Annotated in this window: 40 protein-coding genes and 1 tRNA gene (1 of these 41 only partly in view); 20 read left to right on the plus strand and 21 right to left on the minus strand. The window is 40.5% G+C overall.

Annotation, left to right across the window (positions count from 1 at the left end):
* Positions 1-35: 35 nt before the first annotated feature.
* On the minus strand, positions 36-851 hold the full coding sequence (gene kdsA, locus ACLCDV_RS15085) for a 3-deoxy-8-phosphooctulonate synthase (protein ID WP_411971537.1): 816 nt from the start codon (positions 849-851) through the stop codon (positions 36-38).
* A 15-nt stretch (positions 852-866) separates the two neighbouring features.
* A complete protein-coding gene (recQ, locus tag ACLCDV_RS15090) occupies positions 867-3,056 on the minus strand; it encodes a DNA helicase RecQ (RefSeq protein WP_411971538.1) in 2,190 nt (729 codons plus the stop codon).
* Between the two features lie 101 nt (positions 3,057-3,157).
* On the opposite strand from recQ, the gene ACLCDV_RS15095 reads away from it, so the two are divergent.
* From ACLCDV_RS15095 to ACLCDV_RS15110, 4 genes are all read left to right on the plus strand, one after another.
* Positions 3,158-4,123 (plus strand): KpsF/GutQ family sugar-phosphate isomerase, encoded by a 966-nt coding sequence (locus ACLCDV_RS15095; RefSeq protein WP_333574912.1) that lies wholly within the window; start codon positions 3,158-3,160, stop codon positions 4,121-4,123.
* Positions 4,124-4,221: 98 nt separating this feature from the next.
* Positions 4,222-4,596 carry a DUF1573 domain-containing protein gene (locus ACLCDV_RS15100; RefSeq protein WP_075992841.1) on the plus strand — a complete coding sequence of 125 codons (375 nt, stop codon included), beginning with the start codon at positions 4,222-4,224 and terminating at the stop codon, positions 4,594-4,596.
* A gap of 97 nt (positions 4,597-4,693) precedes the next feature.
* The gene (locus ACLCDV_RS15105; protein WP_333574910.1) at positions 4,694-5,893 is read left to right on the plus strand and encodes a pyridoxal phosphate-dependent aminotransferase; all 1,200 of its coding nucleotides are present in this window, start codon (positions 4,694-4,696) and stop codon (positions 5,891-5,893) included.
* A gap of 161 nt (positions 5,894-6,054) precedes the next feature.
* Complete coding sequence (locus ACLCDV_RS15110) at positions 6,055-6,348, plus strand: hypothetical protein (protein WP_333574908.1); 294 nt, start codon at positions 6,055-6,057, stop codon at positions 6,346-6,348.
* 44 nt (positions 6,349-6,392) lie between these two features.
* On the opposite strand, the gene cmk is transcribed toward ACLCDV_RS15110, so the two are convergent.
* Genes cmk through topA form a run of 3 tightly spaced genes read right to left on the minus strand, consistent with a single transcriptional unit; the run spans position 6,393 to position 9,903 of the window.
* Positions 6,393-7,088 (minus strand): (d)CMP kinase, encoded by a 696-nt coding sequence (gene cmk, locus ACLCDV_RS15115; RefSeq protein WP_313188540.1) that lies wholly within the window; start codon positions 7,086-7,088, stop codon positions 6,393-6,395.
* Positions 7,088-7,501: a hypothetical protein gene (locus tag ACLCDV_RS15120; RefSeq protein WP_046672862.1), complete on the minus strand. Its 414-nt coding sequence runs from the start codon at positions 7,499-7,501 to the stop codon at positions 7,088-7,090. The genes cmk and ACLCDV_RS15120 overlap by 1 nt, the downstream gene beginning before the upstream one ends.
* Positions 7,502-7,503: 2 nt before the next feature.
* Complete coding sequence (gene topA / locus ACLCDV_RS15125) at positions 7,504-9,903, minus strand: type I DNA topoisomerase (protein WP_411971539.1); 2,400 nt, start codon at positions 9,901-9,903, stop codon at positions 7,504-7,506.
* A gap of 378 nt (positions 9,904-10,281) precedes the next feature.
* Between topA and ACLCDV_RS15130 the strand changes: the two genes are divergently transcribed.
* Positions 10,282-11,196, plus strand: a complete 915-nt coding sequence (locus tag ACLCDV_RS15130; protein WP_201668209.1) for a glycerophosphodiester phosphodiesterase family protein — start codon at positions 10,282-10,284, stop codon at positions 11,194-11,196.
* Between the two features lie 110 nt (positions 11,197-11,306).
* On the opposite strand, the gene ACLCDV_RS15135 is transcribed toward ACLCDV_RS15130, so the two are convergent.
* The gene (locus ACLCDV_RS15135; protein WP_317666115.1) at positions 11,307-12,122 is read right to left on the minus strand and encodes a patatin-like phospholipase family protein; all 816 of its coding nucleotides are present in this window, start codon (positions 12,120-12,122) and stop codon (positions 11,307-11,309) included.
* Positions 12,123-12,232: 110 nt separating this feature from the next.
* Here ACLCDV_RS15135 and ACLCDV_RS15140 point away from each other — a divergent pair, with 110 nt between their 5' ends.
* Together ACLCDV_RS15140 and smc are read left to right on the plus strand one after the other, a co-directional pair.
* The gene (locus ACLCDV_RS15140) at positions 12,233-12,937 is read left to right on the plus strand and encodes a DsbA family oxidoreductase (protein WP_333574904.1); all 705 of its coding nucleotides are present in this window, start codon (positions 12,233-12,235) and stop codon (positions 12,935-12,937) included.
* 69 nt (positions 12,938-13,006) lie between these two features.
* Positions 13,007-16,549 carry a chromosome segregation protein SMC gene (gene smc, locus ACLCDV_RS15145; protein ID WP_333574903.1) on the plus strand — a complete coding sequence of 1,181 codons (3,543 nt, stop codon included), beginning with the start codon at positions 13,007-13,009 and terminating at the stop codon, positions 16,547-16,549.
* 203 nt (positions 16,550-16,752) lie between these two features.
* On the opposite strand, the gene ACLCDV_RS15150 is transcribed toward smc, so the two are convergent.
* Entirely contained in the window at positions 16,753-16,884 is a 132-nt protein-coding gene (locus ACLCDV_RS15150) for a hypothetical protein (RefSeq protein ID WP_317666110.1), read from the minus strand.
* Positions 16,885-17,433: 549 nt separating this feature from the next.
* Between ACLCDV_RS15150 and ppk2 the strand changes: the two genes are divergently transcribed.
* A complete protein-coding gene (gene ppk2 / locus ACLCDV_RS15155; protein ID WP_120334118.1) occupies positions 17,434-18,243 on the plus strand; it encodes a polyphosphate kinase 2 in 810 nt (269 codons plus the stop codon).
* An 83-nt stretch (positions 18,244-18,326) separates the two neighbouring features.
* Here the strand turns inward: ppk2 and pckA are convergent, their stop codons facing one another.
* Complete coding sequence (gene pckA, locus ACLCDV_RS15160) at positions 18,327-19,946, minus strand: phosphoenolpyruvate carboxykinase (ATP) (RefSeq protein WP_411971540.1); 1,620 nt, start codon at positions 19,944-19,946, stop codon at positions 18,327-18,329.
* 471 nt (positions 19,947-20,417) lie between these two features.
* On the opposite strand from pckA, the gene ACLCDV_RS15165 reads away from it, so the two are divergent.
* Positions 20,418-21,254: an MBL fold metallo-hydrolase gene (locus tag ACLCDV_RS15165; protein ID WP_182331881.1), complete on the plus strand. Its 837-nt coding sequence runs from the start codon at positions 20,418-20,420 to the stop codon at positions 21,252-21,254.
* Positions 21,255-21,336: 82 nt separating this feature from the next.
* On the opposite strand, the gene ACLCDV_RS15170 is transcribed toward ACLCDV_RS15165, so the two are convergent.
* The 4 genes from ACLCDV_RS15170 to rpe all read right to left on the minus strand — a co-directional run bounded on the left by ACLCDV_RS15170 (position 21,337) and on the right by rpe (position 28,589).
* Positions 21,337-22,209 (minus strand): hypothetical protein, encoded by an 873-nt coding sequence (locus tag ACLCDV_RS15170; protein ID WP_046672928.1) that lies wholly within the window; start codon positions 22,207-22,209, stop codon positions 21,337-21,339.
* A gap of 262 nt (positions 22,210-22,471) precedes the next feature.
* Complete coding sequence (locus ACLCDV_RS15175) at positions 22,472-24,736, minus strand: aconitate hydratase (RefSeq protein WP_317666099.1); 2,265 nt, start codon at positions 24,734-24,736, stop codon at positions 22,472-22,474.
* 50 nt (positions 24,737-24,786) lie between these two features.
* Positions 24,787-27,549: a bifunctional aconitate hydratase 2/2-methylisocitrate dehydratase gene (locus ACLCDV_RS15180; protein WP_317666097.1), complete on the minus strand. Its 2,763-nt coding sequence runs from the start codon at positions 27,547-27,549 to the stop codon at positions 24,787-24,789.
* A 359-nt stretch (positions 27,550-27,908) separates the two neighbouring features.
* Positions 27,909-28,589 (minus strand): ribulose-phosphate 3-epimerase, encoded by a 681-nt coding sequence (gene rpe, locus ACLCDV_RS15185; protein ID WP_411971541.1) that lies wholly within the window; start codon positions 28,587-28,589, stop codon positions 27,909-27,911.
* Positions 28,590-28,738: 149 nt separating this feature from the next.
* On the opposite strand from rpe, the gene ACLCDV_RS15190 reads away from it, so the two are divergent.
* Both ACLCDV_RS15190 and ACLCDV_RS15195 read left to right on the plus strand, forming a co-directional pair.
* Positions 28,739-30,856: an HD family phosphohydrolase gene (locus ACLCDV_RS15190; RefSeq protein ID WP_411971542.1), complete on the plus strand. Its 2,118-nt coding sequence runs from the start codon at positions 28,739-28,741 to the stop codon at positions 30,854-30,856.
* A gap of 127 nt (positions 30,857-30,983) precedes the next feature.
* Positions 30,984-31,073 (plus strand) — tRNA-Ser (locus ACLCDV_RS15195).
* A 168-nt stretch (positions 31,074-31,241) separates the two neighbouring features.
* Here the strand turns inward: ACLCDV_RS15195 and ACLCDV_RS15200 are convergent.
* The 8 genes from ACLCDV_RS15200 to ACLCDV_RS15235 form a co-directional block, all read right to left on the minus strand.
* Positions 31,242-31,679: a transposase gene (locus tag ACLCDV_RS15200; protein WP_411971543.1), complete on the minus strand. Its 438-nt coding sequence runs from the start codon at positions 31,677-31,679 to the stop codon at positions 31,242-31,244.
* Positions 31,680-32,305: 626 nt separating this feature from the next.
* Complete coding sequence (locus tag ACLCDV_RS15205) at positions 32,306-33,103, minus strand: ThuA domain-containing protein (protein ID WP_411971544.1); 798 nt, start codon at positions 33,101-33,103, stop codon at positions 32,306-32,308.
* Positions 33,104-33,132: 29 nt separating this feature from the next.
* Entirely contained in the window at positions 33,133-35,598 is a 2,466-nt protein-coding gene (locus tag ACLCDV_RS15210) for a glycoside hydrolase family 9 protein (RefSeq protein WP_317666087.1), read from the minus strand.
* Positions 35,599-35,602: 4 nt separating this feature from the next.
* On the minus strand, positions 35,603-36,529 hold the full coding sequence (locus ACLCDV_RS15215; RefSeq protein ID WP_317666086.1) for a ThuA domain-containing protein: 927 nt from the start codon (positions 36,527-36,529) through the stop codon (positions 35,603-35,605).
* Positions 36,519-36,983 (minus strand): hypothetical protein, encoded by a 465-nt coding sequence (locus ACLCDV_RS15220; protein ID WP_411971545.1) that lies wholly within the window; start codon positions 36,981-36,983, stop codon positions 36,519-36,521. The genes ACLCDV_RS15215 and ACLCDV_RS15220 overlap by 11 nt, the downstream gene beginning before the upstream one ends.
* Positions 36,984-37,048: 65 nt before the next feature.
* Entirely contained in the window at positions 37,049-38,701 is a 1,653-nt protein-coding gene (locus ACLCDV_RS15225) for a DUF6377 domain-containing protein (RefSeq protein ID WP_317666084.1), read from the minus strand.
* A gap of 257 nt (positions 38,702-38,958) precedes the next feature.
* Complete coding sequence (locus tag ACLCDV_RS15230) at positions 38,959-40,170, minus strand: alginate lyase family protein (protein ID WP_317666083.1); 1,212 nt, start codon at positions 40,168-40,170, stop codon at positions 38,959-38,961.
* Positions 40,171-40,192: 22 nt separating this feature from the next.
* Positions 40,193-41,647: a glycoside hydrolase family 30 protein gene (locus tag ACLCDV_RS15235; RefSeq protein ID WP_411971546.1), complete on the minus strand. Its 1,455-nt coding sequence runs from the start codon at positions 41,645-41,647 to the stop codon at positions 40,193-40,195.
* Positions 41,648-42,264: 617 nt separating this feature from the next.
* Between ACLCDV_RS15235 and ACLCDV_RS15240 the strand changes: the two genes are divergently transcribed.
* From ACLCDV_RS15240 to ACLCDV_RS15250, 3 genes are read left to right on the plus strand one after another with little or no spacing between them, the layout of a single operon-like run.
* Positions 42,265-43,689 (plus strand): DUF5125 domain-containing protein, encoded by a 1,425-nt coding sequence (locus tag ACLCDV_RS15240; protein WP_411971547.1) that lies wholly within the window; start codon positions 42,265-42,267, stop codon positions 43,687-43,689.
* 22 nt (positions 43,690-43,711) lie between these two features.
* Positions 43,712-46,924, plus strand: a complete 3,213-nt coding sequence (locus ACLCDV_RS15245) for a SusC/RagA family TonB-linked outer membrane protein (protein ID WP_411971548.1) — start codon at positions 43,712-43,714, stop codon at positions 46,922-46,924.
* Between the two features lie 13 nt (positions 46,925-46,937).
* Entirely contained in the window at positions 46,938-49,019 is a 2,082-nt protein-coding gene (locus ACLCDV_RS15250; RefSeq protein ID WP_411971549.1) for a RagB/SusD family nutrient uptake outer membrane protein, read from the plus strand.
* A 151-nt stretch (positions 49,020-49,170) separates the two neighbouring features.
* On the opposite strand, the gene ACLCDV_RS15255 is transcribed toward ACLCDV_RS15250, so the two are convergent.
* The gene (locus tag ACLCDV_RS15255; RefSeq protein ID WP_411971550.1) at positions 49,171-49,923 is read right to left on the minus strand and encodes an MFS transporter; all 753 of its coding nucleotides are present in this window, start codon (positions 49,921-49,923) and stop codon (positions 49,171-49,173) included.
* A gap of 309 nt (positions 49,924-50,232) precedes the next feature.
* On the opposite strand from ACLCDV_RS15255, the gene ACLCDV_RS15260 reads away from it, so the two are divergent.
* The 6 genes from ACLCDV_RS15260 to ACLCDV_RS15285 all read left to right on the plus strand — a co-directional run.
* The gene (locus ACLCDV_RS15260) at positions 50,233-51,105 is read left to right on the plus strand and encodes a hypothetical protein (protein ID WP_411971551.1); all 873 of its coding nucleotides are present in this window, start codon (positions 50,233-50,235) and stop codon (positions 51,103-51,105) included.
* Positions 51,106-51,152: 47 nt separating this feature from the next.
* Positions 51,153-53,531, plus strand: coding sequence for a hypothetical protein (locus ACLCDV_RS15265; RefSeq protein WP_411971552.1), 2,379 nt, complete (start codon positions 51,153-51,155; stop codon positions 53,529-53,531).
* A gap of 599 nt (positions 53,532-54,130) precedes the next feature.
* Positions 54,131-54,964 carry a DUF3347 domain-containing protein gene (locus tag ACLCDV_RS15270; protein ID WP_411971553.1) on the plus strand — a complete coding sequence of 278 codons (834 nt, stop codon included), beginning with the start codon at positions 54,131-54,133 and terminating at the stop codon, positions 54,962-54,964.
* 176 nt (positions 54,965-55,140) lie between these two features.
* The gene (locus ACLCDV_RS15275) at positions 55,141-56,073 is read left to right on the plus strand and encodes a TIGR01777 family oxidoreductase (RefSeq protein WP_411971554.1); all 933 of its coding nucleotides are present in this window, start codon (positions 55,141-55,143) and stop codon (positions 56,071-56,073) included.
* Between the two features lie 58 nt (positions 56,074-56,131).
* Positions 56,132-56,992 (plus strand): fumarylacetoacetate hydrolase family protein, encoded by an 861-nt coding sequence (locus ACLCDV_RS15280; RefSeq protein WP_075992861.1) that lies wholly within the window; start codon positions 56,132-56,134, stop codon positions 56,990-56,992.
* 149 nt (positions 56,993-57,141) lie between these two features.
* Positions 57,142-57,671, plus strand: partial view of a methionine ABC transporter ATP-binding protein gene (locus ACLCDV_RS15285; protein ID WP_411971555.1) — the 5' portion only. Its footprint extends 490 nt past the window's final position; the window shows 530 of its 1,020 coding nt (coding positions 1-530); it begins with the start codon at positions 57,142-57,144; the stop codon falls past the right edge of the window.

Consider the following 57,671-nt stretch of genomic DNA (forward strand, 5'->3'; position numbering starts at 1 on the left):
TATTGGCTCCTTTTTATTGTGATTTATTTATTATACTATAAAATAGCTTGTCTAACTCGTACCAGTTTTTCCATCAAGCCTTCAAGTAAATCCAAATGTAACATATTGGCGCCATCAGATTTCGCATTTGCAGGATCAGGATGTGTTTCTATAAACAGACCGTCAGCTCCCACGGCGATAGCTGCTTTCGCGATTGTTTCAATTAAAGCTGGTTTTCCTCCTGTTACGCCAGAAGTCTGATTCGGTTGTTGCAAGGAATGTGTACAGTCCATCACTGCGGGTACGTTAAAAGCACGCATTTCGGGAATCCCTCGATAATCTACAATGAGATCCTGATAGCCGAATGTATTGCCACGATCAGTTAAAAAAACCTTTTCATTTCCAGATTCCACGATTTTATCTACTGCAAATTTCATAGATCCAGCGCTCAAAAACTGGCCCTTTTTTACATTGACCACCTTATTCGTTTTTGCCGCCGCAACCAATAAATCAGTCTGTCTGCACAAAAATGCTGGAATTTGAAGAACGTCAACGTATGCAGCTGCCATTTCTGCTTCGTGGCTCTCATGGATATCTGTCACCGTAGGTACACCAAAAGTTTTCCCAACTTTTTCTAAAATCTTCAGCGCCTTTTCATCACCTATTCCCATAAATGAATCTAGGCGGGACCGATTGGCCTTACGGTAGGATCCCTTGAAAATGTAAGGAATATTAAGTTTATCTGTAATTGTAACAATCTTTTCAGCAATACGCAAAGCGATTTCTTCTCCCTCTATTGCACATGGCCCTGCCATTAAAAAGAAATTCTGCGATGTCCCATTCTTTATTTCGGGAATGTATCTGTTAATCATAAAATTATAAAAATATTAATTGCCAAGCTCTGATAAAAATTTGATTCGCATCAATTGGAGATCTTCATAACTGTAATCATCCCCTCCAAGTTCTTTAAGCGCATCATTAATTGAATCAGTCTCCGCTGTCTTAAAATAGTCGTATACCTCATCCTGGCGATCCTCATCAATAATCTCATCAATAAAATAATTGATATTGATTTTTGTGCCCGCATTTACAATCGTTTCTATTTCCTTCAATATTTCCTCGTAAGTTATCCCCTTAGCTGAAGCAATATCATCCAATGCAATTTTACGATCGATATTTTGAATAATAGACACCTTTAATGCCGATTTATTAGCTGTACTTTTAATGACAAGATCTACAGGTCTATCGATTTCATTTTCCTCAACGTAATCTTTGATCAAGGCAATAAATGGTGCGCCAAATTTAATCGCTTTACCATTCCCTACTCCCTGGATCTGTTTCAACTCATCGATGGCAATTGGATAATGTGTACACATTTCTTCCAGCGAAGGATCTTGAAAGATGACAAACGGAGGCAATGACTTCCCTTTTGCAATTTTCTTGCGTAAGTCTTTAAGCATACCCAACAAGACGGTATCTAAAGCTCCTGTGCCGTGCCCTGTATCTTCCGAATTTGTGCTATCTCCCCCTTCAATTGGACGATTCAAAACAAATTTTAGTTGATAAGGGTTATCCAGATAATGACGGCCAATATCTGTCAATTTTAAAAGGCCATAATGATCAATATCTTTTTCAATAAAGTTATCAAGCACAGCCTGTCTAAGCAAAGATTTCCAATAGATAACACCTTTCTCTTTACCCGTTCCGAAAAGACGATGTTCATCATGTTTATAGGAAGATACAGGTTGATTATTTTGACCCATCATGACGTTGATCACGTGATGATCATCAAATTTCTCGCCCTGCTCCTGAATGAAGCCCAGTATATTTTTCAAGGAGACTTCGGCCTCAAAATATTCTTTCTCCGAGCGGCAGTTGTCGCACATATTATTACAGCCCTGCTCGTCAAAATTTTCTCCAAAATAATGAAGAATTTGTTTACGACGACATACTGCAGACTCCGAATAATCAATAACCTCTTTTAAGATCTGTGTCCCGATCTCGCGTTCGGCCACAGGTTTATCTTTCATAAACTTGGTCAGCTTTTCAACATCTTTTTCCGAATAAAAAGCCAAACAATAACCATCGCCCCCATCACGTCCTGCACGTCCAGTTTCCTGGTAATATCCTTCCATGGATTTAGGAATATCATGGTGAATGACATAACGAACGTCCGGTTTGTCTATTCCCATACCAAAAGCAATGGTAGCCACAATCACTTCGACATCCTCCATCAAAAACTTATCCTGTGTATCAGCTCTCGTTTTCGCATCTAGACCAGCATGATAAGGTAAAGCTTTGATACCATTTAGGTTCAAAACCTCACTGATTTCCTCTACCTTTTTACGGCTCAAACAATAGACAATACCAGTCTTTCCCGATTTGGTTTTGATAAAACGAACAATCTCTTTAACAACATCTTTTTTAGGTCTTACCTCGTAATATAAATTGCTCCGATTAAATGATGACTTAAATAAAACGGCATCATTCATCTGTAAATTTTTACGGATATCCGACTGAACTTTAGGAGTAGCAGTCGCCGTAAGAGCTATAATAGGAATATTAGCACCTATTTCGTTGATTACCTGCCGTATTTTACGATATTCTGGTCTGAAATCGTGCCCCCATTCCGAAATACAATGCGCTTCGTCAACCGCTACGAAAGAGACGGTAATCTGGTGTAAGAATTCCAAATTATCTTGCTTAGCAAGTGATTCTGGAGCTACATACAGCAATTTGGTCTTCCCAGCGAGTACATCATCCTTAACCTTTGTAATTTCGCTCTTATTCAATGATGAATTTAAAAAATGAGCGATACTATCTTCGCCACCGAATGCACGAAGCTGATCTACCTGGTTTTTCATTAAAGCAATCAGCGGAGAAATAACAATTGCAGTTCCCTCACTCATAAGAGCAGGAAGCTGATAGCAAATTGATTTCCCTCCTCCGGTCGGCATTATTACAAAAGTATCTCTTCGTTGAAGAATACTAGTTATAATTGCCTCTTGATCCCCTTTAAAAGTATCAAAACCAAAAAAATCTTGTAAATTGTCGAAAAGTGATTTTTCTATTTCCATTGCGCCTTGGGCAAAAATAAGATAGATAAATGAAGAAATAATCTTGAAAAATAATCTATTTTTGCAATCTATTCTAATACATAAAAGTAAGAGTATTTTTTGTGAAAAACAACTACGAAATAAAAAATATAGCGATTCAAGCTATTCAAGAAGAAGCCAAGGCAGTAGCTGCTTTAGCTCAATATATTGATGATGATTTTGTTACCGTTGTCGATCGTATTCTAAGCTTAAAGGGCCGCGTCATTGTAACTGGAATTGGCAAAAGTGCTATTATCGCTCAAAAGATTGTAGCCACGCTAAATTCGACAGGCACACCATCGATCTTTATGCATGCGGCTGATGCTATCCACGGAGACCTTGGTATTATCCAACAAAATGATTTAATTATTGCGATCTCTAAAAGTGGTAATACACCTGAAATTAAAGTACTTGTCCCGTTTTTAAAACAGACAAAAAATGTATTGGTTGCTCTGGTCGGAAATACGGAATCTTACCTCGCTAAAAATGCAGACTATATCTTAAACACGACCGTTGAAAAAGAAGCGTGTCCTAACAACCTTGCTCCGACGTCAAGTACAACAGCTCAGTTAGCCATGGGTGATGCGCTTGCAGTCGTATTACAAGAGTGCCGCGATTTCACGGATAAAGATTTTGCAAAATACCATCCAGGAGGAGCATTAGGAAAAAAACTGTATTTAAGAGTCGGCGATCTATCCGATCAGAACGGCAAACCCAGTGTCCAACCGCAAGCCACTGTAAGTGATATCATCATCACCATAACAAAGTTTAGACTTGGAGCTGTAGCGGTGTTGGATGCTGACCACATACTCGGCATCATCACTGACGGTGATATCCGTCGTATGTTGGAGAAACACACCAATTTAGCGGCAATTACTGCCGCCGATATCATGGGAAAATCACCAAAAATCATTGACAAAAATGAATTGGCAGCCAATGCTCTCCATATTATGCGTGAAAATAACATCACACAACTACTGGTTTCCGACAAAGGGAATTATGCGGGTGTTATCCACATACAGGACCTATTGAAAGAAGGTATAATATAACTGTAATAAAGTTGTTAGATGTACAATAAATTGGCAATAAATATTAAATTTGGCATATCAGTTGTACTATTTTAATCGTAAAGTAATTTTTTAGAAGCATGAAAAAGTATATAACAATCTTAGCAGTGATCATTTCCTTTATTGGTTTTTCTTCGATGCAGACAGGACAAGGGGAATTTAAATTCGAAAAAGAAACCCATGATTTTGGCAAAATTCCGGCCGGTACGCCCGTTTCGTATAATTTCAAGTTTTCAAACACAGGCAGTGAGCCAATTATCATTTCAAATGTTGTGCCTACCTGCGGATGTTCTGTAGCAGAATTTACGAAAACGCCAATTAAACCAGGCGAAAGCGGAACGATCAAAGTGACTTACAATGCGGCGGCAAAAGCTCCATTCACAAAGAGTTTCACCGTACAGTCGAACACCAAGACTCCTGTAAAAACGCTATATATTAAGGGTATTGTAGAATAACAATCCTCGTAAATAAAACGAAAAAAGCCACATGATGATGTGGCTTTTTTCGTTTTATTTTGGTTAGCTTTGCACTACTAATTTTAAAAAAACTATAATGCCAGTAATATCAGAAAAAGGGCTGAATATGCCTGCGTCGCCTATTAGAAAGTTGACGCCATATGCTGATCAAGCAAAAAAAGAAGGTAAAAAGATATACCACCTCAATATCGGACAACCTGATATCCAAACACCTGAAGTGATGCTTAATGCTTTGAAAAATATAGAGTTCAAAGTGTGGGCCTACACACCTTCTGAAGGTACAGCCTCTTATCGAAATAAGTTAGCAGAATATTATAATAAGCTAAATTATAATATTGAGCCAACAGATATATTAGTAACGAACGGCGGTTCGGAAGCGATTATGATTGCTATGCAAGCCTGTTTAAATGAAGGAGAAGAGATTATCATTCCAGAGCCATTTTATGCAAATTACAATGGTTTTGCGTGTTCCTCTGATGTTGTAATCAAACCAATCATGTCCTATATTGAAAGTGGATTTGCATTACCTTCTATCGCTGAATTTGAAAAAGTAATTACCCCTAAAACCAAAGCGATCTGCATCTGTAATCCAAATAACCCGACGGGTTACCTTTACTCCAGAGAAGAACTCGAAGCTCTTCGTGAACTTTGTCTAAAATATGATCTTTACCTTTTTTCAGATGAGGCCTATCGTGAATTTTGTTACGATGGCAGAGAGTTTATCTCACCAATGCATTTAGAAGGTCTCGAAAATAATGTGGTTATTTTTGATACAGTATCAAAACGTTACTCTGCTTGTGGTGCGCGTATTGGTTGTATCATTACCAAAAATAAAGAACTATATCAGACTGCACTGAAATTTGCGCAAGCTCGCTTAAGCCCTTCGCTGGAAGGTCAAATTGCGGGTGAAGCTGCTGTTGATACACCAGACAGTTACTTTGAAGCAGTATCCAAGGAATACACAGCAAGAAGAGATACCCTCGTGAAAGGACTTAACGCCATTGAAGGAGTTTACTCTCCTAACCCTGGTGGTGCATTTTACGTTGTTGCCAAATTACCGATTGACAATGCTGATAAATTCTGCCAATGGATGTTGGAAGAGTTCTCTTACAATAACGAAACAGTAATGATGGCTCCCGCTACGGGTTTTTATAGTACGGAGGGTGCTGGTTTAAATGAAGTACGCCTTGCCTATGTGCTTAATCAAGATGATCTCAATAAAGCATTGGTTTGCCTAGAGAAAGCTCTTCAAGTGTATCCGGGACGTAAAAATTAATAACAAAATAACAGGACTTATGAAAGGCGGGACAGGCATGTTCCGCCTTTTTCTTTTTTGTAGTTCCTTCCCATAAACTCCTCGTCTATTTGCTTTTTTAAAAAAACAAAACAAACTTTCGAGGCATCTTGTTCTTATTATAGTAACCAAAACGATTTCATATGGATAAATTGAAGAAATTCCAATTGATGGAAAAAATAGCAAGAGAATTAGAAGATGTCAGAAATAGTCAACAAGCTGTTTTGGAAAAAATAGGCAAAATCGAAGTTGATAACATTGAACTCGGCGATAAGAATATTGAAAAAACAATTCCCGATATCTATCAGCGTACAGCAGATAATTCAGATGCTATCAAAGCTCTTCTGGAGTCTTTTCAAGAGCAGACAGCAGAATTTGGAGAGAAAAACAATGTTGAAAAACTATTGGAACAACAGCAGATCAATAGCGTAAAATAGCCAAAAAAAGGAGGCCGACTAAATAATCGGCCTCCTTTTTTGTTTTATGACTGGGCTTTTGCAGCCTTAGCTTTTAAATATTCTTCTTCAACAAAATGAAGCTGTTGTTCCGGTGTCAGATTTGAATTGTCCAAAACAATAGCGTCTTCGGCTTGCCGTAATGGACTTTCCGCGCGCGTACTATCGATACGGTCACGAGTAGAAAGATTCTCCACGACTTCTTCTAAAGTCACGTCCTCTCCTTTTTCCGTCAACTCCAGATAACGCCTCGCGGCACGTACTTTAGGGTCTGCCGTCATAAAAATTTTCAGATCAGCATCTGGAAAAACGGTAGTACCGATGTCACGGCCATCCATAATAATATTTCGTCTGCTACCCAATTTTTGCTGCTGGGCAACCATAGCAACCCGAACAGCTTTGATTGCACTCACGTCGCTAACTTTATCAGAAATATACATCTGACGGATCTCTTCCGAGATATCCTCATCGTTTAGATGAATTTCCGTTTTTATTGCATTTGGGATAAAATCAATGTGGATATCTTTCAGTGCATTTTCGATCGCTTCTTGATCATCCAGCGCTATCTCATGCCGGATAAAATAGAGTGTGACGGCCCTATACATAGCGCCACTGTCAATAAAGGCAAACTTCAGTTTTTTTGCCAAAGCCTTTGCCAGGGTACTTTTACCGCAGGAGGAAAAACCATCTATGGCGATAATAAAATTGTGACGTCCACTCATTATTCGTTTCCTCCTATGATTACACCGGGACGATTGACCAAAGGAACCTTAGTCAGGTTACCATCCACAATGCTTTCGGGTAAAAAGATATATTTTTTATCGTAAATAATATTATCAATATAAAAACTCAACCAATATTCATTTGTCAACCCGAATACCTGTTCGTCAATCGCTTCAACACGATCGAAAGATTTAGCTTCTATATTTCCAATAAAATGACGCAAAGTTGTTGTTGTTACTTGTCGCCCATCCTTTTCGCCATAACCTTTTGAGCTGATCAGCACATTCTGAATGGCAATGTTCTTGTCATTGATAACATAGACAGTCCAATTTTTTGTCTCCACCGTCTCACCTTCCAAAACAACGGCGATCATGATGTCTTTGACAATATTTTCAGGCAAATCTGCTTTCATCCTTATTTAGACTTTGTAGTTTTTTTAGCTGGGGCCTTCTTTGCTGTAGCTTTTTTTGCTACAGTTTTCTTTTCTGTTGTTTTTGCTTTGGTCGCTTTTCCTTTCGGAGCATCCGCATCAGCCCATTTCAGCACATCCGCATACGTGATTTTTTCGATCTCAGTTCCTTTAGGGATTTTCAGATTTTGCTTACCAAAACGAATAAATGGCCCCCAGCGTCCCTGCTCGATTTGAGCATCTGGATTTTCATCAAAAACCCGAATCACTTTCTCGATATCTTTCTGACGTTTGTCTTTGATAATCTGTATCGCCTCTTCTTCTGTTACGTCCAAAGGATCAACACCTTTTGGTAAGGAGTAAAACGATGAATTGTGACGTATATAAGGTCCAAATCGTCCCACCGCGACAGTCATTTCTTTATCTTCAAATAAACCGACTTTTTTCGGTAATTTGAACAATTCCATGGCATCCTCAAAAGTAATGGTTTCGATCATTTGTCCCTTCCGCAAGGAAGCAAAACGAGGTTTTTCTTCATCGTCAGGAGAACCAATCTGTACCAACGGGCCGAACTTACCAATGCGAACCGAAACGGGCTTTCCGGAAACTGGATCGACACCGAGCTCACGCTCATTATTCGCACGATCTGCATTTACTAAAGTATCTTCTACTTCAGAATGAAAAGGTCCATAGAAATCATGCAACATTTTTGTCCATTCGGTCAGTCCATGCGCAATATCGTCAAATTCTTTTTCTACGTTGGCCGTAAAATGAAAATCCACAATACCGTTGAAGTGTTCAACCAAAAAGTCATTCACCACAACACCGATATCCGTTGGAAACATTTTTCCTTTTTCGGCACCGGTTATTTCTGTTTTTGTTACCGCTGTTAATTCAGCATCCTTTAATGTCAGTACACGGTAATCGCGCGATTTACCTTCACGCTCTTCCTTGACAACATAACCGCGGTTTTGAATCGTTGAAATCGTAGGTGCGTAGGTTGAAGGACGGCCAATTCCCAATTCCTCCAATTTTTTCACCAAAGCAGCTTCCGTATAACGTGCTGGAGGTCGTGTAAAACGCTCCGTTGCCGACATGTTTTTCAAAGTCAATGGCATACCAACGGCTAATGGTGGAAGAATAGCATTGTCACTATCTTCATCCATCGCGTTGTCTTGATCGTCATCCAAGGATTCCATGTAAACTTTCAAGAACCCATCAAATTTCATAACCTCTCCTGAAGCATTCAAATCTTCGGTACGGGTTGAGATGTCGATCTTTGCCAATGTACGTTCAAACTCCGCCTCACTCATTTGGGAAGCAATTGCTCTTTTCCAAATAAGCTCATATAATCTTTTTTCGGATGCATCACCATCAATGGTGTGCTCAGAGAAATAAGTAGGGCGAATAGCTTCGTGCGCCTCTTGTGCACCTGATGTTTTTGTTTTATATTTTCTGACTTTATGGTATTGGTTGCCGTAAGCCGATTTGATTTCCTTTTCAGCAGCCTCAATCGCCGTATCACTCAAATTAACAGAATCGGTACGCATATAGGTAATTCGTCCTGATTCATACAGCCTTTGCGCCACCTGCATGGTGCGGGCAACCGAAAATCCAAGCTTTCTACTTGCTTCCTGCTGTAATGTTGATGTGGTAAATGGCGCCGCTGGTGAACGCTTTGCAGGTTTTGTTTCTAGATTTTTTACTGAAAACAGCGCTGCTTTACAATCTTCCAAAAATTTGGTCGCCTCTGCTTCTGTTGCAAAACGCTGCGGAAGTTCGGCTTTAAAACTATCTTTAACTTTTCCCGTATGAAAAAATGCAACGATCTTAAAAGCCGCTTCGGGTTCAAATTTATTGATTTCACGCTCACGATCTACAATCAGACGAACCGCAACAGACTGCACCCGACCAGCAGATAAGGAAGGCTTCACCTTTTTCCATAGAACCGGAGATAATTCAAAACCGACTAATCGATCTAGAACTCTTCGCGCTTGTTGTGCATTTACTAAGTTATAATCTATTTTACGCGGATTGTCAATAGCCTTCAGAATAGCTGGCTTCGTAATCTCATGAAACACAATCCTTTTTGTACTTTCATCTTTTAATCCCAAAGTCTCAAATAAGTGCCATGAGATAGCCTCTCCTTCGCGGTCCTCATCGGACGCTAACCAAACGGTTTCTGCAGCTTTAGCCAATTTCTTCAGTTCACTTACAACCGCCTTTTTGTCGGAGGGAACTTCATACTTTTGTTCAAAATTCTTTTCGGTATCAATTGCATCATCGGTTTTCACCAAGTCGCGAATATGTCCATAACTTGACTTGACCAAAAAATCCTTTCCTAAATACCCTTCTATCGTTTTCGCTTTCGCTGGAGACTCAACTATCAATAAATTTTTCGCCATCTAATTTGAGATTTGTGCAAATAAAGGGAATTCTGAAAGGAATGACAATAATTTCTTGCAAAAAAGACAAAAAAAATAGATTTCATGTCAACAATTAAGAAATTTATCCGAGGGCAAAGGACCGCGCAACGGAATTGAGCTCGACACAGAAACGCTTTCAGATCAAGCGAATTTGCCACTACAAACACTTTGTTTGCGTCTATTTCAGACAAAAACAAATTCATTTGACTTTATTCGGTTTCGAATCAACCTTCATAAAGTTGCAAAATCAAATATTCGAAACAGTTAAAATACGTATAAGTAAAATATATATGTATATTCGCTTATTCAAAAGGGCAATATATAACAACTCCCCTATTTTGTTTAAATATTTTAATAATGAAAAGAAGTCTTCTCAGAATTGCCTTTTGGGGCACGTTATTACCATTTGTATCTTGTTCAGTTATGAAAGATTCAGCAAAATCAAATTCAGGCAATTTCCCTAAACTTAGTCTGGAAGCACATCGCGGCGGCCGCGGCCTATATCCTGAAGAGTCTATCGCTGCCATGAAAAATGCAATAGATCTGGCAAAGGTAACCACACTGGAAATGGATTGCCACATTACCAAAGACCGTAAGGTTGTTGTCTTTCACGACGATTATCTTAACCCAAAATTTGTATTGAAACCCAATGGCTCCGAAATTTCTGACAAAGATAAACCGCTGAGAATTTATGATATGCTTTATAAAGATCTGATTAAATACGATATCGGATCGAAATTTTATAAAGAGTTTCCTGAACAGAAAAAACAGGTTACGCGTATCGCAAAACTATCAGACCTTATTGATAGTACTGAAGCCTACGCTAGTGTAAAAAGGAAAGCGCCGATGTTTTATAATATCGAAGTGAAGAGTAAGGAAGATAAAGATGGTATTTTCCATCCAAGGGTAGAAGAATTTGTGGACCTTATGGTACAGGTTATCACCGATAAAAAAATTGCTTCGCGAACCGTCATCCAATCGTTTGACAGCAGAGCTATTAAATATCTGCACAAAGCATATCCTCAAATCAAAGTTTCTTATCTTATTGATGCAAACTATACCAAAAGCGTTGAGCAAACAATTGCGGCTTTGGGCTTTACACCTTTTATTATAAGTCCACACTATAAAATAGCTACACGCGATTTTATTGCACAGTGCCATAAAGCGGATATCAAGGTTATTCCATGGACAGTCAATACAAAGGACGAGATCGAACAGCTGAAGGCTGTAAAGGTTGATGGAATTATTAGCGATTACCCCAATTTGTTTTAACAAACACCTGGCTTGTTTCGCTTAGAATGAAAAAAATTGAGTTCTAGTTCATCTCAATGCCAGGAGAAACGAAGCCACACCAAAGCAAAGCAGTTCGTTAATCGCCTCAACTACTTTGCTTTGGTTTTGTTTTTTAATGCTTGGTCAATATATTCCCGTCCCTTTTGAACCAAAAATTCAGAGCGGTGATAATCCCAAAGGTTACAGATATTATAGGGAATATCCACCACCACATCGGGATGGTATAAATCAACAATCATACGGCTCATTTTCCTACGCATCACATAGTACGAGGCTTGTAGAATATCCAAGGAATTCGAAGTCTTCGGATCCAGTTTTTTGATAACAGAATATTGTTTATCCGGTTTAGATTCCAGATTGACAGCAATGATTAAATTCTCTTTCTTGGTTACATGATTTATGGGCAGTGGATTCAGTACACCACCATCAACGTACACATGGTTCTCCTCTTCTACCGCCGTAAATACAGCTGGAATTGCAATCGAAGCCCGAATGGCATCATACATACTCCCAAAATCCAGCACAACCTCCTTTTCGTAGTTTAGATCTGTCGCAACGGCTTTAAACAAAATTGGAAAAGTCTCTATATTAGCATCGGGGATCACAGATTTCAAGGCGTTAAACACCTTGACCCCCTTCATCATTCCTAGTCCCTTCCAGCTAAAATCCATCATATTAAAGACCGATTTCTTCGTCAGGCGCTGCATCCAATCTTCGAGAACATCCATCTTCCCCTGCGCATAAATACCACCGACAAGTGCTCCTATTGAACAACCTACCACCTCATCGATTTCAAAGCCCAGCTCTTCAAGCCTTCGGATAATACCAATATGCACAAGACCTCTTGCACCTCCTCCGCCCAGGACAAGGGTAACTTTACGATTCAAAAAAGCTTTCTCCAGCATAATTATACAAGTACATGAAACACTTGTTTACATCCAAGCAACAATGTAAACAAATATTCATCGTTATTATATGTATTTTTGATTACAATATACGCAGTAAATAAAGAAATATGAAAATAGAAATTTGGTCGGACATTATTTGTCCCTTTTGTTATATTGGCTTGACAAAGCTTGAATTGGCGCTTCAGCAAACCGCAAGTAAACCAGCCACTGAAATCATCTGGAAATCGTATCAGCTTAACCCCGACTATCCCGAAGATGCTCCGGCAATGCCAACCTACGATTACCTTGTTCAGACGAAAGGCATGAGCATGGACGATGTGGTTGCGATGACTTCACAGCTCAGTGCGCAGGGAAAAGAGCTGGGTATTGACCTGAATTTTGAAAAAGCAATCGTTGTAAATACAAAAAAAGCCCATCGTCTGATCCATTTTGCCCAGGCACAGCAAAAAGGCACTCAGATCAAAAAAGCCTTATTTAAGGCTCATTTCACCGATGGTCTCGATGTAAATAACAATGAAGTTCTCATCGCTATCGCAACGCAAGAGCAGCTTTCCGCTCAGGAGGTAAAAAACTTATTGGAATCGGATGAATTTGCTTATGATGTTGCACAGGATATTCAAGAAGGTGTCAGCTTAGGACTCCGAGGTGTTCCTTTCTTTGTATTTGACAGAAAATACGCTATCCCCGGAGCACAGCCCATGGAAGTCTTTCACAATACAATAAATGAATGCCTGGCCAGTGAGCCTGTACCTCTTGAACGCAGAGGCGAAGAAGGCCCTTCATGTGATCCTGAAACAGGAAAATGTGAATAAAGAAAGAAAAAATTATTGTTTAATTTTACTATTTTCGCAAGCTTATAACGACAAACAAATTTGGTATAAATGCAGTTAACCAAACTAGAAATTAAAGGATTTAAAAGTTTCGGAGACAAGATCACGATAAACTTCAATGATGGTGTCACAGCGATTGTCGGTCCCAATGGATGCGGGAAGTCCAATGTGGTCGACGCTATACGCTGGGTACTGGGGGAACAAAGCACAAAGATGCTTCGCTCCGATAAAATGGAAAATATTATCTTCAATGGAACGAAAAATAGAAAGCCGGCAAACCTTGCAGAGGTTTCGCTGACCTTCAACAACAACAATAATATTTTACCAACGGAATTCTCTACAGTGACCGTCACCCGTAAGCTTTTTCGCAACGGCGATAGTGAATATCGATTGAATGATGTCAAATGTCGTTTAAAAGATATCACGGATCTGTTCCTCGATACCGGAGTTGGTGCCGACAGTTATTCGATCATCGAATTGAAAATGATTGATGAAATTATCAACAACAAAGATAATTCACGTCGCAACCTCTTTGAAGAAGCATCCGGAATCTCTAAGTATAAAGTTCGTAAAAAACAAACTTTAGCAAAGCTGAGAGATACTGAAGCCGATCTTTCCCGTGTGGATGACTTGCTTTACGAAATCACAAAGAATCTCAAATCATTAGAAAATCAAGCTAAAAAAGCGGAGAAATATACCTCCCTTAAAGCGGAATACCGCCAAAGCAGTATAGATTTGGCTTATTATAAAATTGCTGATTTTTCGACCGAATTAGAAAGACTCCAAACACAAGAATCCAAGGTTCAAAAGGATTCCGTCAATGCACAGCAAAATATCCTGAGAGCGGAAACTGAACTCCAAATACTCCGCCAGACAAATTTGGAACAGGAAAAAAACCTTTCGGTACAGCAAAAAACAACACAGGAATTTGTCAATAAAATCCGAGGTTATGAATCGGAAAAGAAGATCAAAAACGAAAAAGTCAAAAATCTTCAAGATAAAGAAAATCGACTGAGCCTCGATATCAACAGCGACAAACAACAGCTTAATCACGTCCTCTATACCATCAAACGATTGAATGAGGAATTGTTTGATGAGCAAAATAAACTCGATTCGTTAAAAACAAATCTTGAATCAAATAAATCCGAAGTCGATGAATTGAGAGGACAGCAACAGTCTGCAAAGGGAAAGCTCGATATTTTTAATAAGAGCAATGCTGAATTACAGGCAAAAATATACAAATTAGAAAAAGATCTTGCGGTATTCACCATTCAGAAAGAAGCTCTGCTGCAAGAATCTGTTCGCAATAGTGTAGATACAGAAGCAAAAGAAGCCGAATTGCAGCAATTCAATTCCTCTGTTATGGAATTGGAGGGCCGTGTAGAAGCACAGCAGCTACAGTACGATTCAGCAAACCAGCAGGAAGAAGAGCTCCAAGAACAGATTAATCAGTGCCAGGCAAACCTCGAGGAATTTAAGGCCCAGCTTGCCAAAGATCTCCGCCTGTTAGATGCTAAACAAAACGAATACAACCTCACAAAATCCCTTGTTGATAATTTAGAAGGTTTCCCCGATTCCATTCGCTTCCTCAAGAAAAATGCAGGCTGGAAAAAGCAGCCCCCACTCCTATCAGATGTCCTTTTCTGTCAGGAAGATTACCGTGTGGCTATTGAGAACTACCTAGAGCCCATTATGAACCATTATGTTGTCGAAACACAACAAGATGCTGTTCAGGCTATCCAACTATTAAGCGATGCAGCAAAAGGAAGAGCTAATTTCTTTGTTTTAGATGCCATAGTAGATTCCCCAAGCGCTGCCCCTGCACCAAATGACAATTTGATGTCTGCGTTAGATGTGATTAACGTAGACGAAAAGTACAAGGCTTTATGTACGATGCTGCTCCAGCAGGTCTTCATCCTTAAACATGAAAATGAAAAGGAGCTGGATGAAAAGCTACCTGCTCTAGGACAGGTGATTCTACAAAAAAATGGACGTTATTCGAAACATCATTTGGGTCTATCGGGTGGTTCTGTGGGATTATTTGAGGGCAAACGTATCGGAAGAGCGAAAAACCTGGAAGTGCTATCCCAAGAGATCAAAACCTTAAATCAGGAAATAGCAAAACTTGAAGATAAAATAACGGCCGAGACAGCTCGTTTGGATACTCTGCGGGGAAATTCACAGAAAGAGTTAATCGATGAGCTGCGCTTTCAGCTTAATAGACTGAATAATGAATTAATTACCGTCAAAACAAAGCAAGAGCAATATCAAGCCTTCATCAATAACTCCCAGGCCCGTAAAAAAGATATTCAGGAGAAAATTGAAGGTATAGAATCGGATTTAAAAATTGCGGAGCCACAGCTTCAGGAGCTTCGTCTGGAAAAAGAACAAAGTATCGCCGAATTATCGACTTTACAAGATCAGTTCCATGAAATATCTGAGGTACTTAACGAAAAATCGACCGCATACAATCAAGAGAATATCGCTTACCATCAACAGTTAAACAAAGTTTCCAATATCACAAAAGATCTCGAATTTAGAGAGACGCAGAAAGATGACCACGAAATCCGTGTGGAGCGAAACAGTGCAGAATTAGTTGAAGTGCAGGAAGCTTTAAGAACAACCATTCCGTTTGAAGATGAAGAAGATCAGGATCTTATTGCCATGTATGAGCAGAAGATTGCCTTGGAAGATGGTCTCAAAGAATTGGAAGACGGCTACTATGCAGATAAGCAGAAAATAAATAACCTCGAAGATGCTCTAACACAGCAGCGTCGTTCAAAAGAACAGAGTGACTTTCTTGTTTCAGAGATCAAAGATAAAAAAACGGGTCTTCAGATCGACCTCAATGCCTTGAAAGAACGTCTTTCTGTTGAATTCAACGTTGAACTGAAAGACCTGATTGACCGTGAAGATGTGCCTGAGATCACAGAGGATCAGGCAACATTGACAACCAAATGCAGCAAACTCAAGAAACAGCTTGATGAATTTGGAACGATCAATCTAATGGCAAAAGAGGCTTTTGACGAGATGAATGAACGCTATGATTTCATTAACAAAGAGAAAGCTGATTTAATCGAAGCAAAAGGCTCGTTGATGGCAACAATAAAAGAAATTGACGATACCGCTCAAGTTCAGTTCATGTTTACATTCGATGCCGTAAGGAATAACTTCGTCAAGGTATTCCGTTCGCTATTTAACGAAGAAGACAGCTGCGACCTGGTGCTCACAGACCCAAGCAATCCGCTGGATTCAGACATTGACATTATTGCAAGGCCGAAAGGGAAAAGACCGCTGTCTATCAATCAGCTTTCGGGGGGTGAAAAGACCTTGACTTCAACAGCCTTGTTATTCTCACTCTATCTTTCTAAACCGGCACCTTTTTGTATATTCGATGAGGTGGACGCTCCGTTGGATGATACTAATATTGATAAATTCAATAATATTATCCGGGATTTTTCCAAGAATTCACAATTTATCGTGGTCTCACACAATAAAAAAACGATAGCAAGTACAGACATCATCTATGGAGTAACCATGGTTGAACAAGGTGTATCCCGTGTAGTTGCAGTAGATCTAAGAGAAGTTGCTTAGTGAGCAACAAAATACACGATAAATAAGACGGACTCAGGGGATCTACACTCGGTCCGTCTTATTTATACAGATCAATTTAATTTCCTCTCGCCTTTAATGAAATTCTTTGCTTCAACATGCTGTGAATTTCCGTAAGCTTATTTCCTGTTGCAGATCAATATAAGGATAGACAGCAGACAGCTGATTCCCCCAAAATAGACCGACTAATAACCAAATGAGCCCGCGATCGTTCCCGCCAATGGTCCTGCCAGTCCCAGCGACAAATCCACAAACGCAACATAAGCTCCAAGTGCTGTACCACGCATCTGTGGTGCAACTTTTTTAACAGCCAGCACACCCTTACAACTATATTTCGAGTGCAAATATGCCGCGGATCAAAAAGCTAATCATTGGCTCAAGTCAAAAAAAGAGTCTGCAAGTCAAAAAAGGAAGCTGAAAAATAAAAAGCCCAGAGTGGGGAACTCTGAGCTTTCGTTAGCCATATATTAACCTATTTTATGAAAAGTATTTGTAATGAAAACGCCACATTTTTGAATTCATTATAACAAGAATAGTCATTTAACATTTTTTAACATTTAGATGAGATTAATATTAAACTCTATTTGAGCGCGGCAAAATCATAATTTTTCGTGTTCTTGTCAGGGATCCTCCGGTCCTGTTCACAAAAAAGCTCGAAGTGGGGAACTCCGAGCTAACCTAACCAATTATTAACCTAAATTTATGAAAAGTCTAATTTATACAAACAGCCTCTTTCGCTGTTTTGAATATTAAACGTAAGCCATAAGGTTATTATTACACAGCTCTTGTGGATTTATGTGAAATTTGACATTTTTTAACAATTCAATAAGTAACTTTAGGAAAACGAACATATAAATAAATATCATATGGCAGAATACGATTTAAATGAACTTCAGAAGATCCACGAAAACAAAGATGTTTTAAACTATCTGGAACAACATGGCATTCTGGAAATAAAAAAATTCAATGATGTTTACGATTATGAGAAAGAACTTTACGAGCTTCAAGTCAAGCTCTTAAAGCTTCAATATGAAATCATTGAAAAAGGAAAACGGGTCCTTATTATTTTTGAAGGTAGGGACGCTGCGGGTAAAGGTGGTACAATAGGCCGTATAACCCAATATCTAAATCCCAAAAAGGTACGTGTTGTTGCATTGCCGAAACCAACCGAAGAGGAAGCCGGCCAATGGTATTTTCAACGATATATCAAACAGCTCCCTAATGCCGGCGAAATTGTGATTTTTGACCGTAGCTGGTATAACAGAGCTGTTGTTGAACCTGTATTTGGATTTTGCTCCAAGGAGCAACATGAGCTGTTTATGAACCAGGTCCCTGAATTTGAGAAGCAGCTAATCGACGATGGCATCATCCTTATCAAATTATTCCTGAACGTCAGCAAAGAAGAGCAAGCCGAAAGGTTAAAAGAGCGAAAAGAAGATATCCTAAAACAATGGAAAATTGGTGTGCTAGACCAGCAGGCCCAGGAGAAATGGGATGTATATACGGGCTATATTGAGGATTTATTTAAAAAGACAAGCACCAAAAAATCGCCTTGGCTAGAAATCACGAAAGATAACAAGAAAAAGGCTCGCCTGGCGTCCTTCAAACTAATTATCAATGCTCTTGTTGGAAGTGAACAGGAAAAAATAGATTCTTTCGTCACAAAACACGATTAAAGGTCTGTTGATTAGAAAAAGGTACAATTATAACAAACAGGAGGAAAAGTATTTCCTCCTGTTTGTTATAATGTCAGAACGAATTAGGACACCAGAACTGTAGTTTCTATTTTAGGTCCTGCTGCATGCACCGAGGCTGGCATCTCATTATTGAATTTTTCAAAATTCGAAATAAACAGTTTCGCCAGGCGTTTTGCCTGCATGTCATAAGCCTCGTCATTGTTCCATAAGCCTCGCGCATCTAAAATTTGTGCGGGAACATGCTCGCCACAGCTCGTCGGATACTCCAGTCCAAAAATATTGTGCTTGTTGAAGTGAGACTCCAGCAGTGAGCCATCCATTGCTGCTCGAATTAGCGATCGCGTATAATTTAGCTTAATACGTCGGCCTATTCCGTAAGGACCTGCAATCCAGCCCGTGTTCACTAACCAAACTTTGATGTTGCGATTTTGCTCTAGTTTTGAACGTAGCAAGGCCGCATATTTTGAAGGATGCAGCGGCAAAAATGCCTGTCCAAAACAGGTTGAAAATGCAGCAGTAGGCTCTTTCACACCTACCTCTGTACCCGCAACCTTCGCTGTATAACCACTAACGAAATGATATACCGCCTGATCTGTGGTCAACAATGAAATGGGAGGAAGTACACCAAAAGCATCTGCCGTCAGGAAAAAAATATTTTCAGGTTCCCGACCAATACCGCTCATTTCGGCATTTTCCATGAAATCTATTGGATAGGATACGCGGGTATTTTCCGTTTTGCTAATATCGTTATAATCAGGTCGATCAAATTCATCCAAAACAACATTTTCAAGCAAAGACCCAAAACGAATTGCGTGAAAAATCTCAGGCTCTTTGTCCTCCGACAAACCTACACATTTGGCATAACAGCCACCTTCGAAATTGAATATTCCCTTTTCGCTCCATCCATGCTCGTCATCACCGATCAACTTTCTATTTCTATCAGCTGACAAGGTAGTCTTCCCTGTACCCGAAAGTCCAAAAAACAAAGCGGTCTCCCCTTCTTTCGAAGTATTCGCCGAGCAGTGCATAGAAAGCACATTATGCTGGAATGGCAAAATAAAGTTCAATATTGAGAAAATGCTCTTTTTAATCTCCCCTGTATAACCGGTCCCTGCAATCAGTACTATCTTTTTTGTAAAATCAATCGCGACAAAATTTTCGTTGATAATGCCATATTGATGCGGCTCTTCGATAAGCAGCGTCGGGGCAGCTAAAATCGACCAAGCGGGCTGAGCATCCAAATTTGGTTCCGGCCGCAGAAACAGGTTATTGGCAAATATACTTTGATAAGCTGTCTCCGTAACAACACGCAAATCTATTTGATAAGCTGGATCAGCCCCTGCAGCACAATCTCTTACATAGATGATTTTATCACTTAAGTGAGCAGTTACTTTCGAAAATAGTGCTTCAAAATTAGCCGGAGACATCCGTTGATTGATTTCTCCCCACCAAACGCTATCTTTTGTTAAAGAATCTTCGACCAGAAACCGATCTTTTGGCGATCTCCCAGTAAATTTTCCCGTATCAGCAGCGAGTGCTCCCGTATCAGAAAGTCGACCTTCGTGATTTGCTAAGGCATGTTCGACCAATTCAGAAACAGGCAATTGATAAAATACATTTTTTGTACTATCAATTTTTAAATATTTCAAATCAGGCGCGTTTCCAATGTTACCCTTTTTCATATTTTTTGTTTGTTTTAAAATGTGCCCAAATTTAAAGGCATTTTTCGCTAAAAACAAAACTTAATTATCTAAAAATCAAGCTTATTGTACAAAAAACACAAAAACAAACAACTCATTAACAACAACTTACGTAAGTAAAAAAAAATAAACTTTTTAGCACATTTTTTTAGCACATCAATTTATCACTATCAAAAAATATCACATATTTTTCGTAAATTGTTCCAACCTTTACAAATATTAATAAGGTAAAAAAAAGACAGTGTCACGTCCATCAGCCATTGATCGTTGAAAGTGGCAGCAATCTCCAGGCCGACGGACTAACATGAGTAAAGATAAAGAGATGAAATAGCTACAATTGTAGCACGAACACGGAAGAGCACAGGGGGCTTTGATGCTATCTGACAAATAATTGCTTGTGCTTAAAATAAACTGGATATGCTTTATAACCATTAAAAGACACATAATCTGCAAATGAAATTACATGCTATAGAAACGGGATTTTTTAAACTCGATGGCGGTGCAATGTTTGGCGTTGTTCCAAAGAGTATCTGGAACAAAACAAACCCAGCCGACTCAAACAATATGTGTACCTGGGGAAACCGCCTGCTCCTCATCGAGGACAGTAATCGATTAATGCTGGTCGATACAGGACTGGGAGATAAACAAAATGAAAAATTCTTCAGCTATTATTATCTTCACGGCGATGCAACGCTGGATAAATCATTAAAAAATATTGGATTTGACAGGAACGATATCACCGATGTCATCCTTACACACCTGCACTTTGACCATTGCGGCGGCGCTATAGTCCGCGAAGGTGAACAGCTGGTTCCGGCTTTTAAAAATGCTCATTTTTGGAGCAATAGTGACCATTGGTCTTGGGCGACCGATCCTAACCCGCGCGAAAAAGCATCTTTCTTAAAAGAGAACATTTTACCGATACAGGAAAGTGGACAATTAAAATTTGTCGAAGATCATCAGAATCCTTTTGGAAACAATATCGCTATCCGTTATGCACACGGCCATACAGAGGCTATGATGTTGCCACAGATACAGTATAAAGGCAAAACAATCCTCTATATGGCGGATCTATTACCTTCGGTGGGACATATTCCCATTCCTTATGTTATGGGTTATGATGTCAGACCCCTCGTGACCATGGAGGAACGTAACAGCTATTGGAATGAGATCGTCGATAATGAATACATCTTATTTTTCGAACACGATCCCATACATGAATGCTGTACACTTCAACGTACTGAAAAAGGTATCCGCGTAAAGGACATTTTCAAATTGGGCGAGATTTAGGAGGTCTAATCAAAGGAGATCAAATAGGATAAACAAAAAAAAGGCTACTTTGAAAGTAGCCTTTTTTATTTCATGAATATGTTTAGAATCTAAAGCCCAAAGCCCAGTAATTTTCAAAAAACCATATTTGTTGGGATGCTTTATCTACCCCTCTTCTTCCAGTTGTACGAATGTTTGTTAAATCAGTCCAGCCCGTTTTGAAGTTCCCCTGAAGATAGAGTCCTTTATAAAAACGGTAGTGCAAACCAACTTTTGCCGAAGCACCATAACCCGCAATGTTCCAAAAGTGGTTGGCTCCTTCGCCAAAAAGATGCACGTCGGAACGAGGAATCAATAGACCTACATCCACACCAGATTCCATTGTCAGCACCTGTTGACCTTTGCGATTATTGATGATGTCATCATAACGCTCCAGACCTACTGAGGCAAAGTTATAACCATCTGTATGCTCAAATGTCAGCATGGCAGAGTCTACAGTAATCAATTCACCGTTATATTGACCGGCGCGGTTTCCCGTCGGGATACCGGGATTAGAAATCTCTTCACCGATAAAACCGGAAATTTTCACCTGCTGCGGAATATCGACCACATATTTCATATGGTCCCATCCTAACGAAATTGAGTAATTATCTTTGATATAATAACCAAAGTGCAGATTAAATTGTGGAATAGTTAACCGGCTTGGATCAAAATACGTCGAACCAAATTTAGTTGGCCTATCACCCGCTTTTACATCATGGAGTATAAAGTCATAATTAGGACCCGTAAAATGAATATCTGATTTCGCGTAAGAAGAGAAGTTGTACCCCCAAAAGAAGAAGAATTTGCCCTTGTTACTTTCTGTTCTCAAATTTTTCGGTTTGAAAATGCTTTTTCCTATCTCAGGATTTTCTTGGGCAAATAAGGCAGAAACACTTAATGCAAGTGCTCCAATCGTTAAAAATATTTTTCTCATATCGGTGCTAAAAACGTTGGGCAAAAGTACCCGCATTCTATTTTATAAGCAAATAAAAACTGTGGAAAATGGTAAAATATGACGAAGATCACAGAAATATCATTCGATTCAGAAAACAAACCTTCATGACTTATCAAGCACCGAGAGTAATTAAAGCGAACTAAAAAGTTCTTTCTGTCGAATAACATCAGACAGTTTCAAAAAAAAGCTGCTTCCCATTTCCAGGAAAGCAGCTTTTCATTTATTTTATTCCAAGGAATTATTACCCTTGATTTTTACGAATGATATTCAAAGCCCCACCAGCTTTAAACCATTCAATTTGTTGCGCATTGTAGGTATGGTTCGCCAAAATCTCTTCTTGCGTTCCGTCTGCATGATGCAATACAAGTGTTAAAGGTTTACCTGGTGCAAATGTTGTCAAGCCGATAATATCAATGGTATCATTTTCCTGAATCTTGTTATAATCGTCTTTGTCTGCAAAAGTTAATCCCAACATACCTTGTTTTTTCAAGTTCGTTTCGTGAATACGTGCAAAAGACTTAACTAAAACAGCACGAACACCCAAATGACGAGGTTCCATCGCAGCATGCTCGCGGGAAGAACCTTCACCGTAGTTTTCATCACCGACTACAATTGAACCAATACCGTGTGCTTTATAGTCCCGCTGTGTTGCAGGAACAGGACCATATTCGCCTGTGAGTTGATTTTTAACGCTATCAGTCTTTTCGTTGAAGAAATTCAAAGCACCGATCAACATGTTGTTTGAAATATTATCTAAGTGACCACGGTATTTCAACCAAGGACCGGCCATTGAAATATGGTCAGTAGTACATTTACCTTTTGCCTTAATCAATAATTTCAATCCTTTCAAATCCGTACCTTCCCATGGCGCAAAAGGCTCCAACAATTGAAGACGATCAGAAGTAGGAGCTACATCAACCACCACCGAACTACCATCAGCCGCAGGCGCCTGATATCCAGGATCATCTACCGCAAAGCCTTTCGTTGGCAACTCATCCCCTACAGGTGGATCTAGCTTCACTTGTTCGCCTTTATTGTTTATCAAGGTATCAGTTACCGGATTGAAGCCCAAATCACCAGAAATCGCGATTGCAGCTACCAATTCTGGCGATGCAACAAATGCATAAGTATTTGGATTGCCATCTGCACGTTTTGCGAAGTTACGATTGAAAGAATGAACGATTGTATTTTTCTCTTGTTTATCGGCTCCTACACGATCCCACATACCGATACAAGGACCACATGCATTGGTAAAAATTGTCGCATTGAGGTCTTCAAAAGTTTTCAGCAAACCATCACGATCAGCAGTAAAACGTACTTGCTCTGACCCTGGATTAATACCAAATTCAGCTTTTGTAATCAATCCTTTATCAACTGCTTGTTTTGCAATGGAGGCAGCACGGGATAAATCTTCATAAGAAGAGTTTGTACACGAACCGATCAATCCCCATTCCACTTGCAATGGCCAGCCATTCTTTTCAGCTTCTTCGCGCATGCGTGAAACTGGTGTATACAAATCTGGTGTAAAAGGACCATTTAGAGAAGGCTCCAGCTCAGATAGATTGATTTCTATTAACTGATCGAAATACTGCTCAGGATTAGCATAAACTTCGGCATCCGCTGTCAAGTGCTCTCTAATCACATTTGCCGCATCCGCCACTTCGGCACGACCGGTAGCACGTAAATAACGCTCCATGGATTCGTCGTACCCGAAAGTTGAGGTTGTCGCGCCAATTTCAGCGCCCATGTTACAGATTGTTCCTTTTCCTGTACAAGATAAAGATTCCGCACCTTCGCCAAAATATTCAACGATAGCACCTGTTCCGCCTTTTACAGTCAAGATACCTGCAACTTTCAAGATCACGTCTTTTGCTGCAGCCCATCCGCTGAGCTTACCTGTCAATTTTACACCGATCAGCTTAGGAAATTTAAGCTCCCAAGGCAAACCTGCCATGACATCACAAGCATCAGCACCACCCACACCGATCGCAACCATACCTAAACCGCCGGCGTTCACCGTATGCGAGTCTGTACCAATCATCATACCGCCTGGAAAAGCATAGTTTTCCAAAACAACCTGGTGAATAATACCTGCTCCAGGTTTCCAGAAACCGATACCATACTTATTGGACACAGAACTCAAAAAGTTAAATACTTCAGAGCTTTCGTTTTTAGCTCGTGCTAAATCTTTGTCTGCTCCTTCTTTCGCCTGAATCAAGTGATCACAGTGTACAGTAGAAGGAACTGCCACCTTTGGACGCCCAGCTTGCATAAATTGCAATAATGCCATCTGTGCAGTTGCATCTTGCATAGCAACGCGATCTGGAGCAAAGTCGACGTAAGAAACGCCACGTTTGTAATCTTCAGTAGCATTGCCATCCCAAAGGTGGGCATACAAAATTTTCTCAGATAAAGTCAAAGGTTTGTTAACCACTTGACGAGCCGCAGTAATGCGCTCGTCATATTGGCTATAGACCTTTTTAATCATATCTATATCAAAAGCCATATCTCTCTAATTTATATTGTTTAATTAAGTTACTAAACCCTAATCACTCATTATTTTGTTGGAATAGGCGCAAACTTTGTTAAGTTAATGCCTTCCACAGCAGCTTTATATTCTTCGATATTCGGAATACGGCCCAAGATCGCTGAAAGAACAACAACTGGAGTTGATGCTAATAAAGACTCCCCTTTTTTACCATCCCTATCTTCAACAACACGTCCTTGGAATAAGCGCGTTGAAGTAGCCATTACCGTGTCACCTTTAGCTGCTTTTTCCTGGTTACCCATACAAAGGTTACAACCAGGGCGTTCCAAGTACATAATATTCTCGTATTCAGTACGTGCAGTACTTTTTGGTAAAGCATCGCTAAATTCAAATCCAGAGTATTTTTGTAAGAATTCCCAATCGCCTTCCGCTTTCAGTTCATCGATAATATTGTACGTTGGAGCTGCAACGACCAAAGGAGCTTCAAACGTAACGACACCTTTCTGCTGTTCAATGTTTTTCAACATCTTCGATACGATTTTCAAATCGTCTTTGTGAACCATACAAGAACCGACGAAACCTAAGTCTACCTTTTTGTTTCCACCGTAGTACGAAAGGTCGCGAATTGTATCGTGTGTATAACGTTTGGAAACATCCGCATTATTCACATCCGGGTCGGCAATCATTGGTTCTTCAATGATATCCAGATCAATAACAACTTCTGCATAATATTTCGCATTGGTATCTGGAGTTAACGCAGGCTTGGCACCAGATTTAATTTCCTCAATACGTTTATTCGCCTTGTCAATTAAGCCTTGCAAAACGTTGTTTTTGTTTTCCATGCCTTTATCGATCATAATCTGGATACGGTTTTTAGCGATCTCCAATGATTCGATCAATGTATTATCCTGTGAAATACAAATAGAAGCTTTCGCCTTCATTTCTGCAGTCCAGTCAGTAAAAGTAAATGCCTGATCGGCTAAAAGCGTTCCGATATGAACTTCAATAATTCTGCCTTGGAAAACGTTCTCGCCAGCAAATTGCTGCAGCATCTGTGCTTGTGTAGCATGAACCACATCACGGAAATCCATATGTTCTTTCATACTGCCTTTAAATGTAACTTTTACCGATTCTGGGATTGGCATAGAAGCTTCACCTGTCGCTAAAGCTAGCGCCACCGTACCAGAGTCAGCTCCAAAAGCAACACCTTTAGACATACGGGTATGTGAATCACCTCCGATAATGATCGCCCATTCATCTATTGTAATATCATTTAATACCTTATGAATAACGTCTGTCATTGAATGATATACACCTTGAGGGTCACGTGCTGTGATCAATCCAAAGTCATTCATAAATTTCATCAATTTTGGAATATTCGCTTGTGCTTTTTTATCCCAAACCGATGCCGTATGACAACCCGATTGATAAGCGCCATCTACAGTAGGTGCAATTACAGTCGCAGCCATTGCTTCAAGTTCCTGCGCTGTCATCAAACCTGTTGTATCCTGAGAACCAACAATATTTACTTTAACGCGAACGTCAGAACCGGCATGTAATACTTTACCTGGAGTTACACCAACCGCATTTTTATTAAAAATTTTCTCTACAGCAGTCAAGCCTTGTCCTTCAATCGTGATTTCTTTTGATGGGGCAAATACTGTCGGCGCTTGAATGCCTAACGTTTCCGCTGCAAAAGTTTGGATTTTTTTACCAAAGACAATAGCATAAGAACCACCTGCTTTAATAAATTCCATTTTTTGTGGAGTCAAAGCTTTGGAAATATCGATCAGCTCCTGCTCGCCATTATATAATTTTTTAGTCTTAGTATTGATCGTTAAGACAGTACCTGTTGCGACAGAATAAGCTTCTTCAAGGATTGGCTCATTTTTCTCGTTACGGATTACGTTGCCATTTTCATCCACTTTCTTCACCCAGTTTTTAAGGTCTATACCGATACCTCCGGTCACATCCACTGTGGTCAAGAAAATAGGTGAGATACCATTTGTACCGCCTACAATTGGTGCGATGTTCACAAAAGGAACATAAGGACTCGCTTGTTTACCCGTCCATAATGCAACGTTGTTGACACCCGACATACGAGATGACCCCACACCCATTGTTCCTTTCTCAGCAATTAACATGACACTTTTACCAGGGTGTTGCGCCTGTAAGGCGACGATCTGTTGCTGTGCTTCAGGTGTGATCATACATTTTCCATGTAATTCACGATCTGAACGTGAGTGCGCCTGGTTACCTGGCGACAATAAATCTGTCGAGATATCACCTTCACCAGCGATAAACGTAACCACCTGAATTTCCTCAGCAACCTCAGGCAGTTTTGTAAAAAACTCTGCTTTTGCGTAGCTTTCTAAAATATCTTTTGCAACCTCATTGCCTTGCTCAAAAGCTTCTTTCAAACGAGCAGTATCCGCGTCATATAAGAAAACTTGTGTTTTAAGCACCTCGGCCGCCTGTTTTGCAATAGCTAAGTCTGTACCCAAAGCCAGGTCCAATAAAACCTTGATTGAAGGGCCACCCTTCATATGTGACAACAATTCAAAAGCGAAATCAGGTGCAATTTCAGCAACAACTGATTCACCCAAAACAATTTCCTTTAGGAATTGTGCTTTAACACCCGCTGCAGGCGTAGTACCCGGCAACGTGTTGTAAATAAACAATCTTAAAGATTCAGCTCTATTTTCATTGTTTAAATCTTTAATCTGAGCAATTACCTCACTTAGTAATTCTGCTCCATCAATAGGCTTAGGATGTAACCCTTGGCCTTCTCGTTCTACAACCTCTTGTACGTAATCGTTGTAAATACTCATAGATATCTATCTTTCTATTTTATGGGTAGCATAAAAACACCTATGTCTTTCTAAACCGCCATGTCTGTAATATAATTAAGCAAATACGCCATCTATCGGGTCCTCCCTGACAAATCACAAATTAGCCCTTCCACTTCATGTTTCGAAGCTGATCTATTTGTCGTAAATCAACTTGTATGACTAATTACAAAAATAGTGAAAATCCAACTTTAAACGCATGCATTCCATTTATTTAAATCAATTTGGAATTGTTCTAAACAGCATTTATGCAATCCTGCCATCTTTTTTTGAAATCCGCTATATTGTATTTATTTCTTTCAAAAAAAAGGTGATTTATATTATTAAATCACCTTTTCGTTTTATATACTTTCTACAGTTATATCAATGTCTTTTAATGCTTTCACGGTTTCCAGAGGATCTGTCGCGTTGAATACAAATGACCCTGCCACCAGCACATCTGCTCCGGCTTTCAATAACTGTGCTGCATTCGCGGTCGTTACTCCCCCATCGATTTCAATCAGCAGACCATCATTCATTCCCTGTGCCATGGCCCTTAGTTCCTGTACCTTGGCATAGGTATTTGGAATAAATTTCTGACCGCCGAACCCTGGATTGACCGACATGATACAGACCAAGTCCAGATCCGCAAGAACATCTTTTAAAAGTGCTACTGGCGTATGTGGATTCAATGCAACCCCTGCTTTACAGCCCAATTCTTTAATAGCAGCCAGTGTACGATGCAAATGTGTACAGGCCTCATAATGCACGGTAATGATCGCTGCACCCGAGTCTTTACATACCTGCAGATAACGGTCTGGATCAACAATCATCAAATGTACATCCAAAGGTTTAGAAGCATGTTTTGCAATAGCCTGCATAACTGGAAATCCAAAAGAGATATTTGGAACGAAAACACCGTCCATAATATCAATATGAAACCAATCTGCCTCACTGTTGTTTACCATGATGATATCATCGTATAATTTTGCAAAGTCTGCAGCAAGAACGGATGGTGCAATTAGATGTGATTTTGTTGACATGTTGTATTTTTTTTGCAAAGATAACAAGTATTTTTTGTTCATCACAGCGTTTACCCGTTTTAATACCTATAAACGACAATTGGCTAAAGCTGCAGAAAATAATTATAATTACATTTGTATATTAACATGATAATAAAATACAGCTCACCGTGGGAAGACTAAAAATAAAATATAGAAGAGAATTAAATACAACGGAGAATCTCGTCCGAAAAATTGGATTAATACTTATCACCATTATTCTGATCTGTATATTCCTTCCCAAACAACCTCGTTTTCGCTATGAATTCCAAAAGGGAAAAGTATGGAATCATGAGAATCTGATATCACCCTATAATTTTGCCATATTAAAAACGCAGGAGGAATTGAATGCGGACAAGAAAAGTATCTTAAACACGATTCAACCGATTTATAATGCCAATACGACAACAAGCAAAGAGCAAATTGATCAGTTCAACACGGATCTTGCCGAAAAGTGGCAAAGCAGCAAATTGGATACAACGCATGAAAATATAGTTGATTATAGAAATGCCGGTAATGCCATCTTAAGCCATCTCTATGGCAAAGGCATTCTGTCATTGAACAATCGGTTTCAGAACCGCAGCAATGACAAATCCCCGGCTTCCAAGCATTACAACTTTACACTGATCCAGGACAAAGTTGCCAGCCAAAAAAACACAGTCGACTGTTACACCATCGAAAGCTCTTATGGTTATATGGATGAAATTATGCCCAAATTGACCAAGATAAAGCAAAAGAGCTGGCTGGAGGAAACTTTAAAAAATTACATTACCATTAACTACATCTACAACGATCAACAAACGGAAGCTTTAGAACAAAATGCCATTGCAAACATATCGGCTACACGCGGTGTGGTCCAAAAAGGAGAACTGATCGCTGAAAAGGAGAAAATAATTTCCAATGAAACGTACCAGAAACTCGAGTCGCTTCGTAAGGTATATGAAGATGAAGGCAAGATCAGTGGAAATCAAAACTATGTGACCCTGGGCCAATTTCTGATTATCTCGCTTGCCCTGTCTATTTTGATGGTATTCCTTTTTCTTTTCCGTAAGGACATCTATTTTAACAACAGGTTGCTGGTCATTATCATGATTGTGATCATTGGTATGCTCGCTGTCCTATCTTGGGCCATCAAAATCAAAATCCCCAATCTCTATTACATCCCGTTTTGCGCCGTCCCTATTATTATTCGTATTCTTTTTGATACGCGTGTTGCACTCAATATCCATCTGTTGATGGTGCTGCTGGCAGGTCTTTTTGTACCGAATAGTTTTGAGTTTGTCTTTTTACAATTTATGGCGGGGATAGTTGCGATCTATAGTATTAAAACATTGGTCAAACGAGAGCAGCTGTTCATTTCCTCGGCTATTATCCTTGGCACCTATTGGATTGCTTACATTGGCTTGGTTGTCACGAGAAATGGGTCAATAGACACCATTTACTGGTCTGACCTTCTTCCTTTTTTCGTAAGTGTCATGATTACCTTGTTGGCTTATCCGATGATCTATGCATTTGAAAAGTTATTTGGTATTGTATCTGATCTAACACTCATGGAACTTACCAATAGTAACTCCAAGTTATTGCGGGAACTTTCTTTTAAGGCCCCCGGAACATTTCAGCATTCCTTACAGGTGGCTAATCTAGCGGAAGCAGCTATTTACAAAATTGGCGGGAATCCGTTGTTGGTACGCGCTGGAGCACTATATCACGATATCGGAAAATTGACAAACCCCCAGTTTTTCATCGAGAATCAGAAGACAGAAAAAAATCCACATGATGAGCTTTCACCGGAACAAAGTGCGCAGATTATTATATCACATGTCATCAAAGGCGTCGATATCGCCAAAAAACATCAATTGCCTGACGTGATCCTTGATTTTATCCGCACACACCACGGAACAACGCGTGTTGACTATTTTTATAACGTTTTTGTCAAGAACAACCCTGACAAACTGGTTGACGAGTCTTTATTTACTTACCCCGGACCCATTCCTTTTTCCAAGGAAACAGCTGTACTTATGATGGCGGATTCGGTCGAAGCCGCATCCCGTGCATTAAAAGAACCATCTGAAGAGTCTATCAATAATCTTGTCGATAAAATTATCGAACATAAATTGATGCGGGGGCAGTTTAATAATAGTAACATTACGCTAAAAGATATCACTGAATCTGCAGTTATTTTTAAGGCAATGCTCAAAAGTATCTATCACGTGCGGGTGGATTACGAATTAAGCAAAAAAACAATGTAATTTTAATTGTCAAACAACAAATTGAATTTCAAACGCTTATTGCAACGTTACATTTTTTTTGCATTTTTTTTAGTATTTAGACTTTGCAGAATCAAATAATTGCCTTATGTTTGCAATGTCAAAACGAGGAAGGGTGCCTGAGTGGCCGAAAGGAACAGTTTGCTAAACTGTCGTACTGGAAACGGTACCGCGGGTTCGAATCCCGCCTCTTCCGCCAAGACAAAAGAGCTTTTTGAGAAATCAGAAAGCTTTTTTTGTTTTTGGAGCTCGGGCAGCACCAAAAACGGATCAAGCAGAATTCTTGGGATCATACCGAAAGTTTGGGGGAGGAGAAGTTTTTAAGCATACAATTTCATTACTCTATATTGGAAGAATGTGGTGTCCCTTACGCCGCGAAAGACACTCCTGAACGCTTTGAGCTTTGCATTGAAAGATTCTGCTGAAGCATTGCCTTGGCCATGTTTGGCGCCATATCCATGGTTACCTCCTTTACCTTATTCCTTGAGCGCAGGGGAATCCGTTCAAGAACAGACATGATATCCTCAGCCTTGGTGCCCTTGATAGTTGCCAGGATCGTCCCTTTACCTCCTTTTGCCGATTTACTGCTAACAATGGTATATAATTCACCGTTGCGAAAACTGGTCTCATCGATGCTCAAGCGTTCAGAGATGTTCCCCGGGAAAAGAGTCCATCGCTCTGCATGTGGCTTTTGGCTCCAGTCATGGAAGTCACTGAGATGGTTCTTGTATTGATCCTGAAGTTGCTTGCCGTCCATCTGGAAGAATAACCCTACCAATTGGGCACTTACAGGATAGTTATCCAAATATCTTCTTTAAAAAAAGCCCGAATTCAGTCGTCATTCGAGTACCCTCACGCAAAAGGTTCCAATCTCTTGTGATAATCTCTCCCGTATCTAACACTGTCCAGCGGCGGCGGCGGATATGTAGAGTAACTTTCTGACCTCTAATGGGAAAGTCTGAAATCTCTGTGGAAGGCATAAAGCCCTTTGACTCCAACTTGCTGTTCTCATAGTCCTTTGGAGCAATATTAAGCTCATCTAAATAAATGTGGAGCTGACTTCTAAAATCTGAAAGTATTCTAAAAGCCCTTCGGCCATCAATAGGGACAGTAATTTACGTTCGGGCAAAACAGTTCAAGAACGCGCGAGCAGCTCAGGGACGAGATCGATTACCTTTACCAGGAGTTTGCTACACAAGATACCATTTTATTCGTACCTGCTTCGTACCTGCTTCGAATCACCAACAGATATTATACAGCCCCGACACAGAAATTGATCAGTCTCTCACCAGAAAAAGTCTGTTGCATTATTGGTCAACATTCGTAAGCAGACTGTACAGCTCCGAACGCTTTACGAACAAGGTACGAACAACATACGAACAAAAGGCAAATGCCGCAGTCATTTGGCTCACCGTTGTTATTTAACATTCTTTATTTACTACCGGCCCATAGAATTGCATTCCTGAACATCGTTGTAAAATCTTTAGATGCAAATAAGGATCCGCTATGGCCAATCAGAAAATATACGTTTCTGGCTTTCACATTTGTATTACTCCAAATAATGGGATGGTCGCCCATTTTAATCGTTGAAATGGGCTGGTAGCTATCCTCATCGACATGCGCCAGAACCTTGACATGAGGTCTTGGATTTTTATCAAAAACATAAAACTCATCATTGGGAATCAAAAAATGAGGATTTACACCTTTCATAACAGGATGCTTTCGATCTTCGACATAAGCTGTCGCAGATGCTGTTTTAGCGATGTAATTTTTAAATCGTATTCCACCCATAAAGTTGGAAAACCAATTCCACATCTTGTAGCCATCAAATTCCCCCAGCAATGCCGCATGGTGAAAACCGACCCAGCCTCCTCTTCCATTTTCTATGTAATCTATAAACGCCTTTTCAGCCTCTTCTGTCCATCTATACGGTGGATAATCCAACTGTATGATTACCTTAAACTGTGTCAGGTATTCCTTTGTTATTTTTTCTGTATCATGAATTTCTGTTATATGAAAGCCGTCTTTCTCCCCTGAATTCTTTAACCATTCTAATCCAGTATCTGTAAATGAAGCATGTTGCCCGCCCCTTTCTGTCAGTACGAGTACAGCAAAGGTATTACGGCCTTGAGCAGATAGCGCACTTATTGTCCCGATCATCATAAAGAAAAGGAACACGATATTTAAGCATGAGATCGTCAAGTTTCTCGGATTCGACACTTGTGTCATAAGTATGCGGTTTAAGTAAATTAAAAAGTTTAAAATTCCGAAGTTAGTGATAGCCACTTCCCTGCTGTTGTCATCCATACCTCCTTATACGTCGCATTGTTAGCCTGTGGCCAATAAGGAACATCTTCATTGTACCGGGTTTGTATACCTACAGGCATTTCCCCCACCATTTCACCCGGAAGCGGACAATATTGCTGTGCAAAATTTGCGCCCTCACCATAAATAAGAGACTGTCCAAAAGGATTCTTACCGACGGTCCAATAAAGTTGTTCACGTGCGATCTGTAGAAGCGTCTCATTTTTCAGGTATTTACCCAATATCGCTGCTGCCTTGCCCTGGCTCAAATGAATCGCCGCATTTCCCCGGAAAGAAAACCAGACAGGAAAACGCTTTAAATAATAAGATTTATCCAATTGGACACCTTGTTTGAGTTGGGCTACATAATCGTCCTTGGCTTTTGCTCCCGCAAAAAGATGCTGCCGTTGAAAACTTACTGAGTCCTGGGCTTCTTCAATATGATAGACGCCTGCAGGAGCCATGCCGTAAGGTGCTGTATACTTCATAGTTTTTGTGAGGTAACTACCATAATCAAGCAATGCCTGTTGCCATAACCTGTATTTGACATGCTGTGCTTGTCCTTCGGCGAGGGCAACAAGGGCCTGAGCATAAATTTGCTCGCGCGATTGATGGTTGGCATGCACAACGACCTTCTGCGTTCGATCTCGATAGAAAAAACCTTTTAATCCGTCCTTATCACCTAATGGTTCCTTACGCTGTGCCAATAATACCGCATCCATAAAATTAACAGCATGCTGTGCGTATGTTGTATTCCCTGTGAGCTTATACAGCTGACTGGCAGCCCAAGAAGCCGTCGCCATAAATTGACTTTCGGAAGTGCCATAGCTATGTTCCCAAAAAACGGGAAAATGATCATACCCCGTTTCCTTCCATTTGGACAGCGCAAAATCAAAATCCTCCATCGCTGTCTTTTTCAATTTTTCACTTAGTGCAGGATCTTGAACCATGCTCATGGCCGCATATGCTTCATAGGCTGAAAATAAAAAATTATCAAAAGGGCTATCATGGACACGTGCCTTCATATCATCTTTATTACCGATCAGGCCATCCGTCCAGATCACAATTCCAGCACTACTGGCCCTGTACCCTTTGCCAAGGCGGGTTTTTAAGATAAAATCTACTCCCCAAGCTGCTTCCTCCATAAGTCGCTGATATAGGGCGGTATTGCTTTTTTTAACCTTATTGGCCATTTCCAGCAGCGAGAATACCACATCTCCGGTCTGTAAGCTCTGTTGGGAAAGGTCGCCGGCATCATGCCAGCCTCCGTTATAGGCCAAACGAAGTCCATCAAAGGTCGCACCGATATCGGCATGACAGGAACCATGCTTCTCTGAAACAGGGTGGCCACAGCGTTCACAAAAAATAAAGTTGAGCACACGCCATATGGAATTTTGCCATATATTTTCACCTATCACAAAAGGTTGGGTTTCCTGCCCTTCTGTCGCAATGATATATTGCCCGAACTTTGTAAAGTCACTGAAATCTAACACATCAAATTCGCCAATACTAGTAGTTACACTTTTCTTCTTACCGGTATAAACTACAGCCCTATCTTCGGCGCGAAGTAACTTAAACAAATCATCCCCTGTTTTTTTATGCTTCAAAATCGCGGTCTTTTGTCCCTGAAGATCATACCCGGTGGATGAATAGATAATGCGTCCCTCGACGGGTTCCCAGCCCAGCATCCGTTCAGGTTTTTCGACTTCCTGTAATTCAATCCCATCGATATAAAAATTTAACGAATCCCCACTGACCCGATCTTTTCCAAAGCCGGGTACCCCAAAAGCGATACCTGTTATACGATCTCTCGGTAAGTCACCGATCTCCAAAAAACAGGTATTCCATGTCCTGTTGACCAGATTTATTTCGTGGGTTCCCTCCCGAAAATATTCGTCTGGGATTTTCTCTTTGCCATCATTGTAATAATGTAGGTTTAGATGAACATTGCGGCCGCCTTCACAATCCGGATAGATACGAAAAACGATACGATTGTATTTTTCCCAATTTTCTCCTGCCAAGTCAAATATGGCAGAAGCGCCACCATAATTCGCATAGTCTCCATCCGCAGGCGCTCCATGAGCCCATTCTTTACGGACCGTCGGCACTTGCAATTTAATAGTCCCCACACCAAACTGTCCCTCTTTCTTCGCGAAGAAAATTTTGCCAACCCCCTGTTGACGCCAACGGGCAAACTCGGTGATTCCTTTGGGTTGATATGCTCGCAGGACTTTCTTTTTCATGCCCAGATTTTCTAAAGACAATGTTGTATCCAATGGTAGTGGACGGTGCAGAATTCCGCTCTGCCAAATCGCTTCATTCAACTTCAGGTCTGAAGTGAGTTTGGGTGTCTGAGCCACAGTTCTGGTTACCATAGCGCAAGAGACCATCACAAAGAAGAGTAATTGTAGCTTATTCATACCTTTATTTTGCATTGAAAGGGGCTTTGAATTCTTTTCTAAACGTCTGTACGCCTTTGGAGGGAAAATCTTTTGGAATAGCCTGCGTCACCTTGCCCGTTACGGCCCATTCACATCCTCGCAGCAAAGTAACCTGAAAGCCCGTGCATTCCATGGCATAGCGCAGTTCAGGGTCATTGCCCACATGTCCCATTACCGTCACAAATACTCTTCCTTTTCCATAGTTTACAGTCCACATCAGTGGTTCTTCACGACCTAGCCCTTGTGGACGTGTATCGTCTATGGTCGTTGCCAATACTTCCATATGTTCAGCAGGGCCGCGCAGGTATGTATAAAGTTCGTCTTTGAAATGACTCCAGACAGTAGGCAGCCCCTTTAGGATAGGATGATCTGTTGCCTTATGGGTCACATCAAAAGGATGCTGTAATCCATGATGTCCTGCGGGGCCGGGGCTGTAATCGTAGACGATTCTATTGTTTTTAAAATAAACATAGGGACCCACCGTCTCATCTCTACCATCCCAAGCACCCAGTGCTGTCATCTTGTTGTATTCGGGCCAGTCTGCCATGGGTACAATGGCTGAATGAATGACGACAAGAGCTCCTCCATTGGCCATATACTGCTCCAGATCCTGTCGGGTTTCTTGACTCCAGGTCGTCCCACCGTAATTGGAAATAATCAAGCTATAATCACGAAAGTGCGGGCGAAAAGTAGAAATATCCTGACCGTATGGTGGACTTATGGCGACATCCACATCAAAAAGCCCACTGTTTTCAAGTATTTTTTCTATGGCATCGGTACTACCCTTCCACCAGTGCGACCCATCTTGCCCCGTGACAATAAGTACTTTATGTTTTTGCTGCCCCATCAGTGTTGTCCAGCCTGAAAGAAGGGTCAGAATCAGTAGCAACACTTTCATATTATTTTTCATTATTTTTATATTCTACGCGATCAAATCGCCATTCTGTTTTTAAATTATTCCCATTTTTATCCACGGAAAATTTACCATCTTTCATATAGCGCCTGTATAATTCAAATTTTCCGTCGTTGTTCCGGTCCTCTAGGAGCAGTTCACGCTGATCAGAAAGGGTAACTTCGGAAATGTATTTTACCTCCTTTGAATAATAGCCAATGATCACGTAATAACATTTGAAAAGATCAAAATAAGGATAGTGACCATTGTCTGAAGCGAAAAGTAACACTTCTTCAAGTTCACTTGAATCGTCCATCTGCACACGTTGGTTTTTATGGAGACCAAAACCCGGTTTTTGAACCTCCGTCGGATAGCGATCCCAATTCGTTGCCTCTGAAGCCCTAAACTGTGCATATCCTGTATTTGTTATACACGAAAACAGGAATACGTAAAAAATATAGTTAATGTTCATATTCCATCTTTATAATTAATGCCCATTTTTCGCCTTGTTATTTATTTAAAAAATCGTTCTAATTCTTATGTAAATGCTCCGATCTCCTTCACGCGTCCTTCAAAATCTTCCCTTGATACACGCGATCGATTCTTCATCTTTGTCCGATAATTATAGATCGTATTAATAGAATATCCAAAAAAGTTGGCAATCTCCAGACTATCTACAATACCCAAACGAATCAAAGCAAAAATGCGCAACTCTGTATTCAGCACTTCACCTTTCTTCAAAACAATTTGTTCTTCTTTGGACAATAACGAATTTACCTGATCAACAAAATCAGGGAATAGGTTAATGAACATCCTATCAAAATTTGCAAATAATTCCTTCAATTCTTCATCTTTCAACGAGTTGTCACGTGTCATCCGGGCGAGCTCTTCGTATTGTCTTTCTTGCATTTTCTTGTTTACCATCTTCCGATAGTTATCTAACTTGGTTATATAGATTGAACACTCGCCCAAAAAATAGGCAATATACTCTTCTTTGAGGTGGTTTGCTTCCGCTACCTCGAGGTTACGGCTGGCCAGTTCCTGATTCATATCATGCAGTTTACTGTTAAAGCTCGCCAGTTCCTGATTTGCATCAGCCAGCTTATTCGCATAGGCTCGTCCTTTCTTCAACTGTTTGTACACATACAGAACAGAAATCACCAGCATTACAGACAAAATGGAAACAAGCAGCAGCAGTCCTTTTAGCTGCTGACTTTTCTGTTCGTTTTTTCGCTGATATTCCCGATCAATAATGGCTTGAATGGTGAGAATCTCCGAGCTGCGAATCCGGGTATTGTAAGCTTTAATATTGTCCAATGAAAAACAGATGTAATGGTAAGCCCTATTGATATCATCCTCCTGCATTAAAATATTGGCCAATACCGAGATAGAGGCATTATCTCTGATCGCAAGCTGTATATCCGAAAGCGCGGAAAGCGCTAGATATTTTTTTTCATTTTCTACGTCTCCCTGCTCCCGGTAAATCAATGAACGATGGAATGTAACTAATGCATAACCAAGTTGGTTGGGCGACGTGAGTCTGAGGCGTTCATCGTTCACTTTTAGGGCATCCACATATTGCTTTTGCAGGCGAAACTTCTTTTCTACGATCCGTAAATGCTCTTCCGACATTGCTGGTGCCAAATTGCGTACCATATCGTTAAAATGGTTTGCTTGGGTCCAATAGCTGCTTCTGGCCTGTGTATGCTGCGTATATTTTCCCATACCAAGATAAAGCTCCCGATAGGCAATTGCATAAGGCAATCTTAGATCATTTTCCAGCGTAGCTGATTGTATACTCCCTAATAGATCAGCGGCCTCCATATGCATCCCCAACCCAACAAAAAGATTTGCCAGGGCTATCGTAGATTCATTCCACTTATTTTCGTCTTTCAGTTCTAAAGCGATAGTTCTGTTCATATTCAAATAGTGAATAGCCGAATCCGACACATAGTTTCTATATTCATTAAACAGGGCAAAGTTAAAGTGATAACCTTTGTCTGAGCTTTTCATCAATGCATTACGCTGTGCTTTCAAACCAAGTATCCGGTCTTCTTTTTGCTTAAAAAACAGATCTTTATCCTGAATTTTACGATCCAGCACTTGCAATAGCGAATCTATCCCACTTTGCGCATGGACAACAGAACTGGTTACGATACACAATACGATAGTCAACAGGTTTATTTTCATATAAATTGGTTACTAAAATCATCCAGCCATGGCCATGCCGTATGTTTAGCATTTCGATGAAAAACATATTTAAGGTGTTTATAGGTTGGATTGAATGATTAAATATAGCAATTTTACCAAATTCTATCGATTGTGTTTGTTATCTTCTTCTATTCAGAACCGAAAATAATCGGCTCATTCTCGCTAACTCTCTCTATATACGCCTGTATTTTTAGGTTTTAAAATACAGGTGTCCGCATGATCAAAAGCTGCGTATTTTAATTTATCAAATCGTCTGCTCCATACAGAAGTCGCAAGCGATCAGTCTTATCTTCCTTGGCATAACGTCGGTATAAAACCCGGTTGTATTTCTGGCTGGGATCGAGCGCTAAAACCCGAATCAGATCACGGCATATATCCTGTTGCTTGGCCTCCCAGCCACTAATCTGCTTGTAAGGCCAGCTTGCTACACTTTTCCCCAAAAATGTGGTTAGGTATTCCACCCCTTTTAGAATTGACCGTCCATCACTGGAACGTTTGCGCAGCAAATCAATACCCAATGTCTGTGCGGTTTCACATACATCCAGCATATGAGTCAGATTGTATTGCGAATAATGATAAGACAAGGTGCGCCACAGCTCATTTGGCTGTTTTCCATCGGGTTCAATCTGGGCAAAAATTCTCTTTTTAGGGAAATCTGCAATTATTTTTCGCCCTGCTTGCTCATCTCCCGAGAACAACAGATAGGTCATTAGCTGAGCGTCATAAGCTGTAGCATGGTTGTTTTTCGCGTTTCTTTCTGCTACGCCCTGTTTGCTTTCCTGCATCCAATGTGCAAATTCGCCAAACCATTGTTTTAGGCTCTTATCATCCTGAGTACTGTAGCTTGAGGATGTTTTCAGCAGCTGTATACTACTTAGCATTTCCACAAACGAATAACTGTCAATTAATCCCTCCGGTCGGCCTTTAGAGTCATCTCTACCCGGGATAAATTGGGCGTAGTCCAAATTAGGGTTCATGCGCGTATCGCTATCTAAAAACCAGGTCCGTAGTAGCAGCACCGCTTTTTTGGCATATTTTTCATCAGCGCTATAAAAAAAAGCCAGACAAAGCGTATTCAGGTCTGCACACATATTGCCCAGCACCTCGCGGTCATATTTACCTAACTCCGGATTGGACTGACCATCTTTATTCACATAGGGCAACCCATTTGTTGTAGCTGGATTAGGCCACCAGTACCTGCTTAGGCTTACATAATCGTGTTTATCTCCACTCGGCGCAATCGCTTTTTTGTGTATGACGGAATAGGCTGGTCTCAACATGGCCTCCTCCGCTTGTTGTAGCAATTTTTTATAAGCCGGGTTATAAGCCGTGGTCTCCAGACGATCTTTTACGAAGTTCATTCGTTTTTTATTCCACAGCCATTGTGCAGACAGCCCAAAGTTCATGAGGAAAAGAAAAAGTGCTGTCGTGTATATTCGTATTATCATATCTACTAGTTTTATGAGCGTGTTAGTCCCAACGATAGGAAACGACTGATTTAGGTGGTACCGTATAGGTGAATTGTGTTCTTTGATCCGAGATGGTAATGATTTTTTTCATTGCTGTTTTATTTAACAGCACCAGAGCCATCGTACCATCACTGTTCTGAAATCCCGCGTGTATAAGTCCATCGGCCGCTACAGCCTTCGTCCCAATACGTGTCGCTCCAGGTTTCACAACAGCGGAGAGGTGGCTAATAACATAGTAATGAGAGTTTCTGGAAATTGATTTATAGTTTTTACGGTCAATATCTACCGCGCCATAACAGGTTTTACACCCTCCTTCTCTCCATGGTCCCCTATCCGAATCCAGCATCAGATTCCAAACCATAACTCCGCTACACCAATTATTTACCGTCCCCAAACCTACCTCTTCCATATCTTCGATCAGACGCAAAGCAAAATCCTGTCCCTTATTCCAGGTGCCGATGGAGGTTTCGGTAAATAGAAGCCCTTTATCAGGACGGGCAGCGTGTATACGCAACAGCTCATCTCGTTTACCCCCGTAATTATGATATGCCGCACCGGCAAGATATTTCGAAGCAAGGCTATCAGCATAAATATGTAGAGGATACCCCTGTTGATCTTTCATGTTATCGTAATTATAGTTATGATCAAACGCATATATTTTTGTATGGAGACCAGCGGATGCTATCTCCGCTCCCAAGCTTTTCACAAAATCCCGCTGTTCCATCCAACCCATAAAGAGAGATGCTGAATTTTTTCGATTAAGCGGTTCATTTTGTGGCGTTATTGCATATATCTTCACCCCGTTTTCCTCAAATGCACGAATCCACTTAACAAAATACTTAGCATAATCTGTATAATAACGGGGATTTAACTGACCACTAGTCCAGGAGTTAAATGGAAGCAGATCAACGAGGTTGTTAACCTTCATCCAACGTGGGCTCGTCCATGGAGATCCAAGAATTTTGATATCGGGATTGATCTTTAAAATTTCTTTTAACACCGGTAAAACATAATGCAATTCTTCATCCTGTAAAGCAAAATGCTCCAAACCTTCCTCATCACAACAGGTATATTCACTGAGCGAAAAGTCTGAACAGCCAATGGAAATCCGTATATAACTATGACCAAAACCTTTTTGTGGGTTAAAAGTTTCGTTTAAAAAACGCTGACGATCTTTTTTCTGCATCTGCATCAAATTGTAACAGGTAGATCCCGTTATTGCGGCTCCAAAACCATCCATTTGCTGAAAACGGATCTTTGGATCTAGCACAATGGTGGTAGCGACATCTTTTTGTACCCTTGCATCGATCCGTATGCTCTTCAAATCTTGTTTTTTATCCTGCGTGGTCACATACAAGTCAACTTGGTCCTTGGCACGTCCGGGTGAGGCCTGTACAAAAGAATAAAATAGGCACGAAATCAGTAATGACAGTAAACGGCAATTGCGTTGTTTCATTTTTTAGTATTATCGAGGTTTAAAATTGATATTATTGATTGACACAGAAGTTTAAGTCAATCCGTTGCAGGCAAATTTATCATTTCAGAAACCTTCAACATATAGACCTAAGAAAAAATGAGAAAACCAGTCTTAAAAATTAACCATAACCAACTTACTACAAGCAGTTTAAAAATTATATCAAGTCAAAAAAAAGTAGATCACAGTATTTATTTTTAGCTACGACCAACAAAAAATCCACGTATTGGAATTTAGTCCAAACTATTTTATTTAAAGGTCAAACCTCACTAATCACTACTTCTTTTTCAAATCAAACAAAACACAACAACCTAAAAAACAAAACATTAAACAGAAAACAACAACAAGAAAATCTCACTTTTGTTTTAGTTCATCTCCATTTCATTTTCGAGACCATTAGTTTTGTATCATAACCGTTGCAAAATATTTTCAGGTCAACAGCACTGTCACCCGAAATACAAATAGCCAATTTTTAAACGCAAGCCTAAAACGTCCATATGAGAATTAAGGAACCATAACATCCTGGAGAAGGTTGTTACTACAGCTTGTATATAGCCTAAGATAAACTGAATAAAATAACCAATCAATTAACACATGTCATGAGAAGAAAAACCGAACTTTTTCTGATACTGGGGGTATCCTCGGCTCTCTATACCTGCAAAGAAGACATCCAAATTGACACCCCGGAAATTACTTCGTACCAAACGGCCGAAGTAGCTTATTTGGGTGACAGCATTCCATTGGATATTACAATTAAGGGGGAGTATCCGATCAATACCATCAAGGCGACTTTTTTCCGGAATGGCGAACAGATCGCAGAAAGCATCATTCCAGCGAAAGAAGCCGGAAGCTACCGCAACAGATTAAAAATACCTTTTACCAAAGGAATCGCGGATGGTCCAGCAGAAATACAACTTATGGTGAAAAATAAGAATTTTAACTACAGCACAGTTATGATTCCAATTCAAGTCACCCGACCTAAATTCCCTTATTTGACACTCAAAACTGCATATGGAAATTACCGAATGGAGCCTGTACCCGGAGAATCCTATAAATACGCAGTCAGTGCAGCTTTCCCAAATACAAAACTGAACGCCTTAATTGAAGCCCCTGCTTACGGGAAAAATGGAAACACCCTTTTATTTGGCGGAACTGAGATCAGTGCTTATGCCACCGATAAAGATTCTATTCCATTTCAAATTGTTCGAGAGCCGGGCACCGTCTTTACCGTCTCATTTGATACGCGCAGTTTTGAAGGCTCCCCTTTTCTAAAACCAGCATTCGCGGGGATTGATTTTCCAAATTTCGTAAACAGTATAGCGGTCATAGAGGCCGAATTCAAACAAAATCAATCCATAAGCTTAGATGGTATACTTGATATTGCGAATTGGTGGATTGACCCAAGCTTTTTATCCAACAATGGAGATGGCTCCTACAAATTTAGGGCAACTGATGGAAAGTATCGTATAACGGCCCATCAGGCATTAAAATATTTTAAGATTGAACCTATGCAGGGGAATATGCTGGCCGATTTTGATCCTATAAGTAAAACCGGGGCTGTATGGATAAACGGTGGCATTGGAGATCAGGCAGGATCTTCACCTGTTGAACGGTTTGGTATTCCTTCGGTGACGACTAATGGAGCATTATGGAATCCCGAAAAGAATGTCGCCATGGCACCGCTTGGAAATGGTATCTATCAAATTAAACTAATCGCTGGTCAAAATCTATTTCTGAGCAATGTTTCGGGAAGTACTGCTGGTATAGCATTCTATCAAAACAGCCGGTCCTTTGACAATTACTTTGCGCTCAATTTAGTACAAACCTTATATGGTAATCCTGGACAGCCAACTTCTGCAGGAGGATCGGCACGTTTTGAGTTAAAAACTTCCAGTGGTAATCTGAGCAAAGGAGCGCCAATCATTTCGACGGGTAGCAACCGCTCATTGGGCGTAAACCGTACCTATGTATTCACTTTAGATACCAAGGTGTCTCCTGCCGCAGTAACCATTACCCTAGAATAATGAAGATCACAAAATTATGAAGATGAGCGAAAAAACAATATTTGCAACTAGCACCCGCTTTATGCACCGAAATCTGCTATCCCTCTCCCTACTTTGTGCCCCTTTTGGCTTATTTGCACAACAGGCAAAAGTATCAGGTCTTATTACGGATAGCAAAGGAAATCCGGTCTCGGGTGTCACTGTTTCTGTCAAAAACCAAACAGCAAAAACAAATACCAATGCCTCTGGACAGTATAGCATACTTGCTTCACCCGGAAATACGCTTGTATTTACTTATGTAGGATACATTACAGAGGAACATATCCTAAAACCTGAAGAAAACACGGTCAACATCCGTTTGACAGAGAGTGCATCCAATTTGGACGAGGTTGTCGTCGTAGGCTTTGGTAAACAAAAAAAAGAAAGTCTGGTGGCCTCGATCAGCACCATCACCGCTAAAGATCTCGCGGTTACCGGACGTTCGCTGTCTAACTCCATTGCCGGGCAGGTTCCGGGCATTGTTGCAATACAGCCTTCGGGAGAACCGGGATACGATGACTCCAATTTTTGGATCCGTGGGGTAAGCTCTTTTGCTGGTGGTACTAGCCCGCTGATAATTATTGATGGTGTACCGCGCAGTAAATCCGATATGAGCAATATACCCGTAGAAGATATCGAGACGTTCTCCGTGCTTAAAGATGCTTCAGCTACAGCAGTATATGGGGCCGAGGGTGCCAACGGCGTGGTACTGATTACCACAAAACGGGGTATGCCACAAAAGACAGTTATCTCCACCGATTTACAGCATGCCATCCGTAAGCCACTACGTTTGCCCAGTTCACTGGATTCGTATCGAACCCTAAGTTTGTACAATGAAGCAACCTGGAACGAAAAAGGAAATCCAACCTCGGGCTGGTTACCAACTTACGACGATAAAACGCTGGAAAAATACGTAACAGGAGCCGACCCAGATTTATATCCAAATACCAATTGGCTGGATCTTTTAAAACCAAATACGAATGTTTCAAGATATACCATAAATTTCCGTGGCGGTGGTGATCGTGTCCGCTTTTTCACCTCAGGAGCCTACTATACGGAAGACGGTCTTTACAATTCACATACGGTCGAAAATTACAATGCGAATCTAAAATACGAACGTTTCAACCTACGCTCCAATATAGACATGGACTTGACTTCGACAACAAAAATGTCAGTCGATCTAGCAGGTTTCTTTGTTAAACAAAATGCTCCTATACAGACCGCTGATAATCTGTGGAGCATTATTACCTTGGCGCCACGTTATCTGTTTCCAATGGTCTATTCAGATGGTACTTTTGCCGAACATCCGGTCTACTCTGCAGGATCAGTTGGAACCGGGGAGCGAGCCAACCCCTACAACTTACTGAACAACATGGGGTATAGCCGAAATCAAGAAGTGACCTTACAGTCCAAAATCAACTTGACACAAGCGCTGGATGTGATTACTCAAGGATTATCCTGGCGTGGAGCAGTTGGTTTCGATAACCTCTCACAGGGTCGTACCAACCGCACTAAAGAGGCAAGATCCTATTATGCCAATTCAAGGGATGCAAACGGGAATCTCGTCTTTAGCCAGATTCGTGGTGGTGCAGCACTTTCCAATCCCGCGGCAGCAGGAAGTTCGGGTGAACGCAATATCTATCTGGAAACAGCCCTGGATTACAAACATAAATTTGCGAAGCATGATGTATCGGGATTAATCCTCTATAACCAAAAGGAAAAACAATACCAAAATCGAGGCAATGGTCTTGAAATGCTTCCGTACCGTAAACAGTCTATTGTTGCCCGTGGTACCTATGGCTATGATGGACGTTACCTACTTGAAGCGAGTATGGGAATGACTGGAAGTGAGAACTTCGCCATGGGCAATCGCTGGGGTCTATTTCCTTCCATAGGTGCGGCTTGGTGGGTAAGCCACGAAAAATTTTGGGAGCCTTTGGAGCAAATCGTCAGTAAATTGAAATTTCGGGTATCATATGGTAAAACGGGAAATGATGTACTAGCAAATGATCTTTCGCGCTTCCCTTATCGAGAAAAATTGAATGAAGGAGCCGCGGGTTATAACTTTTCCTGGACCGGCGGTGCTGGTGTCGGCGATGGGCAAGGTTCGGGAAGTCCCGGTGCTGGTATTGTGGAGAGCGACTATGCTACCCCAACACTTCAGTGGGAGGAGGAAAACAAATTTAATACAGGAATTGATATTGGCTTATTCAAAAACCGGATCGATGCGACCATAGATTTCTTCTACAATGAACGTTTTGATATTCTGATGCGCCGTCGTACATTGCCAACATCTGCAGGTTTGCAGGTTGCTCCGATGCAGAATTTTGGACGCACAAACAATTGCGGACTCGATATGAATATAACCGGGACACAAAAGGTTAATGAAGTCACCTTGAGCGCCCGACTAAACTATACTTATACCAAAAACAAAGTCGTTGAGTTTGATGAAATTCCACCGTCTTATACCTATCAAGCCTACACAGGCCAAAGCATCGGCAAACCCTTCATATATATTGCCGATGGCCTATATACTCCGGATGATTTCGATATTACGGTCAACCCAGCAAATGGAGCGCAAACGTACCAGCTTAAATCGGGCCTCGCAAACCCTGGTTTTGCGGTTGCTCCCGGAGACATCCGATATAAGGACCTGAACGGAGACGGTTTGATTAACAACTATGATCAAACGTACAACAGTCTATTTTCTTCCAACATTACCCCTGGAATAGTGTATGGCTTTGGACTTAATGCAGAATGGCATGGATTGAATATTGGTATATTTTTCCAGGGAGCTGGTCGCTTTTCGACAAATCTGTTGGGAAAAACAGAAAACTTTTTTCCGTTCGCACGTTCGGTCAACGACGCTGCGTTGCGCGAGGAAGCGATGGACCGATGGACATTTGCCGACCCTTATAACCAAAACGTGCTGTTTCCCAGATTGAGCACAGCCAACAATGGTAATAATACACGCAACAGCACCTGGTGGTACCGCGACGCGTCTTACCTCCGTCTCAAAAATATCGAACTGGGCTATACACTAAAATCAGAATTTGTCAAAAAGATGCATTTAAATACTGTCCGCTTATATGTACAGGGTGAAAATTTACATACCTGGGATAAAGTTAAATTTTGGGATCCTGAAGTCACTGAACGTTCGGGTTCGCGTTATCCGATCAGCTCAACATGGACCTTTGGTTTAAACGTTACTTTCTAATCTGTTTAATACGATGAAAATATTTAATAAGGCTCTTATCTGTCTCGCGATAGCGACGACTACATTATCTACGTCCTGCAAGAAATACCTGGATGTCTCCTCTGAACTCGCCGACAATCTGACGATTGAAGGAGTATTTGAAAATGCCGCATACACTAGACGTTGGCACGGAAATATCTTTAACTGTATCATTGAATATTCCAAAAACTCATCCTCTGCCGACAGAATGAGCAATCCTTGGTCCGCAATTTCCGGGGAGATTGTCGCTAACTTTGCCCGCAATCTGATGGTATCGGGTTATACCGCTGGTAATGCTGGTTATCACCGTTGGGCAACTCAATATATGCAAATCCGTCAGGCATTAATTTTTATCCAACGTGCACATGCGATCTCGGGTTCGGGCAATAATGCATTGCCTCAGGCTGAAGTAGATCGCATGAAGGACGAAGCCCGCTTTTTTGTTGCTTATTCCTATTTTACCCTGCTGGAACTATATGGTCCTGTACCATTAATAACTGATCTGGCGGATCCGGAAGATCAGAATCTCGACTATGCCCGTGCCCCGATGGATGATGTAATCAACTACATCGACGGCCTACTGGCAGAGTTGATCAATACAGGAAATCTGCCTGCCACTATCAAAAGTAATGTCAGTACAAATCAATATGATACGGGCAGTATGGTACGTCCGACACTTGTCGCAGCACGTGCATTGCGCGCTAAGCTCTGGGTATATGCTTCTTCCAAGCTTTTTAACGGTGGATTTACCGAAAGCTTAGCCATTGTCAATCCCGATGGGAGCCGTTTATTCCCAGACTATAATCCACAAAAGATACAAACCGCAAAACAACGTCTAGAAGAATTTTTGGACTATGCGCATGGTCTCGGGCACAAATTACATATCGAGTATTATCCGGCCGATCCTGCTAACCCCGGCGTGCAGGAGATCAATCCCAATGAATCTATTTATCAACTATTTCAAAAGTACAATGATGAAATTATTTGGGCAACTGGATACAACGATTATAGCAATCCCAATAATCAGGAGCGCCGCTCTAATCCTGTAGATCTCTACGCAAGCCCCACTAATTTTGCTAACGTAGGCATCTCGCAGGAATCTGTAGACGCATTTTTTATGAGCAATGGAAAGACAATTTATGATGCCGGATCGAATTACAAAGAAAATGGATTCACGACAGTCAATAATCCTACCCATGTCAATAATCATGCGGATCAAAACATTTTCAATATGTATGCCAACCGGGAGCCGCGGTTTTATGCTACAGTAGGCTACAATGGAAAAAGTTGGCATATTCATGCAAATGAGCATAATAATCCAAATGGTATATACTATCAATGGTACGGTCGCGGCAAACCTTCGGGAATTGCCGGTGGCGAGAATTGGCCAAGAGCAGGGTATTTACTATATAAATTTAAAAACAGACGTATCGCACAAGGAATTAGTTCCATCAACGTCGCCGGTGCACCAGGTACTCCATTCACCGTTTACACTTCCTGGGCACGACCTTCTATTTTGTTCCGTTTAGCCGACTTCTACTTGTATTACGCCGAAGTCCTCAACGAAATTAATCCCAACGATCCAAAAATTATCGAATATATAGACAAAGTGAGGCAACGCGCCGGGATACCGGGCTATGCAGAAATGGAAGCAAGTGGTATTAAAACAGGTGTTATCGGTAATAAAGCCGGACAATTTAAAGCGATTGTTCAGGAAAGACATGTTGAATTATTAGGCGAAGGACAACGCTGGTTTGACATGCGCCGATGGATGATCTGTGACCCTGTAAGCGCAAATCAACCAGACAAAGGCGGAGTTGATGGTGATATGACACGTATGACCGGAATGAATATGAACGGTTTTGACAATGTGCAACAAACTTACGGTCAGAATACCACAACAGTAAAACCTTTAGGTGACCCCGATTCTTTCTACAAACGGACATCCATAGAAAACCGGCGATGGGTAAAAGAGTATTATTGGTATCCTGTTCCCCAAGATGAAATCAATAAAAGCAAGGGCCGTTTACTCGTTCAGAACCCCTTATGGCCTGTGGTTATTGGAGCGGCGCAGTAAACAATTATAGAAAACCGAGATATATTACCATATATTTCAATCAACTGTTTTCTTTACCATCAAAGGAGCTTATCAGTCAACTTTGGTGGTAAAGAAAACATAAAAAACTAAACACCCAAAGGCCAAAATCAATAGTTAGCGACTGCATTTTTCAGATTAAAACAACGAAGCGTTTGCCTCCATCGATATTCATTTCCCAAGCGTTTTCAATGTTTTTAAGTGGAATATTTACCGTTTCGATTTTTAATTTTCCGTCAGCAGCAAGCTGAAACATTTCGGGAAGTATTTCGGCAATCAATAACTTTATTTCTTCCGGTCTCCAGGTACCTAAACCCGTGCCTGAAAGCTGAATATCTGTACTGCGTAAAATGGAAGATGACAACGTAATTGAATCGCTCATCATTCCGCCAACAGTAACGTAACGCGTATGGTGCGAAAATCCACCATTGCCTTTTAACGCCGATAAGATCACGACCCCGCCCAGTTCAATAGCCATACCTTGCCAAGCTATCATTTTCATGCGGTCGTCACCAATGAATAGTAGTGCAATTAAGCCCGTTCCAGCTGCCTGTATTGACGCCGTAGCAACACCTAAAAGAATACGATCTATCACAACCAAATAAGGGTTGTTAAGATGCCCCCCCAGCAGCCCAAGTAAAGCATAAGGTATCAAACCCCATCTAAGCATCAGATATGCTCCCTTTCGGTCAATCAATTTCCCAACGAAGGGTGCAAAAATTACTACGCCGAGCGAAGGCAACGTAATCAACAAACCTGGATTTTCTTCAAATCCTAAATGGACTGAAATTTCTTTTAATGACGGCGCTATAACAGTTCCAACCATAATTGTTAAACTGCTGCTCAGTAGCAAAGTGAAAATTCCAAATTTTGATATCTGATTCATACTATTGTTTTATTGACTTTACAAATTTCAATATTAAACAATGAAGCAAATGGTGCGATTATCGCATTGTCTTGTACTTTTAGGAAATCAGTCCATATAAAATCAATACCGAATAGATTATTGAAACTCATTCTCTGCTCGAATCTAAATTCCAATGCTTATAAGATGTTTAGCTGAAAGACGTTGTTGGAAAAGAAAATATGCTATGCCTCCTTTCTTAGTCTGGAACACTATACAAAAAAATACCTGAAAGCAGTGATAAAGCCTATGAACCAATTCTTCTATTTTTGCAGGAAAGGAGAGTGAAAAATGAGAAAACTAATGGGGTGCTATTTAATCATCTTGGTCATCGGACCATTTTGCTCAAAGGCACAGGAAAATTTAAAATTTGACGATAATTTCAACCTATGGAACATACAAAAGGGTCAATCGGCAACTGTTTTTGCCACAAAAGCTTATGTGCGTGCTCAACCTAGTCTTAAGGCAGCAATCTTAGATTCTTTATCGGCAGGAAATGTTGTTACGATCACCAGTGCGCCATTCAAAGGAAATACACTGAAAAATTTTTATGCTCCTTGGTATGAGATAAGTTATTCCGACGGTAACAGTAAAAAAAATGGTTTTATTTGGCTCGGACTATTAGCGCTCGGAAAACAAACCGCTTCGGACGGCTCGCAATATATTTACGGTATTGAACGTTTTACAACCGGCAACAATGAACAGGAAGAGGGTCATCTCTCAACAGTTGTTAAGCTTCTCGATGCAAACGGAAATTTCATGGCAGAACATACCTTCCCCTTCACCTATTCGGAACAATCGTTCTCACAAAGTAAATTGCTACCAGCGATGGGCCTTCAAAATGTCAGACAAATCATCCGCATCGAATTCCTGGGTGAAGCCTGTGGTATACCTTCTGAGTACAACTATGTGGCATGGACAGGACAACGACTTGTCGATCTTCCTAGCCGGTATTCGGTGAGTGATGCTGGTGTGTTCTATTACGATGAAAAGATTCTTTTCCCTTCCGAACACGGAAAAAATAATCAGATTATCTATAAATACATTGAAGAGGGAGAAGCTACTGACGACAATGCAGAAAATCCCAATTTCAAAATCACAAAAAAAAGTGAAGAATTTCTATGGAACGGTACTAGTTTTGAAAAGCTTCCAACGGCTAAATAGTATTTTCCATAGATTTTAACATACTGGATACATATAAAAATTAATAAATGGAAGAAAAGAATATATATGATTTGTTCTACAGCGGACAACTAGACTTATTTATCATTGAAGGAGAAAACCAACTGCGACAAAACGATCAAGATGTGACGCTTTGGACACACCTCGCGATCGCCTATCATGATCAGGCATTCTATGATGGCCACGAAGCTATTTTCGATGTTATTCAGGAAAAAATGATCCCCTATTTTCAAAAAGCATTGGCCATCGAACCTGATAATGAAACCACCCTATATCATATACTGAATTATGTTTTGGACAATCAAGCGACATTAGCACAAATTGGTCGACCAAAATTCCATATTACTGAGGGCAATAAAGATGTATTCATCGAATACGCAAAAAAACTAATCGCTTCCCCAAATATGTCCGGATATGGGCACAACTATTTAACCAATATCTACGAAGGGCTCCAGGACGATACAGCGATGCTTCCAGTTTTGGAGGCGAGCATTGATTTCGTTAAAGAAACATTCAGGGATGAACGGGAAACCTTGGATCATAATTTTTCCATCTTTTGGATAAAAAAAATATACCTGCTTGACCGTACCAAACAGATCAATGCGTCTAATATTTTAGCTTTAATGGAAGCAGATTTTAAGCATTTCATCAGCAGCAATGAAATGAATTATGTAGATCTCGCTGAAATTGCTTACGAAAATAATGCAATCGACCTAGCACTGCAAATTTTACTTAAGCTTATCAAAGGGGAAAACTCAGCCGTACATATCCATCAGGAGTTGGTCAAATGGCATACTCGATTTGACGAATTGATTGCGGAGGGGTATGAACACCCTGAGGTCTTTTACTATCAGCTTATCATTGAGCGCAATTACTCAGAAGAAATCGGAATCCCGCTTGACTATTATTATCTCCATGCACTCAAATTGGTCGATGCCTATCCTGATTCTTATGTCGGTTACCATTTTGCGGCAGCCTATCTCTATGATGAGGGGCAGTATGCCGCGGCTATTCCGCACCTAACAATGGTAGGTGAGCGAAAATGGAATGCAACATCTTGGCGACGCCTAGTTGAATGCACCTTTAATGCCAATGGAACAGTTTACGATCAGGTTCCTACTTTCCATGACCTTCCCCGTGAATGTTATAATGAAGCTGTCGCGCTATCTGATTTTATTCACTCCCAGGACAACTTAACCACAGTTGATCAATCTGCACTACAATTGCTCATCCTCGAACTTTATCGTCAAGCCTACGACGCTTTCAAGGAGTATTTTGAACAAAATAAGTACGAAAGTGATTACTTTGGCGGCTCCCACAACCGGGCCATGAATTGTAATAATCTAGCCTTAGCGTATAAAGAAGCCGGCGAACTAGAAAACTCCTATGCTATCGCCACCGAAGGGTTAAGCTATTCCGACTTCGAAGAACTTCATTTCACCCGAGCCGATACCTTGTCAGCATTGGAAGATTACGTACGTCTGGAGGAGGTGCTTCAACAGTACTTTGACACCTATCAGATCTCGCTGGAAGCCACCCTGGAGCAGCAGGAATTTACCTCCGAAGAAGATGAAGAAGCTGAAGATATGGAGTCTGTTGCATTTCCTCCTTGTTACCGCATGCTTATGCATCAAATCAATGTTGAATACCAACTAGGTCGATCAGCGAATATTCAATCCCGGGCCCAACAGCTCCTCGAGTTTATTTACAAATTCTATATTGATCATCCCAATTTAGATGATTATCATTATCGTGACTTTGAAGCGTCAAAAAATGGGATAGAACATATTATCTATCAGATAATCGAGCCGGATAATTTTGAGCAACGTGTCTCCTATTACGAAAATATGGCACAACGGTACCCACATGAAGCACAGCCTCAATATGTGTTGATGCAGCTATATAATGAAAAGAGCAATTACAAGTCCATGAACCTCGCTGCGCGGAAATACCTTAAAAATAAACGGGAATTTATCATCGATAATTTCGATAAAGCAAAGACGCTCTATCTCATTGTTAAAAGCCATTACTATCTTACGGAATCTAGCGCGGGTATTGAAACATTCCAAACGTATGACAGTTGGGTACAGTCAGTCATGGAGCCTAATGATTATGTCCTTTGGTTAAAATTTGGAATTGAACTTTTCGCCGAAAACGGAGCTATAAATGAAGTAAATAAATACGTCCATGTTTTCAACGGTATTTATCAGCAATGCGATTGGGGCTATGACGATGATGTCGAATCGGTTAAATTAGCAGAGGCATATGCAAACTATAAAACAGGGAATCTGAAAAAAGCACACAATTTGCTTGATGAAGTGCTCGCCTATTCGGATCATTCTCCTTTAGCTGATGAATATAAACGTACCTGGAAAAAGCCCGGCTTTTTTTCTGGTTTTAAGTTTTAAGTATTTCATTTGCTTTCCGAAAAAAGAATTCCAAACGCCGCTCCATGTTATCTGGTCCCCCCAAACTCAAATAACATGGAGCGTATAAAAAAGTCCATAATGCCAAAAAAAGTTAAAAATGGAAGCAAATTCTACCCAAAACAACTATATTTGAGCTGATATGGCACTTAAGCGACTTATACTACTATTTTTAACCTTCGGTTTCCTTTTAAGTGCACCCGACGCTTTCGCCTGCCATAAAATGAATGCACACAGTAGACACACACAAGGTAATGCTACTACTGAAAAAAAGGATCCGTGTTGTTCAAAATTTAAATCTTCCAAAAAAAAGGCTTTCTGTAAACGTCATAAACCATGTAAAAATTGCAATTGTCAATGCACGTATAGTGGTACATTTTTGGCAATTTCCAATCCCCTTGAACAAGGTCATGAACTTTGCGGTATAACAATCAAAAAAAATTATAAACCCATAGCGCCAACATTTATTTCTGAGGGATATTTTTGTCCTTGGGTCCCGCCAAAAATAAGTTAATCCATACATTGATCATTTATCGATCATTTTTGATTACTTATTTTTATTTATTCTTTCATCCAATCATATGAAAATCAAACATTATATTATAACAGGGGCTTTAATACTATCCTCTTTGACAAACTATGCACAAAACAACACCGTGAACACCAATGTTAAAATTGCTGGAAACTGCGGTATGTGTAAAAAAACAATAGAAAATGCAGGAGCCTCCGCTCAGGCTAAAGTTGAATGGAACGAAGACAACCAAACAGCAACAATAGCCTATGACGCAAAGAAAACTTCCTTAGATGCTGTATTGAAAAATATCGCCGGAGCGGGCTATGACAATGAAAAATACCTTGCCGCGGAAGATACTTATGCTAAACTACATGCTTGCTGCCAATACGAAAGAAATTTAGCTCCTCCAGCATCAGATAGCCCACAAGACGCAAGCATGGAGCCGGTAGCTTCAGTAGATAACATCAGCAACGCAAGCAATTTTCAAAAGATCTATGACCAATACTTTCTGCTTAAAGATGCACTTGTAGCTGCGGATAGTAAACAAGCTGCAGGCCTAGCAAACGATCTTGCCGATGCAATTGCTAAAATACAAACTACTGATCTAACGAAAGCGGAACAGGAGGTCTGGAAAACCAAAACAACGTCACTCAAAGCGACAGTGAAGAGCCTACAACAGGCAAAGGATATCAGTAAACAACGAGAAGCCTTCGCCCTATTGTCAGAAGATATCTATAGTTTGTCCAAAAACTCAAAACCATCTTCTTCTGTTTATTATCAAAAGTGTCCGATGTTCAACAAAGGCAAAGGCGCGACTTGGTTAAGCCGTCATAAAGAAATCAAAAATCCATACTACGGCGCACAGATGCTAACATGTGGCAGCACAATTCAAACGCTTTAACAAATAACGTCGTTTAATCGACTCTTAAAAGGTTTATCTCCCCATGAGATAAACCTTTTTTTGTAATTCCTGCCGCCATGGTCGATTTTTATAAACCAAAATAGTATATTTAGTATCAACAGAAATTGGTTCGCTTAAATGATTACATGCGTACATTATAAAACAAGGTTCAATTCATGGAAAAAGTAATTATTACAGGTGGTGCAGGAGCTATAGGTCTTCATTTAACAAAGCTATTGGTTGCCAATTTCTATGAAGTTATTATTTTTACCAGAAATCCGAAGTCCCATCCCGTACAAAACAATGTCCGATATGTACATTGGGATCCCAGTAAACAGGAGATAGATGCCAAATCAATTCAGGAGGCTGATTATATCATCAACCTCGCAGGTGCAAACCTCAATGCCAAACGCTGGACAAAATCGTATCAACAAGAAATTATTGCCAGCAGGGTAGAAAGTGGAAAACTGCTCTATCAAAGTCTAAAACAACTACCAAATCGAGTAAAAGCAGTCATATCGGCCTCCGCTACAGGTTGGTATGGAGCAGACGATCCGTACCAAAAAAAACCTTTTGAAGAAGGAGATCCACAAGGCGGAAATTTTCTGTCCTGGGTATGTAACCTCTGGGAAGGAAGCGTGAAACCTATAGAAACATTGGGAAAAAGACTCATTGTCTTCCGTTTTGGAGTGGTTATCAGTAAGGATCAAGGAATGCTAAAAGAAATCGGCCGCTTCCTTCCCTTTCGCTCCATTCCGGTATTAGGCTCCGGTAAACAGATGCTCAGTTGGATCCATATGGATGATCTCTGTCGGATGCTGCTCTTTGGCATACAAAATGATACCATAGCCGGGGTTTATAATGCCTGTTCATCCGAACCACTTCCCATCGCGGAGTTTGCAAAAAGAATAGCCAAACGTAAATACGGTCCATTCTATATTCCCCTACCCGTCCCGTCATTTTTGATTAAATTTATGCTTGGAAAAAAAGGGCAGGAAATGGTGCTCAATGGCACTTGGGTAAGCAACAAAAAGATTGTACATGAGAAATTTCCTTTTAAATATCCCCTTTTGGATAATAATTGTATAGATAATTTACATATTGATTAATTGTTAATTCGCGTTAATTTCTGCCCTTTTTGGGACAAAATCTGTATATTTGCGGCTTATGAAGATTTTTAGATATGGCGCAAAGGGCTCCGAAAAAGCGGGAGTCATTTTAAACGAAAAGAAATATGATGTTTCAGAGGGAAATTTTCAATACAACCGCGATTTCTTTGCGGATATTGCAAATTTAGAAAGACTTCAAACATATATAAATGAAAAAGGCGATACGCTTAAAGAGATAGCCGACGACGAGCGTATCGGTACACCATTGGAAGCTCCTTCCAAAATACTTTGTGTAGGGCTTAATTTCGATGATCACGTCAAAGAAACCAAATTGCAACAAGCTTCAGAGCCTATCGTCTTTATGAAATCTGTATCTGCATTCAATGGCCCTTTTGATGGAATTACCCTTCCGAAGTTCTCTGTAAAATCTGATTGGGAAACCGAATTTGCCATTGTAATTGGAAAAAAAGCTTCTTATGTTACTGAAGAAGAAGCCTTGGACCATGTGTTCGGCTACGTGCTACACAATGACGTTACAGAGCGTGAATTTCAGATCGAGCGTGGCGGAACTTGGGATAAAGGTAAAGGATGTGACACTTTCGCTCCTATTGGCCCATTTATAGCAACCAAAGATGAATTCACAGATATTGATAATTTAAAAATATGGCTTAAACTCAATGGTGAGCTTATGCAAGATGGCAATACAAGTGATTTTATCTATCGTGTGCCCAAATTGATTTCTTATTTAAGCCATTTTATGAGCTTACTGCCAGGCGACATCATTTCCACAGGATCACCTGCAGGTTCTGGCATGGGCAAATCCCCACAAAGATTCCTGAAAGATGGCGATATCATCGAATATGGCATCGATGGACTCGGATCTGCAAAACAAGTGATTTCGGCTTATCAAGCGTTGTAAAAAACATATATCTGGGTTCTTTCATTCTTTTTCCGTCTGAAAGAACCCATTTTCTTTCACTTGATTTTATTTTATCCCTGGCATTTGTGTACATTTATATCAACATCATCCATTTGTCCAACTAAAATTGCTAAATCCCTACAGGGTCAATGATTCAACTAAACAACATATCCAAATCTTTTGAGGTAAAAGCGACACGTATTGATGCCTTAAAAGACATCTCACTGTCTATTGAAAAAGGTGAAATTTTTGGTGTAATAGGCGCTTCCGGAGCCGGCAAAAGTACTTTGATCCGTTGCATCAACCTTTTGGAAAGACCAGACAGTGGTCAAGTAATTATAGAAAATGACGACTTGATGTCGCTATCTTCCACTGGTCTTATGTTGAAAAGAAGAAAAATTGGTATGATTTTTCAGCACTTCAACTTACTATCATCAAGAACAGTGTATGGAAATATATCCTTTCCGCTCGAGCTTGAAGGCAAATCGAAAGAATTTATCAGCCAAAAAGTGTTGGAACTATTGCGTTTGGTCGGGTTGGAAGACAAAGCCGACGTGTACCCTGCAAATCTCTCCGGAGGCCAAAAACAACGTGTTGCCATCGCGCGTGCATTAGCCAATGATCCTTACATTCTACTTTGCGATGAGGCTACAAGTGCCTTAGATCCTGCAACCACAAA

Origin of the sequence: Sphingobacterium sp. Lzh-3, assembly GCF_046764375.1 — a bacterium.
Lineage (GTDB): Bacteria > Bacteroidota > Bacteroidia > Sphingobacteriales > Sphingobacteriaceae > Sphingobacterium.

Coding starts and splice junctions, on each gene's coding strand:
- ACLCDV_RS15265 (WP_411971552.1), top strand. CDS start 51,153: ATGGAAGAAAAGAATATATATGATTTGTTCTACAGCGGACAACTAGAC.
- ACLCDV_RS15210 (WP_317666087.1), bottom strand. CDS start 35,598: ATGAATAAGCTACAATTACTCTTCTTTGTGATGGTCTCTTGCGCTATG.
- ACLCDV_RS15255 (WP_411971550.1), bottom strand. CDS start 49,923: ATGAATCAGATATCAAAATTTGGAATTTTCACTTTGCTACTGAGCAGC.
- ACLCDV_RS15260 (WP_411971551.1), top strand. CDS start 50,233: ATGAGAAAACTAATGGGGTGCTATTTAATCATCTTGGTCATCGGACCA.
- ACLCDV_RS15140 (WP_333574904.1), top strand. CDS start 12,233: ATGAAAATAGAAATTTGGTCGGACATTATTTGTCCCTTTTGTTATATT.
- ACLCDV_RS15110 (WP_333574908.1), top strand. CDS start 6,055: ATGGATAAATTGAAGAAATTCCAATTGATGGAAAAAATAGCAAGAGAA.
- ACLCDV_RS15135 (WP_317666115.1), bottom strand. CDS start 12,122: ATGCTGGAGAAAGCTTTTTTGAATCGTAAAGTTACCCTTGTCCTGGGC.
- ACLCDV_RS15280 (WP_075992861.1), top strand. CDS start 56,132: ATGAAGATTTTTAGATATGGCGCAAAGGGCTCCGAAAAAGCGGGAGTC.
- topA (WP_411971539.1), bottom strand. CDS start 9,903: ATGGCGAAAAATTTATTGATAGTTGAGTCTCCAGCGAAAGCGAAAACG.
- ACLCDV_RS15120 (WP_046672862.1), bottom strand. CDS start 7,501: ATGAAAGCAGATTTGCCTGAAAATATTGTCAAAGACATCATGATCGCC.
- ACLCDV_RS15230 (WP_317666083.1), bottom strand. CDS start 40,170: ATGATAATACGAATATACACGACAGCACTTTTTCTTTTCCTCATGAAC.
- ACLCDV_RS15205 (WP_411971544.1), bottom strand. CDS start 33,103: ATGACACAAGTGTCGAATCCGAGAAACTTGACGATCTCATGCTTAAAT.
- ACLCDV_RS15100 (WP_075992841.1), top strand. CDS start 4,222: ATGAAAAAGTATATAACAATCTTAGCAGTGATCATTTCCTTTATTGGT.
- cmk (WP_313188540.1), bottom strand. CDS start 7,088: ATGAGTGGACGTCACAATTTTATTATCGCCATAGATGGTTTTTCCTCC.
- ACLCDV_RS15175 (WP_317666099.1), bottom strand. CDS start 24,736: ATGGCTTTTGATATAGATATGATTAAAAAGGTCTATAGCCAATATGAC.
- ACLCDV_RS15235 (WP_411971546.1), bottom strand. CDS start 41,647: ATGAAACAACGCAATTGCCGTTTACTGTCATTACTGATTTCGTGCCTA.
- ACLCDV_RS15165 (WP_182331881.1), top strand. CDS start 20,418: ATGAAATTACATGCTATAGAAACGGGATTTTTTAAACTCGATGGCGGT.
- ACLCDV_RS15130 (WP_201668209.1), top strand. CDS start 10,282: ATGAAAAGAAGTCTTCTCAGAATTGCCTTTTGGGGCACGTTATTACCA.
- ACLCDV_RS15180 (WP_317666097.1), bottom strand. CDS start 27,549: ATGAGTATTTACAACGATTACGTACAAGAGGTTGTAGAACGAGAAGGC.
- ACLCDV_RS15215 (WP_317666086.1), bottom strand. CDS start 36,529: ATGAAAAATAATATGAAAGTGTTGCTACTGATTCTGACCCTTCTTTCA.
- ACLCDV_RS15275 (WP_411971554.1), top strand. CDS start 55,141: ATGGAAAAAGTAATTATTACAGGTGGTGCAGGAGCTATAGGTCTTCAT.
- ACLCDV_RS15105 (WP_333574910.1), top strand. CDS start 4,694: ATGCCAGTAATATCAGAAAAAGGGCTGAATATGCCTGCGTCGCCTATT.
- smc (WP_333574903.1), top strand. CDS start 13,007: ATGCAGTTAACCAAACTAGAAATTAAAGGATTTAAAAGTTTCGGAGAC.
- ACLCDV_RS15270 (WP_411971553.1), top strand. CDS start 54,131: ATGAAAATCAAACATTATATTATAACAGGGGCTTTAATACTATCCTCT.
- ppk2 (WP_120334118.1), top strand. CDS start 17,434: ATGGCAGAATACGATTTAAATGAACTTCAGAAGATCCACGAAAACAAA.
- ACLCDV_RS15225 (WP_317666084.1), bottom strand. CDS start 38,701: ATGAAAATAAACCTGTTGACTATCGTATTGTGTATCGTAACCAGTTCT.
- ACLCDV_RS15170 (WP_046672928.1), bottom strand. CDS start 22,209: ATGAGAAAAATATTTTTAACGATTGGAGCACTTGCATTAAGTGTTTCT.
- ACLCDV_RS15245 (WP_411971548.1), top strand. CDS start 43,712: ATGAGCGAAAAAACAATATTTGCAACTAGCACCCGCTTTATGCACCGA.
- kdsA (WP_411971537.1), bottom strand. CDS start 851: ATGATTAACAGATACATTCCCGAAATAAAGAATGGGACATCGCAGAAT.
- ACLCDV_RS15250 (WP_411971549.1), top strand. CDS start 46,938: ATGAAAATATTTAATAAGGCTCTTATCTGTCTCGCGATAGCGACGACT.
- ACLCDV_RS15240 (WP_411971547.1), top strand. CDS start 42,265: ATGAGAAGAAAAACCGAACTTTTTCTGATACTGGGGGTATCCTCGGCT.
- ACLCDV_RS15220 (WP_411971545.1), bottom strand. CDS start 36,983: ATGAACATTAACTATATTTTTTACGTATTCCTGTTTTCGTGTATAACA.
- pckA (WP_411971540.1), bottom strand. CDS start 19,946: ATGAAAAAGGGTAACATTGGAAACGCGCCTGATTTGAAATATTTAAAA.
- rpe (WP_411971541.1), bottom strand. CDS start 28,589: ATGTCAACAAAATCACATCTAATTGCACCATCCGTTCTTGCTGCAGAC.
- recQ (WP_411971538.1), bottom strand. CDS start 3,056: ATGGAAATAGAAAAATCACTTTTCGACAATTTACAAGATTTTTTTGGT.